Raw genomic sequence first — 57,106 nt, 5'->3', positions numbered from 1 at the left:
GAACGCGACGTACGCCACCGAGTGCAGCATCGAGTGGCGGTTGTCCGACTCGAAGCCCTCCGCCATGTGCGCCATCCGGAACTGCTCCAGCTTGTCCGGGTCGACGGCCCGTGAGGTGAGCAGGTAGTCACGCATCACGATGCCGTGCCGGCCCTCCTCCGCGGTCCAGCGGTGCACCCAGGTGCCCCAGGCACCGTCGCGGCCGAAGAGGGAGGCGATCTCGTGGTGGTAGCTCGGGAGGTTGTCCTCGGTCAGCAGGTTCACCACCAGGGCGATCTTGCCGATGTCGGTGACCTTGGACTGGTCGGCCTGCCAGGCCTCACCGTCCTCGAACACCCCGGGGAAGTTCCGCCCGTCGGAGAACGGCACGTACTCGTGGGGCATCCAGTCCTTGGCGACCTTGAGATGGCGGTTGAGCTCCTTCTCCACCACCTCTTCCAGGGCGTACAGCAGCTGGGCGTCGGTCCACGCCTTCGGGCTGCCGAGGTGGGGAGCGGTGATCGTCACGGGGGACTCCTGGGGACGGGAGAATTACCTACGGACACGTAGGTTACGAGACCGTAGGTTAAAGCGGCGGTAAGGCCACCGCCAAGCCCGCCCTCGCGATGCCCGGTTACGTAACGTTATGTACGCAGGTCCCGGGGCGGCTGGGCGTCCGTGAACGAAGTTCGGCGCGGCGCGCTGCGAACCATCCGTGCCGGCGGCGCGCCGGTGACCGGGACCGGCCGGCCCCCGGCTGCGGGGCGCTCAGAGCTGTCGGCGTACTCGGAGCGGACCTTCGCGGGGGCGCGGGCACGGTCGGGGCGTGCGGTCAGAGCAGGTGGTCCGCCGCGCCGGACTTCACCGCGGAGATCAGTGCCCGCAGCGCCTCCATGGAGTCGCTGACGTAGGCGGTGGTGTCCGTGGTCGAGCCGATGTACGCCCGGCCCTGGTCCACCGCCTACCGGTTCACCCCGGAGCGGGAGATGCTGCTGCGGGTGCACTGGCAGTTCGACGCGCTCCGCATCACGCTCTACGACCAGCACCCCTCGCACGGCTCGGCCCTGAAGTCCGAGGAATGCCGCGAGCGCCGCAGCGACAGCATGTGGCTGCTGGCCGCCGCGGTCGACGCGCACGGCGGGGACTGGGGGCCGGCGCCCGCGCTCACCCCGTCCGGCGCCTGCAAGGCCTGGGCCTTACTCCACAGCTGACGCCGATACCGTCCCGGCCCGCCGGACGCGAGCCCTCAGCAGGGGCCGCCGAGCAGATCGGTCAGGCCGCGGTCGAGATCCAGGAACCGGTGCTCGTCGCCGACGGGCACCATTTCCTGCGCCCGCGCCAGAAAACGGCGCAACTCCGCCGTGCGGACGTGCACCATCGCGATGCCCTCGGCAGCGTGGAACTCCAGGACCGTACGGTCGTAACCGAACGGCCTGACGCGTACGTCTCCGACACCGGCAGCCTCGTCCATCCCTGCCGCCAGCAGCTCCCGGGAGAACTCCCAGGCGACCTCGGTGCCCTCCAGGGTCGCGGGGGCGGGAAACGCCATACGCACGGCGAACGGATCCTTGGGGTCGTAGTGCAGGGTGGCGGGAAGGGTCTCCATCCGCGGTGCGGATGCGACCATGCGGGCCTGCACGGACTGCTCGATAACGGTGGACAAGACCTGCTCCCTTTCTCGGCCAGATGAACGGTTCCCGGCACTGATACAGACGAAGGAAGTCCCTCATCCGTGCACCGGAAGGCGGCGTGAGCTGTATCACCGCCCGCCGCCGCGCCCGGCCACTTCCCGGCTGCGCACCCTGGACTGGGCTGGGCTCGTGGGCTAGCTTCCAGCGCCATGAGGGTCAAGGGGAAGACGAGACGACTGATGTCATGGGGACTCTGTGCGGCGGCGCTGACCGCGGCACTGGCCACACCGGCAGCCGCGGCAACACCGTGGGAACACCACCTGCCCGGCGAACGACCGGCCTGGACGCTCACCGAAACCGGAACCGATGCCCGCTTCCGCGGCCTCGCCGCCGTCAGCCGCCGCACCGCCTGGGTCGCGGGCAGCAAGGGCACGGTGCTGCGCACGTCCGACGGGGGCAGGCACTGGCTCGACGTCTCGCCGCCGGGCGCGGCCGCGGAGGCGCTGGAGTTCCGCGACATCGAGGCGTTCGACGGCCGGCGCGCGGTGGCCCTCGCCATCGGTGAGGGCGAGGCGTCCCGGGTGTTGCGCACGGACGACGGGGGAGCGACCTGGACGGAGTCGTTCCGCAACACCGACGCACGCGCCTTCTACGACTGCCTCACCTTCTTCGACAGCCGGCACGGGCTGGCGATGAGCGACCCCGTGGACGGCAAGTACCGCATCCTGTCCACCGCGGACGGCGGCAGGAGCTGGCGGGTGCTGCCCGACGCGGGCATGCCGCACGCCCAGCCCGGCGAGGCGGGATTCGCCGCCGGCGGCCAGTGTCTGGTCTCCTCGGGCCCCAGGGACGTATGGCTCGCGACCGGAGGCGCCGCCACCGCGCGGGTGCTGCACTCCGCCGACCGCGGGCTGACCTGGACCGCGACCGAATCCACGATCCCGGCCGGCGACCCGGCCCGCGGCGTCTTCGCACTGGCCTTCCGCGACCGCCACCACGGCATCGCGGTCGGCGGCGACTACCGGGCCACAGAGCCGTCGCCGGACGCCGCGGCCGTGACGGGCGACGCCGGCCGCACCTGGCAGCAGGCCACCACCCCGCCGGCCGCCTACCGCTCGGGCGTCGCCTGGCTGCCGCACAGCAGGTCCGGAGCCCTGGCGGTCGGCCCGACCGGCACCGACCTCACGACGGACGGCGGACGCACCTGGCACACGGTCGACACCGGCTCGTACGACACCGTCGACTGCACCCCGGACGGCGGCTGTTGGGCGGCCGGGGAGAAGGGACGCGTGGCACGCACGGGGCACTGAGACCGTTCCGTATCCCCCGGAGTGGAGCCGCTCCGGGGGAACGGCTCCACTATCCGGGCAGCTGCCGGCGGTACGGAGCGAGCTCGTCCGCGGTTTTCGTCGCGATGAACTCGGTGATGCGGTAGGTGCACACGCCCCGCACCGAGAACGGATCCTTTGAAACGATCTCCTCGATCCGCGCACGGTCGTCGCCGACGGCCAGGATCACCCCGCCGTCGCGTGGGTTCTTGCGGCCCGACGCGATGAACACCCCCGCCGCGTACTGCGCGTCCAGCCAGACGACATGGTCCTGCATCAGCTCGTCGACACGCTCGACAGGGGCGGTGTAGGTCAGTTCGAGTACAAACATGATCGCCAGGCTACGGGCAGGGCGGGGTGGGGCCCACACGGACTCCGGACCCGTCCCTCCGGGAGCTCCCAGGACTTGTCCGGCCCTGATCCGCCGGGCAGGCCCTGGCTAGACTCGGCCGCACCATGACAAACGTTCCGATGCCCGCCGACGAGGCCGAAGCCCGAGCCGTCCAGGACACCTTGCGTTCCCGGGTGGTGCTCGACGAAGTCGGCCCGCCGCCCGGTTCCGGCCGGGTCACGGGGGTCGACGTCGCCTACGACGACGAGCGCGACGTCGTCGTCGCGGCGGCGGTGGTTCTCGACGGGGCGACGTTCGAAGTGGTCGCCGAGACCACCGCCGTCGGCCGTATCACCTTCCCCTACATCCCCGGCCTCCTGGCCTTCCGCGAGATCCCGACCGTGCTGGCCGCGCTCGAATCCCTGCCGGTCGACCCCGGACTCGTCGTCTGCGACGGATACGGCCGGGCGCACCCGCGCCGCTTCGGACTCGCCAGCCACCTCGGGGTGCTCACCGGTCTCCCGGTGATCGGCGTCGCCAAGAACCCGTTCGCTTTCACGTACGAGCAACCGGGGCCCCGCCGTGGTGACTGGTCGCCGCTGCTCGACGGCGAGGAGGAGGTGGGCCGGGCGCTGCGTACCCAGGACGGCGTCAAACCCGTGTTCGTCTCCGTCGGACACCGGACCGGTCTGGACAACGCCTGCGCCCACACCCTGCTGCTGACCCGCGACTTCCGCCAGCCGGAGACCACTCGCAGGGCCGACTCGCTCTGCCGACGGGCCCTGCGGGAGGCGACCGCCTGAGAGCGGGCAGGGCGCGTGAGTACGCGTACGGATACCTTTTGCCGATCATCACCGGCAAGCTTGTACCCATGAACCAACATCGAACGTCCACACGACCCGGCACCGTCTATCTCGCTCAGCGCCGGGTCGCGATAGGGATGACCCTCGGGATGATCGCGGGAGTGGCCTGGGCCGTCTCGATGGTCTGCACGCTGGTTTCCTGGGCACTCTGAGCCCCAAGCGCAAGGCCGCCCCTGCCCCGGCCCGCGGCTACTTGTGCTGATCCGGTCCCTGGGCGTTGAGCAGCGCGCGCCAGGTGGCCTCGTCCCCGACCCCCGTCACCGGCAGATTCCGGGACTCCTGGAACTCCTTGAGCGACCGCATGGTCGAGGGCGTGTACGTACCGGTGCTGTCGGTCGACACCCCGGCGTGGTGCAGCAGGTACTGCACCGCCGTGATGGCATCGGGCTCGGTCGTGCGCGAGTCGACCGTGATGACCAGCAACGGCCAGGTGTCCTTCCCGACCTTGCCGTCCGGGGTCAGACCATGTGCCGCCTGGAACTTCTTCACGGCCTGGGCCGTGGCCGGACCGTAGTCGGCGTCCACCTTCACGTCGAAGCCGTTCGCCAGCAGCAGCAGCTGCACCGTACGAGCTTTCCAGAGCACATTGCCCTTGCGGGCCAGTGGCCAGTTCGTGCCTTCCGACGGCCGGTCCGAGACACCCGCCGTGCCCTTGGCATCGCTCTGTCCCGTGGTGGTGGGCACCAGCCACCACACGAAGCCGCCGAGCACGAGCAGGAGCAGCGACGCGACGGTCAGGGCCGGGTACGCGACGGGGGAGCGGCCCCGCCAACGGGCCGCCGTGTCGCGGTCGGCGGACGGACCGGCGGGCGCGGCTGCCGGACCGGGCGACGCGGCCGCCGGGCGCTTCCCGGCCGCCGCCGCGCGCGCCAGGACCAGCGCCCGGTCCAGGTCGTCGGCCGGTGCCCGCAGCGCCGTGTGCAGCTGCTCGACGATCCGGCTCGGGGCGTTGGAGGCATGAGCGGGATTCAGATAGCGCGACAGGGTGGTCTGGTCGATCCCCAGCCGCTTGGCGAGCGACTGTTGAGTGGGTTTCTCGCGGCCGTCGCGCGCCGACGACTCCCACCAGTTCCTCAGTAGCCCGGCGAGCGCCCGCCCCGGCTGTTCCTCGTGACCCGCCACAGTGTTGTCCGTCATCGTTCTTCCCCGACTCTCTGTGTGCATAGCCGCAGGTCAGGGCTGTGCATCGGGAGCATGCCCGGGTGCGCCGACCTGCGGGACGCAGATCGTAGTGAAAGCGCCGATCCGTGCCGCGCGGCCGAGGAGCCCGCGAAGCGGTGCCATGGCCCGCTCACCCGGGGAACGCAGAGGCGGGAGCACGGGGCGACATCACCCGAACGAGTGCGTGCTGCCCCGGGCGTCGGCTCAGCGGGCCGCCGCGACCCGGAAGCGCAGGCCGGCCGAGCGCAGCCGCTCCAGCAGCGCGTCACCCATCGCGGCGGCGGTGGTGACCTGCCCCGATGTCGGCGGGAGTTCGTCCAGGGCCAGGCAGAGCGCGGACTCGGCGAGCATCTTCGCCGTCTCGTCGTAGCCGGGGTCGCCGCCCGAGACCTCGGTGAACACCCGGTGCCCGCCGCCCTCACCGACGAAGCGCACGGTGAACCAGCTGCGCCGACGGCGCTCCGAGTCCGGCCCCTTGCCCGGCTCGTACCGGTCCATCAGCCACGACCGGGCCGCCGGAACCTGCGCGGCGCCCAGGAGCGCGCCGACCGCGGCCGTGCCGCCGAGGGCCACGGGCAGATGACGGACCGAGGCGAAGTGGCGGTAACGGAAGTCGGGGCCGTACCGGGCCAGGGCCCGCGCCGAGCGTTCGACGATCTGCGGGTCCAGCGTCGGCAGCGGGAGCGCCCAGGTGCCGGTCTCCGGGCTGAAGCGCGGGGTGCCGAGCGGGGCGCGGGCCCGGCGGGCGACCAGCCGCGGCTCGTGCAGCCGGCGTTCCCGGGCGGCGCTCAGCATCCGCGGGCCGCGGCCCATCGCGGTGAGCGCCGAGGCGAACGTACCGCCGGAGAAGACGGCGTTGCTGCGTACGAAGCCGTCGACGGTCAGCGGTACGTCCTGCGGCAGCTGCCGGACGGTGAAGTACACCCCGAGATCGTGCGGTACGGAGTCGAAACCGCAGGCGTGCACGATCCGGGCTCCCGTCTCGCGGGCCCGTGCGTCGTGCTCCAGATACATCCGGTCCACGAACTCCGCCTCACCGGTGAGGTCCGCGTAGTCCGTCCCCGCCTCGGCGCAGGCCGCGACCAGCTTCTCGCCGTACCAGACATAGGGGCCCACCGTCGTGGCCACCACATGGGCGGACTCGGCGAGCTCGCGCAGCGAGTACTCGTCCCCGGCGTCGGCGTGCAGCAGCGGGAGCTCCGCGCACCGCGGCTCGATCGCGGCGAGACGGTCGCGCAGGCGCTCCAGCTTGGCACGGTCCCGTCCGGCCACGGCCCAGCGGCAGCCGACGGGTGCGTGCACGGCGAGATATTCGGCGGTGAGAGCACCCACGAAGCCGGTGGCGCCGAAGAGGATCACGTCATAAGGGCGTTGCGCCCCGTTCTGCCTGTTCACGGGTACCTCCGCGGAGCCGGCGCCGATGTGGCAGGCAGAGGCTAGCGGAGGGGTCGTGGCGGTGTGCGGCCGGGCGGTCCCCATGGGGGAGGATCCTGAGGACGGAACTCAGGGCCTCTCGTTTGGATCATGCCGGGCTCGCGGGGTCCGGCACGCGCGCTCGCCGCGTTGTCGTGGGTCGCCATGGCTCCGCCATGCCTCCCTCCTCCGCCTTGCGATCGCACGCACCGGACCCCGCTCCCTGATCCGGCCTGATCCAAACGAAAGGCCCTAAGCGCTTGCTCGGCCAAAGGGGTTGTGCGGAGCGCGGTGCGTTCTTAGCATCATCGCTGTTACATCAGTTGTGTCATACCGCTGGGGGCTCGATGGCAACGACAGAGCACGGCTCGCACGGCCCGCTGGCAGGGGTGCGGGTGGTCGAACTGGCAGGCATCGGACCCGGTCCGTTCGCCGCGATGCTCCTGGCCGACCTCGGCGCCGACGTCGTCAGGGTCGACCGGCCCGGCGGTGCGGGGCTGGGCATCGACCCCGGGTACGACCTCACCAACCGCAACAAGCGCTCCGTGCTCATCGACCTCAAGACCGAGGACGGAGCCGCGAAGGTGCTCGATCTGATCGAGCGCGCCGACATCCTGATCGAGGGCTACCGCCCGGGTGTCGCCGAACGCCTCGGCGTCGGCCCCGACGCCGCTCTGGCCCGCAACCCCCGCCTCGCGTACGGACGGATGACCGGCTGGGGCCAGGACGGACCGCTCGCCGAACGGGCCGGGCACGACATCGCCTACATCGCGCTCACCGGCACCCTGTCCATGATCGGCAAGCCCGGCGAGCCGCCCACCGTCCCGGCCAATCTCGTCGGCGACTACGCGGGCGGCTCGCTCTATCTCGTCGTCGGCGTGCTCGCCGCCCTCCAGCACGCCCGCACCGCCGGCGGCCGGGGCCAGGTCGTGGACGCCGCGATCGTCGACGGCGCCAGCCATCTCGCCATGATGATCCACGGAATGCTGGCGGCCGGCGGCTGGCAGGACCGGCGCGGCTCCAACCTCCTGGACGGCGGCTGCCCGTTCTACGGCACGTACGAGACCGCCGACGGCCAGTACATGGCGGTCGGGCCGCTGGAGCAGCGGTTCTACGAGGAGTTCGGCCGGCTCCTCGGGATCGGGGACGAAGCCCCGGACCGGGGCGACATCGGCCGGTGGGAGGAGCTGCGCACCGTCGTCGCCGACCGGTTCCGTACCCGTACGCGTGCCGAGTGGACCGAGGTGTTCGAAGGATCGGACGCCTGCGTCGCCCCCGTCCTCTCGCTTCGTGAGGCGCCGCACCACCCGCACCTCGCCGCCCGCGCCACCTTCGTCGAGCACGACGGGCTCGTCCAGCCCGCGCCCGCACCGCGCTTCTCCGCGACCCCCGCCTCGGTGCGCGGCGGGCCCGCGCTGCCCGGTGCGGACACCGAGGCCGTCGCCGCCGACTGGGACGTACCCGGCCTCGCCGGGCCGTGACCCCCACCGCGCCCGACCGGCCCGGCCCATCCCCCCGTCAAGAACCGGCCCCAGGAGGACCCCAGTGCAGCGGCAGATCTTCACCGAAGAGCACGAAGCGTTCCGCGAGACCGTGCGTACCTTCCTCACCAAGGAGGTACTCCCGCACTACGAGCAGTGGGAGAAGGACGGCATCGTCTCGCGCGAGGCATGGCTCGCGGCCGGCCGGCAGGGGCTGCTGGGCCTCGCTGTGCCCGAGGAGTACGGAGGCGGCGGGAACACCGACTTCCGCTACAGCGCCGTTCTCGCCGAGGAGTTCACCCGGGCCGGCACCCCCGGCCTCGCGCTCGGGCTGCACAACGACATCATCGGCCCCTACCTCACCGGACTCGGCACCGACGAGCAGAAGCGGCGCTGGCTGCCCGGATTCTGCAGCGGCGAGACCATCACCGCCATCGCCATGACCGAACCCGGCGCGGGCTCCGACCTCCAGGGCATCCGTACCACCGCCGAGGACAAGGGCGACCACTGGCTGCTCAACGGCTCCAAGACCTTCATCTCCAACGGCATCCTCGCCGACCTGGTAGTCGTCGTGGCGAAGACCACCCCCGAGGGCGGTGCGAAGGGGCTCTCGCTGATCGTCGTCGAGCGCGGCGCGGGGGGCTTCGAGCGCGGCCGCAACCTCGACAAGATCGGCCAGAAGTCCCAGGACACCGCGGAGCTGTTCTTCAACGACGTCCGCGTGCCCAAGGAGAACCTGCTGGGCGAGCGGGACGGCGCCTTCATCCATCTGATGACCAACCTGGCGCAGGAGCGGATGGGCATAGCAGTCGCCGGGATCGCCGCGGCGGAACACCTGCTGGAGATCACCACGAAGTACGTCAAGGAGCGCGAGGCCTTCGGCAGGCCGCTCTCCAAGCTCCAGCACATCCGGTTCGAGATCGCCGAGATGGCCACCGAATGCGCCGTCACCCGCACCTTCATCGACCGCTGCATCGTCGACCACTCCGACGGCACCCTCGACGCCGTGCACGCCTCGATGGCCAAGTGGTGGGCCACCGAACTGCAGAAGCGCGCCGCCGACCGCTGCCTCCAACTGTACGGCGGATACGGCTACATGGCGGAGTACCCGGTCGCCAAGGCGTTCACCGACGGCCGCATCCAGACCATCTACGGCGGCACGACCGAGATCATGAAGGAGATCATCGGCCGCTCGCTGCTCGCCTGACCCCGTCGCACAACCACCCCCGAAAGGCTGCTGTCTTGAGTACCGAAGCGTTCGTCTACGACGCGATCCGCACCCCGCGCGGCCGCGGCAAGGCCAATGGCGCCCTGCACGGCACCAAGCCGATCGACCTCGTCGTCGGCCTCATCCACGAAATCCGCAGCCGCTTCCCCGGACTCGACCCGGCGGCCATCGACGACATCGTCCTCGGCGTCGTCAGCCCGCTCGGCGACCAGGGCTCCGACATCGCCCGGATCGCCGCCATCGCGGCCGGCCTCCCGGACACCGTCGCGGGCGTCCAGGAGAACCGCTTCTGCGCATCGGGTCTGGAGGCCGTCAACCTGGCTGCCGCCAAGGTCCGTTCGGGCTGGGAGGACCTCGTCCTCGCGGGCGGTGTCGAGTCGATGTCCCGGGTCCCGATGGGCTCCGACGGCGGCGCCTGGGCGATGGACCCGATGACCAGCTTCGAGACCGGCTTCGCCCCGCAGGGCATCGGGGCCGACCTCATCGCCACCATCGAGGGCTTCTCCCGCCGCGACGTCGACGAGTTCGCCGCACTCTCCCAGGAGCGCGCCGCCGAAGCGTGGAAGGAGGGCCGCTTCGCCCGGGCCGTCGTCCCCGTCAAGGACCGCAACGGCCTCGTCGTGCTCGACCACGACGAGCACCTGCGGCCCGGCACCACCGCCGACTCGCTCGCCGCGCTCAAGCCCTCCTTCGCCGCGATCGGCGAGATGGGCGGCTTCGACGCGGTGGCGCTGCAGAAGTACCACTGGGTCGAGAAGATCGACCACGTCCACCACGCAGGCAACTCCTCCGGCATCGTCGACGGCGCCGCGCTCGTCGCGATCGGCAACAAGGAGGTCGGCGAGCGCTACGGACTCACGCCGCGCGCCCGGATCGTCTCCGCCGCGGTCTCCGGCTCCGAGCCGACCATCATGCTCACCGGCCCCGCGCCCGCCACCCGCAAGGCCCTCGCCAAGGCCGGGCTGACCATCGACGACATCGACCTCGTCGAGATCAACGAGGCGTTCGCCGGCGTCGTGCTCCGCTTCGCCAGGGACATGGGCCTCCCACTCGACAGGATCAACGTCAACGGCGGCGCCATCGCGCTGGGCCACCCGCTCGGCGCCACCGGCGCGATGATCCTCGGCACCCTCATCGACGAACTGGAGCGCCGCGACCAGCGGTACGGCCTCGCCACCCTCTGCGTCGGCGGCGGCATGGGCGTCGCCACCGTCATCGAGCGTCTCTGACCGTCCCCCGGCCATCCGGGAGGGGCCAGCGGTGGGTGGCGTGGCGTCGCGGGGCTGGGGCACGCGCCTCGCGGCGTTGTCGTCAATCACCAACGCTCCGCGTTGCCTCAATCCTCCGCCTTGCGATGCACGCACCCCAGCCCCGCTCCTTCACCCACGCCACCCACCGCCGGCCCCTCACTTACGGAGAAGAACCGCAATGACCGAGAGCACGACCATCCGCTGGGAACAGGACGAGACGGGCGTCGTCACCCTCGTACTCGACGACCCGAACCAGTCCGCCAACACGATGAACCAGGCCTTCAAGGACTCCATCGCGGCCGTCGCCGACCGCGCCGAGGCCGAGAAGGACACCATCCGCGGCATCATCTACACCTCAGCCAAGAAGACCTTCTTCGCGGGCGGCGACCTCAAGGACATGATCAGGATCGGTCCCGAGAACGCCCAGCTGGCCTTCGACACCGGCACCGCCATCAAGAACTCGCTCCGCCGCATCGAGACCCTCGGCATCCCCGTCGTCGCCGCCATCAACGGCGCCGCGCTCGGCGGCGGTTACGAGATCGCGCTAGCCTCGCACCACCGCGTCGCCCTCGATGCCCCCGGCTCCCGGATCGGCCTGCCCGAGGTCACCCTCGGCCTGCTGCCCGCCGGCGGCGGCGTCACCCGCACCGTACGCCTCATGGGCATCGCCGACGCGCTGCTGAAGGTCCTCCTCCAGGGCACCCAGTACACCCCGCGGCGCGCCCGGGAGAACGGCCTGGTCCACGAGGTCGCCGCCACCCGCGAGGAGATGCTCGACAAGGCCCGAGCCTTCATCGACGCCAACCCCGAGTCCCAGCAGCCCTGGGACGTCAAGGGGTACAGGATCCCCGGCGGCACCCCGTCCAACCCGAAGTTCGCAGCCAATCTGCCGGCCTTCCCGGCCAACCTGAAGAAGCAGCTCGCCGGCGCCCCGATGCCCGCGCCCCGCAACATCCTCGCCGCCGCCGTCGAGGGCTCGCAGGTCGACTTCGAGACCGCGCTGACCATCGAGGCCCGGTACTTCACCGAGCTGGTCACCGGCCAGGTAGCGAAGAACATGATCCAGGCGTTCTTCTTCGACCTCCAGGCCGTCAACTCCGGGGCCAGCCGCCCCAAGGGCATCGAGGAGCGCCAGGTCAGCAAGGTCGCCGTGCTCGGCGCCGGGATGATGGGCGCCGGCATCGCGTACTCCTGCGCCCGCGCCGGAATCGAGGTCGTCCTCAAGGACGTCTCCACCGAGGCCGCCGCCAAGGGCAAGGCGTACAGCGAGAAGCTGCTCGACAAGGCGCTCTCCCGGGGCCGCACCACCGAGGCCCAGCGCGACGAACTCCTGGCCCGGATCACCCCGACCGGCGACCCGGCCGATCTGGCGGGCTGCGACGCCGTCATCGAGGCCGTCTTCGAGGACACCGCGCTCAAGCACAAGGTGTTCCAGGAGATCCAGAACGTCATCGAGCCGGACGCCCTGCTCTGCTCCAACACCTCGACCCTGCCGATCACCGTCCTCGCCGAAGGCGTGGAGCGCCCGGCCGACTTCATCGGTCTGCACTTCTTCTCGCCCGTGGACAAGATGCCGCTGGTCGAGATCATCAAGGGTGAGCAGACCGGCGACGAGGCCCTGGCCCGCGCCTTCGACCTGGTCCGCCGGATCAAGAAGACCCCGATCGTCGTCAACGACTCGCGCGGCTTCTTCACCTCGCGCGTCATCGGCCAGTTCATCAACGAGGGCGTCGCCATGGTCGGCGAGGGCGTCGAGCCCGCCTCCGTCGAGCAGGCCGCCGCACAGTCCGGGTACCCGGCCAAGGTGCTCTCGCTGATGGACGAACTGACGCTCACCCTGCCCCGCAAGATCCGCAACGAGACGAAGCGGGCCGTCGAGGAGGCCGGTGGCACCTGGCCCGGACACCCGTCGGACGCGGTCATCGACCGGATGGTCGACGAGTTCGGCCGGCCGGGACGCAGCGGTGGCGCGGGCTTCTACGAGTACGACGAGAGCGGCAAGCGCACCCGCCTCTGGCCGGGCCTGCGGGAGCACTTCGCGAAGCCGGGCACGGACATCCCCTTCATCGACATGAAGGAGCGGATGCTGTTCTCCGAGGCGCTGGACAGCGTCCGCTGCCTGGAGGAGAACGTCCTGATCACGGTCGCCGACGCCAACATCGGCTCCATCATGGGCATCGGCTTCCCGCCGTGGACCGGCGGCGTGCTCCAGTACATCAACGGGTACGAGGGTGGACTGCCCGGCTTCGTCGCCCGCGCCCGGGAACTCGCCGAGCGGTACGGCGACCGCTTCCTGCCGCCCGCGCTGCTCGTGGAGAAGGCCGAGAAGGGCGAGACCTTCCACGACTGAGTCCCACGGCCGGCGCCCGCCCCGCGGGCCGCGCTCACTCCGCCGTGAACGCGGCCCGCAGCTCTTCCTTCAACGACCGCTGGAACGCGGTCACCAGCGCCTGGATCACCATCGGCTGCATATGGGCCGACAGCGACTTCATCGCCGCCACGTGCTCGGGGTCCGACTCCCGCTCCCGGTACGGCCCCCACACCTCGTCCCGGAACAGCCGGGTCAGCTCCTGGGCGGCGGACCGGGAGTGCTCCAGCAGCACCGTGCGGGCGGCCAGGATCGTCTCGTGGGCGATCGGCACGCCGAGCAGTTCGACCCCGAGCCGCAGCAGCCCCGGATCCACCCGGTAGCTGCCGTCGGCCGGCTCCGCGTGCTCCAGCACACCCATCGCGGCCAGCCGCGCGATGTCCTGCTCGGTCAGCGCCCGGCCGGCCCGCCGCTCCAGCTCCCCCCGCGTCGCGTCCTCCGCCGAGTCCGGTGCCCAGGAGGCCACCAGCGCACGGTGGATCGCCAGGTCATGGGCGCTCAGATCCGGCGGGAGCTGCTCCAGATAGCGTTCGATCGCGGCCAGTGTCATGCCCTGGTGCTGGAGCTCCTCGATGAGCGCGAGCCGGGACAGGTGCTCGTGGCCGTAGTGCCCGACCCGCCGCGGCCCGATCGCCGGGGGCGGCAGCAGACCGCGAGTGCTGTAGAAACGCACGGTGCGTACCGTGACACCGGCGCGCGCCGCCAGCTCGTCGACGGTGAGCGTCGGCTCCTCGGTCCCGGTCGCCATCTCTGCTCCTCGTGTCCGGCCCTGCGGGTGGGCGGCTGTCGCGTGGCCCACCCAGGTGCAACAGTATTGCTGTCTCACCAGTGATGTGAAAGTGCCTGGTTGTCAGAGGCGCCGCCTAGTCTGGTGCCATGTCCGAGATCATGTACGTACGGGGGGACGCGACGGCGCCCCACGGCCAGGGCGTCAAGCTGATCGTCCACGTCTGCAACGACCTGGGCGGCTGGGGCAAGGGATTCGTCCTGGCGCTCTCGCGCCGCTGGCCCGAACCCGAAGCGGCCTATCGCCGGTGGCACCGGGAGCGCGCGGGCAATGACTTCGCTCTCGGCGCGGTGCAGTTCGTGCAGGTGAGCCCGTACATCTGGGTGGCGAACATGGTGGGCCAGCGGGGGATGCGCAGGGGCAGCAACGGGGTCCCGGTGCGTTACGAGGCGATCGACACGGGGCTGGACGCGGTGGCCGGCCGGGCCCGCGAGCTGGTGGCCTCGGTCCACATGCCTCGGATCGGCTGCGGGCTCGCGGGCGGGAAGTGGTCCCGGATAGAGCCCCTGATAGAGGAGCGGCTGTCCGGCCGGGGCATACCGGTGACGGTCTACGACTTCGACTGAGGGCTGTCGTCCCCGGGGCCTCGGCCTGCGGAAATCCGCCGGATAACCTGACCCCGGCCGATGGGCGGCAGGAAGAGGGGTGGGCCCGGTGGAGGGTGCCGAGGCGGGGCGCGAAGAGCCCGGACGTCCCGATTCCGCCGCGCCGGGGGATCCGATCGACGGGTCCTTGCTGACCCTGCTGGGCCTCGGACCGGACGAGGACGCGGTCTACCGCTTGCTGGTGGACCGTCCGAACAGTGAACCGGACGCGCTCACGGGCCCGTTGGACGGCTCGGCGGTGACGCGTGTGCTGAACTCGCTCGTCGATCGCGGTCTCGCCAGTGCCGCGCTGCCGGAGGAGGACGGCACCGTCCGGTACCGGTCCGCCTCGCCCGTCCTGGCGCTCGGGCCGCTCCTGGAGGCTCGCCGGTCCGCGCTGCACCGGGTCGAGTCGCTGGTGGGGGACCTCACCGAACGGCACCGCGCCGCGCAGTCGCACGCGTCGGGTGCGCCGGTGGAGGTGCTGTCCGGTCCGGCGGCGATCCGGCGACGCCTGCTGACCATGCAGCGCCAGGCCAGGAGCGAGGTGTGCACCCTGGTGCCGGCCAGACACGTGCCCGCGGTGCTCAGTTTCGAGGACAACCACGAAGAGGTCGACTCCGAGATGATGCTGCGCGGGGTGACCGTGCGCAGTGTCGTCGAACGCGAATGGCTGGAACATCCGGCGACCGCGGCCGTGCTGGCCTCCTGCGTCGCCCAGGGCCAGCACATATCCGTCACGGACCGGCTGCCGATCAAGCTCGCCATCGTGGACCGTCGCGTCGCCCTGCTGCCCCTGTACCCCGAGCGCGAGGCGGAACCGGTGGCGCTCGTCGTGCACCGGACGGGTCTGATCACCGCTCTGGTCTCGCTCTTCGAGGAGCACTTCGGCAAGGGCTGGCGGCTGAATGCCTCGGGTACCGAGGAGGAACACGAGACCCCGGTCGCGGCGGTCGACCGGCAGATCGTGGCCCTCCTCCATGTCGGCCTGACCGACGCGGCCATAGCCCGCCAGCTGGGCATGGGCCACCGCACGGTCCAGCGGCGGCTGCACGCGCTGATGGACGAAGTGGGCGCGGCGACCCGCTTCCAGCTCGGCTGGTACGCCGCACGCGCCGGATGGTTGCCCGATGTCCCGGGCAACTCGCCTACCGCCGAGTACTCCTGAGGCGTGATTACGCCACGGCACTTTCGCGCCAGCTCCATCCCTTGTTCACACAACCGCCCATGGCGAACGATCAGCACGTCAACGCCCGGGGCCCTAATGGTCCGGGTGCAGGTGTGCGATGGGGAGGTCCCGTGAGACGAACGAGCGTGCTGCGGATGCTGGCGACCGGCGTGGTCGCCGCCGCGACCGGCGCGGCGCTGCTGGCCGCGCCGGCCTGGGCGGACGACACCGCCGCGGCGCAGACGACGGACCCGGTGGGTGTCGCCCCGGCGATGACGCAGGGCCTGGACAAGACCGCCCGCGAGGGCACCCCGGCCGAGGCTGCGCGGGCCCACATCAAGGCCCATGAGGACACGTACAAGGTCCCGGTCTCCGACCTCAGGACGGTGAAGACCACCAAGGACGGCAAGCAGTCCTCGGTGCGCTTCCAGCAGAAGCACGACGGCGTCCCGGTCTTCGGCGCCGAGTACGCGGTGCAGACCCAGGCCGCGGACGGCGGCCAGCAGGTCACCTCCGCGACCGGCACGCTCTACACGGACCTCACCGTCTCCACCACGCCGAAGGTGAGCGAAGCCACCGCGAAGCAGCGGATGTTCACCCTCGACCGAGGTCTGTCCGGCGTGCAGGGCGCGAAGACCGAGGCGCACGGCCTGTCCGTGCTGCCCGACGCCCACGGCGGCAGGCTGGCATGGCACTTCACGGTCACCGGCGGCAAGGCGAACGGCAGCCCGGTGCGCCAGGAGGTGTACGTCGACGCACGGGTGGGCGGCATCGCGCTCTCGTACAACAACATAGACGCGGCCGACGCGTCGCCCGCGCAGGGGACAGGCGTACGCGTCGACGGCACCGAGGCGAAGCTGGACGTCAACAAGGAGGTGGACGGCTCGTACACGCTCGTCGATTCGACGCGCGCCATGTATCCGCAGACCGGAGGCCAGATCCGTACGTACGACGCGAACCGCAAGCAGTACACGGACGTCGCGGGCGGCCCGGTCACCGACGACATCCGGCTGGGCACATCGGCGAGCGACCGTTTCGACGGCGCCAACACCGTCTCGGGCGCGGTCGACGCGCACCTGAACGCGGCGAAGGTCTACGAGTACTACAAGAACCGGATCGGCCGCGACGGCGTCGACGGCAAGGGCGGCACGATCTACTCCGTCGTCAACGTCGCCGCGAGCGGCAAGGACTACGCCAACGCCTTCTGGGACGGCTCCAAGATGGTCTACGGCCACATGGACGGAGTACCGCTCTCCGTCGGCCTGGACGTAGTCGGCCACGAGATGACGCACGGTGTCACCGAGCACTCCGCCGGGCTCGTCTACCTCAACCAGTCGGGCGCCCTCAACGAGGCGATATCCGACTACTTCGGCAACGCCATGGAGACCGCCGACAAGGGCGTCGCGATGAGCGACCCGACGTCCGGCCTCATCGGGGAGTACCTCTGCAACGGCACCAAGCCGCTGGAGGAATGCGCCCTGCGCGACCTGAACGACGGGCGCAACGCGCAGAAGGACTACGAGCCCATCACGCTCGACATCGACAACGGCGGGGTGCACTACAACTCCACCATCGTCGGCGGCGCGCTGTGGGACATGCGCAAGAACATCGACAGCAAGCTCGCCGACCGGATCGTCTACCGGTCCGCACAGAACTACCTCACCCCGCTGTCCGGTTTCACCGACATGCGCAACGCGGTCCTCCTCGCGGCCAAGTCCCTGAACGTCTCGAATGCCGATCTCTCTGCCATTACCAAGGCCTTCGACGACCACGGCATCGAGAACGGCTGGGAGAAGAAGGGCGGCAAGCACGACGGAACCACCATCGGCGCCGACATCCTGCCCGCCTACGAGGTCTACGGCGGCGTCGACGAGCAGGCCGCCCAGATCAACGGCGACGTCTACGCCATCAGCCACGGCGACGCCATCGCCTGGGACCAGGGCAGTGCTGCCTTCGGCATTACGGTGGGCCGCTTCAGCAAGCAGCCGAAGCACGAACTGGCCCAGAAGGACGCCTACCTGCTCGACCCCTCCCTGGACGACGCCCGCATCGCCTTCACCCGGATCACCGCCGACGGCATCGGTATCTACCGGGCCGGTGAGAAGGGCCAGGGCGCGATCAAGAAGCTGGTCGACCGCCCGGACGCCGACGAGACCGAGCCGGTGACCGAGAACGGCGCGCTCGCCTACATCAGCACCACCGCCGACGGCGAGCAGGACGTCATGCTCCGCAAGGCCGACGGCACCACGGTCGACGTGACCCCCGAGGCAGGCACCAAGGCCAGTCACCTCGCCATGAACAACGGCCGGATCGCCTGGGCCGGCGCGGACGGCACCTGGGTGTACGTGTACGACATCGCGAAGGAGACCACGCAGAAGAAGCGGATCGCCGGCTTCCTTTTCGACTATGTCTCCGACATCCAGCTGACCTCGGACCGCGTCTTCTGGCGGGAGACGGGCGGTTTCCTGATTCCGTCCTCGAAGTTCGTTTCGGCTCCGCTCGACGACGTGTCCAAGGCGGCGACGCTGCGCTACCCGTCGAGCACCTACCTCGCCCAGTTCTCGGTGAACGACGAGTACTTCGCCTACTCCACGTACGACTTCTGGGGCGCGCTCGGCGCCTGGAACGGGCCGACGAAGGTGAAGGTCGCCAAGACCGCCGACGTGGTCGCGGGACTCAACGACTTCTCCCGCGTCTCCTGCTCCTCCGGCTCCCAGCTGGCCCCGTCGCTCGGTGACGGTCAGCGCGTCGCCTGGCTGGACACGACCGCGGCGGCTACCGACGTGGTGACCCGCGAGACGTTCGCCGGGACCTGCGAGTAGTACTCCGGGCCCGAACACCGCACCCTCGGCAGGCGCCCACCGGACTCCGGTGGGCGCCCTGCCCGCTTAGGGTGGGGCGGACGCGGCGGAGGGGAGAGGACCCATGACGGCACGGAGCACCGACGAGACAGGGCTGGCCCTGGCGCTGCGTACGGCGCCGCCCTCCGACGCGCTGAGCGAGCAGATCCTGGACGCCGCGCGCGAGCAGTTCATGACCTTCGGGCTGCGCCGCTCCACCGTCGACGACGTCGCCAAGCGCGCCGGGGTCTCGCGGGTGACCGTGTACCGGCGGATCGGCAACAAGGACAGCCTCGTCTCCGCCTGTCTGCTGCGCGAGTACCGCCGCTTCCTCGTGGAGGTGGACGGCGCCGTGGCCGCGCTGCCGACTACGCAGGACAGGCTCGTCGAGGGTTTTGCCGCGGTCCTCCGACACATCCGCGAGCACCCGCTCGTCGGCGGTCTGCTGAGGCTGGAGCCCGAGACGATGCTGCCGTTCCTGACCCTGGAGAGCGGCCCGGCCTTCCTCGCCATCCGTGAGTACCTGGCCGACCGGCTGCGGGACGCCCGGCTCGCGGAGGGCCGGCCGGCCAGCGATCCGACCCCGGTCGCCGAACTGATGGTGCGGATAACCGTCTCCTTCCTCCTGAACCCCGTCAGCTGTTTCGAGCTGGACGACGAAACCCAGGTGCGGGAGTTCGCCCGCCGCTATCTGGTGCCGCTGCTCGCTGCCGGGTAGCGCCACCGGCGTGACCGTCCCTCTCGCTGTTCCTCTCGTCGGGCAGGGCTTCCACGGGACGGCTGCGGGCCCAGTGCGGACCCAGGTCGTCGAGCCGCCAGCCGAAGGGGTACGAACGGGGCTGCGGGCGCGCGGGAAACCTGCGTGGCCGGGCCGGCAGCCTTCGGACGCAACGGGCGCGCAGCCGCAGGGCCGCCGACGCCGAGGCCCGCACCCACCGCGGCTGCGGCCGGAAGCCCAGCGCCGCGAGCAGCGGCTCGTCCAGTACCCCGAGCGCGAACCTCGCCACCAAGGGCCGCAGCGGTCGCGGGTACCAGCTCGCGATCACACGGAACGTGGCGTTCGCGACCCGCCGGTTGGCCGGGTCGTACGCGAACATCCGCTCCTCGTAGGAGTCGAGGAGCCGCTCGAACCCCTCGTACGTGTCGGGCACCCCCTCGATGCCCATCATCGCCCCCGTCTTCCGGCCGGCCTCCACCAGCGCCTGGACCTCCTGGGCGCACAGGGGACGCCAGCCGAAGCGGTCGATCCAGCGTTTCGGCCCCACGACCGTGGTCGCCAGGACGTAGCGGAAGTCGTCGTTCGGGATCCTGTACTTCCCGTGGATCCGGTTGAGGTGACGTGCGGCGGCCCGCCCGCGCTCCGAGTCGAAGCCGTCGGCGGCCATCTCGTACGCGATCAGCACCGTGTCGTCGTACCGCTTCTGCCCGGCCCGTTCGAACTCCTGGGTCCGGTCGAGCAACGCGGAGATCCGGGGAACGCCGTAGTCCCGGAGGAAGGCGACGCTCACCCCCTGCCGGTAGTCCCAGGGGAACTCGTACTGGGACATCAGCCGAAGGATCTCGGCGTAGTCGCGCGCCGGATCCATCCGGCGTATCTCGTGCAGGCGGCTGTATCGGCCCATGGTGCGCCCTCCTGTCCGTGTGCCGACTCCCTCAGCGGCCTCTTAGTGGGTTGTCGCTGCACGATGGGCCAACTCTCCTCACTCGCAAGTGATATGACGCAGCGTCGGGCGCGGGAGTCAAAGTTACAAATACTATCGACTTGTTTCACGAGCCCCGTCAACACCGCCGACGGCCGGGGATGCGGCGGGGTGGGGGCGGGGGCCGGTGCGCATGGCTCCCGGGACGCTCGCATACTGGATCACGCAGTGACCGGGCGCCGAGCCGTGCGCCCGCCGATCGTCGGGAGCACCGCATGACCAGTGCAGCAGCCAGGGGCGCCGCCCCCGCACCGCCCCCGCCCGGCGGTGTGCTCTGGAGCCTCTCGGGCGACATCCGGGCCCTGCTGATGCTGCCCGCCGCGCTCACCCTCCAGGTGGCCCACCCGGCGGTCGGCGCCGGGGTCGACGAACACTCCGTCTTCCGCACCGACCCCTGGGGACGCGGCGAGAGGTCCCTGCGCTCGCTCCAGCTCTGGGTGTACGGGGGCGAGACGGCGGCCGAGGAGGGGCGCAGGCTGCGCGTACTGCACCGCACCATCCAGGGCACCGACACCCGGGGGCGCCGCTACCACGCTCTGTCGCCGGAGAACTACGCATGGGTGCACGCCACCGGCTTCCCGGTCTACCAGCACGCCGCGCGCTATCTCGTCCGGCCGCTCACCGCGGCACAGGAACGCGCCCTGTACCGCGAATGGCTCCAGGTCGGCAGGATCCTCGGCATCCACGACCGGGACATGCCGCAGACGATCGAGGAGTTCTGGCCGTACTACCGGAAGGTGCTCGCCGAGGAGATCGAGGCGACCGCGGTCGTCGAGGACCTGGTCGCCACCGATCGTCCCGTACCGCCGCCGGACCGCGGGCCGCTGCCGCTCAGGCTGCTGCTGAGGGCGTTGTGGCCGGTGCTGTTCCCGCCGCTGGCCCGGTTCCGGCGCTTCGTCACCGTCGGGCTGATGCCGCCGGACGCCCGGGAGGCCATCGGGCTGGAGTGGACGGAGGGGCAGGAGCGCGCACTGCGGCGGTTCTGCGCGGTGGTGCGGCGAGTGGTGCCCGTGCTCCCCGAGCGGCTGCGCTATCTGCCGTACGCGCGCAGGGCGCGGGCGGCCCACCGTCACAGCCTCCGCAGCGGGTGAGGGCTCAGGCGGAAGCCCGGCGCACCAGCTCGGTCGGCGTGATCACCGACTCCCGCTCGGCGCACCCGGACTCGCCGTCGAGCCGGCTCATCAGCATCCGCACCATCAACCGGCCCATTCCCTCCACGTCCTGACGGACCGTCGTCAGCGGCGGCTCGGTGGCCTCGGCTATCGAAACCATGTCGTCGAAACCGACCAGGGCCACCTCCTCGGGAACCCTGCGGCCGCGCTCGCGCAGCACCCGCAGGGCGCCCGAGGCCATCAGGTCGTTGGCGGCGAAGACCGCGTCCAGGCCGGGCCGGCGGTCGAGCAGTTCCGCCATCGCCCGCACCCCGCCCTCGACGGTGAAGTCGCCGTCCGCCAGCAGGGCCGGATCCCCAGCGGGCAGCACGTCGCGGTAGCCGTCGATCCGGTCCAGGGCCGAGGTCTGGTCGCGAGGTCCGGCGATGTGCGCGATCCGCCGACGCCCGAGGCCGACGAGATGGCGTACGGCCGCGGCCGCGCCGCCGCGGTTGTCGCAGTCGACGTACGGGACGGCCAGTTCGGACGCCGCGCCCGGCCGGCCCGGACGGCCGCCGTAGACCGTGGGCACCTTGGACCTGCGGATGATCGCGGGGAGTTCGTCGTCGGTGTGCAGCGAGAACGCCAGTACGCCGTCCACATGGCCACCGGCCAGATAGCGGGCGACCCGGTCGAAATCTCCGCTGCCCTCCACCAGGAGCAGCACCAACTGGGAGTCGTGCAAAGTAAGTTCGCGGCTGATGCCACGGATCTGCTGGGAGAAGAAGGGGTCGGAGAAGATCCGGAACTCCGGCTCGTCGATGATCACGGCGACCGCGCCGTTGCGCCGGGTGACCAGGGTCCGGGCGGCGTGGTTCGGTACGTATCCGAGCTCCTCGACCGCCTTACGCACCCGGTCCACCAGCGGTCTGCGCACCCCGGCCCCGCCGTTCACCACCCGCGAGACCGTCGCCCGGGAGACCCCGGCGCTGGCCGCCACGGCTTCCAGGGTGGGGCGGGCGTCGCGATCGGCATCGTGGGACGGACCGGGCAAGGGACGCTCCTCGTACACGCGGGATCGGGCCGGAATCGGCCGGGCCGGCCGCACAGCGCCGGCGTCGTCAGCCTAACCGGCGCCCCCGGCCCGTCGCCGGGCACCACCGCCCCCCCCAGGAGGAAGGGGCAGCGGCGCCCGGACCGGTCAGCGGTGCTCGTGCACGGAGTTCGTCGCCTCGATCTTCTTCCACGAGGCGGGCCGCGCCTTCTTTCCAGAGGCGTTCAGGGCGTGCGTCCCGGCCGCCGGGGCCTTTGGCCGCGCCGGCTGGAACAGCCAGGTGTCGAAGAAGGCGGCGAGCGGCTTGCCCGAGACCCGCTCCGCGTACGCGACGAAGTCGCTCACGCTCGCGTTCCCGTAAGCGTGCTCCGCGGGCCAGCCCTTCAGCAGCGCGAAGAACGTCTCGTCGCCCAGCTTGTCGCGCAGCGCCTGGAGGGCCAGCGCGCCCCGGTCGTAGACAGCCGCGTCGAACTGGTTGTCGGGGCCCGGGTCACCCGGCTTCACCTGCCAGAAGGGGTCGTCCGCCGGGTGCAGGGAGTAGGCGTAGTCCGCCAGTTCCTGCGCGGTTCCCTCGCCCTCCTTCTCCGACCACAGCCACTGGCTGTAGCGCGCGAAGCCCTCGTTGATCCAGATGTCCTTCCAGCCCTTGAGGGACACGCTGTCGCCGTACCACTGGTGCGCCAGCTCATGGACGACGACCGAGACATTGGCGCCGTTGGCGAACTGCTTCGGGCTGTAGAACGGCCTGGTCTGGGTCTCAAGGGCGAATCCGCTCGTCACATTGGGGGAGTAGCCGCCGAGCGCCTCGAAGGGGTACGGCCCGAAGACCTCGGTCAGCCACTCGGCGACCTCGGTGGTCCGCTCGATGCTGGCGCGGGCCGCACCGGCGTTGGCACCGAGGTCCTCGCTGTACGCGTTGACGACCGGCAGCCCGTCCGAGGTGGTGTCCGTGGTGATGTCGAACCTGCCGACCGCCAGCGTGGTCAGATACGTCGCCTGCGGCCGGGCGGAGCGCCAGTTGTAGCGGGTCCATCCGAGCCTCGAACTCTGCGACTGGAGCGTACCGTTGCTGATCGCCTGGGTGCCGTCCGGGACGGAGACGGAGATGTCGTACGTCGCCTTGTCCAGCGGGTGGTCGTTGCTGGGGAACCACCACGCGGCCGACTCGGGTTCCTGGGCGGCCACCGCGCCGTCCGGGGTGCGGACCCAGGACGTCCAGCCGTTGATCTCGACCTCGGACGGCTTCCCGGCGTACCGCACGACCACCGAGACGGCCTTGCCCTTCGAAAGCGGGGCGGTCGGGGTGATCTCCAGCTCCTGCTCGCCGTTCTTCACGTGGCCGGCCTTCTTGCCGTTGACCCGCACCTCGGAGACGTCCAGCCCGAAGTCCAGGTTGAAACGGGAGAGTTCCTGGGTGGTCGTGGCGAGGATCGTCGCCGTGCCCTCCAGCAGATCGGTCGAGGGCTGGTACTTCAGCCGCAGGTCGTAGTGGGACACGTCGTAGCCGCCGTTGCCACTGGCCGGGTAGTAGGCGTCGCCGATGCCCGGGGCGCCCACGGTGCCTTCGGCGGCCGACGCCGGGATCGCCAGCAGCAGGGAGGCCGCGATTGCGCTCGGGACGATGAATCTGCGGTGCACGGAATGCTCCAAGTCGTCGGGCGGGTGATCTTTCGAACCGTCGTGCCGAGACTATTCAGCGACTGCCGCAACAGTCGTGTCCATGGCCGCAGCTGTCACACTTCGCCATTCGGCCGCCACTCCGGACCGTCCTGTTTGCGCCGTGATCATGCTATTCACGTCGCTGACCGCCCTCTGTCGTCCGGGAGTTGACCGGGGTACCTTCCGCCCATGCCGATTCGTGTGCTGGGCCTTCGTTCGAGTTGTCGATTGCTGGTGGTGGCGGCCGTCGCCGCGCTGATGGCCGTCCTGCTCCCACCCGCAGGCGCCCAGGGCGCAAGCCCCGGGAAGGCCCGGCCGCCGCAGAGCGAACCCGTCTACTCGTACGGGGACGCCGTCCGCGAATCGGTCTGGGTCGACACCGGACTGGACGGCGACGGGGACGGGCGGAGCGACCGCGTCGCCGCCGACATCGTCCGGCCGCGCGAGCCCGCCCGGCAGGGCCGGAAGATCCCCGTGATCATGGACGCCAGCCCGTACTACTCCTGCTGCGGGCGCGGCAACGAGAGCCAGCTCAAGACGTACGACGCCGACGGCCGGCCCGTGCAGTTCCCGCTCCACTACGACAACTACTTCGTGCCGCGCGGCTACGCCTTCGTCGCCGTCGATCTGGCCGGAACCAACCGCTCCGACGGCTGCGTCGATGTCGGCGGCCGCTCGGACGTGCAGTCCGCCAAGGCCGTCATCGACTGGCTCAACGGCCGCGCCCGCGGCTACACCACCCGCACCGGCGAAGCCCGTGCCTCGGCCGGCTGGTCCAACGGCCGCACCGGCATGATCGGCAAGAGCTACGACGGCACCGTCGCCAACGGGGTCGCGGCGACCGGTGTCGAAGGGCTGCGCACCATCGTGCCGATCGGTGCCATCTCCTCCTGGTACGACTACTACTTCTCCCAGGGCGCACCGCTCTACGACAGCGGCCCCGACTGGCTCTCCGGCTACGTGGAGAGCCCCGGGGCACGCGACCGCTGCGCCGCCGTCCAGCAGCGACTCGTCGACGGGGCGCCGCGCACCGGAGACTGGACGGGGCTGTGGACCGGGCGTGACTACGTCAAGGACGCCCGCAAGGTGCGTGCCAGCGTCTTCGCCGTGCACGGCATGCAGGACCTCAACGTCCGTACCAAGCACCTCGGCCAGTGGTGGGACGCGCTCGCGGACCGGGGCGTGGAGCGCAAGCTCTGGCTCTCCCAGACCGGACACGTCGACCCGTTCGATTTCCGGCGCGCCGAATGGGTCGACACCCTGCACCGCTGGTTCGACCACTACCTCCTGGGCTACGACAACGGCATCGAACGCGAACCGATGGCCGACATCGAACGCCACCCCGACCAGTGGTCCACCGACCGCGTCTGGCCGCCCCGCGCCACCCGGGCCACCACCCTGCGCCCCGGTACCGGCGACGCGCCGGGCGTCGGCACCCTGGCCCTGAAGCCCGCCCGCCCCGGCGCCACCGAGACCTTCACCGACGATCCGGCACAGGACGAGACCCGGTGGGCCGCCGACCTGGACCGGACCACCGGCGCCAAGGCCGGGTTCCGCACAGCCCCGCTCACCGCCGATCTGAGGCTCTCCGGCTCCTCCACGGTGACCGTCACCGCCACCCCGACCACGACGAGCGCCCACCTCTCCGCGGTCCTCGTGGACCTCGGCCCCGACACCATCCGCGACTACGGCTCCTCCGGCGAGGGCATCAGCACCCTCACCACCCGCAGCTGCTGGGGCGCGAGCACCACCGGGGACAGCTCCTGCTTCAAGGAGACCGAGGCCCGGACCACCGGCGTCGACCGGACCGTGGTCAGCCGTGGCTGGGCCGACCTCGGTACGTACGCCGACGCGCGCCGGGGCCGCCCGCTCACTCCGGGCACGGCCGTCACCCTCACCATCGACCTGGCGGCCACCGACCACGTCGTCCCGGCCGGACACCGCCTCGCCCTGATCGTCGGCGGCACCGACCGGGACCTCATCGACCCGCCGGACTCCACGCCCACCCTCACCCTCGATCTGGCCCGCACCTTTGCGAAGCTGCCGTTCGTCGGCGGCACCGGCGCCTTCGTACACGCAACCGAGGGCTCCGCGGCCGCCGCGGCCGCGCCCCGGGCGGACGACGTCCGGGGCGTCACACCGCCGCGGCCCGCCGCCCGTGTCCCGGGCGGCGGGCACCGGTAACGGACCGCCCGGCCGCGAAGGGCCCTTCCCGAGAGGGGCCCTTCGCGTCGCTTGTTGGTCCACAGGAGTGGGCGCTGCGTGTGGTACTGCCTACGGAGAGCGAACAAATTGCTTCCGTGAAAGGTGCCATCCGTGTCGCAGGACGAACAGGGAACGGGCGACCGGGGGGACCTGCCGGTGACGGCGGAACTCCCCGGCGACCCGGCCCGGAACCGGCACCCCACGACGGACCGGGTGGTGTTCGGCGTCACCGCCGCGTTCACCCTCGCCTTCGTGGTCTGGGGAGCCACCGCCACCGACTCGCTGCAGAACATCTCCAGTGCCATGCTCAACCAGCTGATCCACAAAGGTGGTTGGGTCTTCATGCTGGCCACTTCCGGCTTCGTGGTCTTCGCCCTCTGGCTCGCCGTCAGCCGCTACGGCAAGATCGCCCTCGGCCAGGAAGGGGAGGAGCCCGAATTCCGGACCGTGTCCTGGGTCGCCATGATGTTCAGCGCGGGCATGGGAATCGGCCTGATGTTCTACGGGGTGAGCGAGCCGCTCGCGCACTTCATCAGCCCGCCGCCCGGCACCCGTCCCGCCGACGCCGCCGAAGCGATGCAGACGGCGATGGCCACCACCCTCTTCCACTGGACGCTCCACCCCTGGGCGATCTATGCCGTGGTCGGTCTGGCCATCGCGTACAGCACCTTCCGCCGGCGCCGACGGCAGACGATCAGCGCCGTCTTCGAGCCGCTCATCGGAGCCCGGCACGCCCACGGCGGTCTCGGCCGGCTGATCGACATCCTCGCCATCTTCGCGACCCTCTTCGGCTCCGCCGCGTCACTGGGCCTGGGCGCCCTCCAGATCGGCAGCGGCTTCCACGAACTGCACTGGAAGGAGAAGACCGGTACCGGGCTCCTGGTCCTGATCATCGCCGTGCTGACCGTGGCCTTCGTCGCCTCGGCGGTCTCCGGTGTCGAAAAGGGCATCCAGTGGCTCTCCAACACCAATATGGTGCTCGCTCTGATCCTCGCCGTCTTCGTCTTCATCGCGGGCCCCACCATCATCGTGCTCGACCTGCTGCCCACCTCGATCGCCGCCTACTTCGGCAATCTGGCCCAGCTCGCCGGACGCACCGAGGCGACCGGCAAGGGCGACGTCGCCGAGTGGCTCGGCAACTGGACCGTCTTCTACTGGGCCTGGTGGATCTCGTGGACGCCCTTCGTCGGCATGTTCATCGCCCGCATCAGCCGGGGCCGGACGATCCGCCAGTTCATCGGCGGTGTCATCCTGGTGCCCAGCACCGTCAGCCTGGTCTGGTTCGCGATCTTCGGCGGTACGGCGATCAACCTCCAGGAGGCCGGCAAGCTCGGCGGCGCCGTCACCCAGGAGGCACAGCTCTTCGGAGTGCTCCAGCAGTTCCCGCTCGCCACGGTGATGAGCCTGGTGGTGATGATCCTGGTCGGCATCTTCTTCGTCTCGGGCGCCGACGCCGCCTCCATCGTGATGGGCACGCTCTCCCAGAAGGGCATCCTCGAACCCGCCAGATGGGTCGTCGTCTTCTGGGGCGTGGTCACCGGAGCCGTGGCCGCGATCATGCTGCTCATCGGCAACGGGAAGGGCGACGCGCTCGCCGGACTCCAGAACCTGACGATCCTGGTCGCCGCGCCGTTCACCGTCGTCATGGTCGGCATGTGCGTGGCGCTGATGCGGGACCTGCGCCGGGACCCGCTGATCGTGCGGCGCGAATTCGGTGTGGAGGCCGTCGAATCCGCGGTCATCGAAGGGCACGCGAAGTACGCCGGTGATTTCGAGATCCGGATCGGTCCGGGCGGCAGCCAGGTCATCACCAGGCTCCACGAGGACCACGGACCGCAACCCGACACCCCCGGCACAGGTGAACCGGCCGGCTGACGGCCGGGGGCACCCGCCGTCCGGCCGGAGCGCGACCGGCCGGGCGGTCCGGCCCCGGCGCCGACTAGGATCGACACCCTGATGACTGCCACTCTCGTCGCCAAGGACCTCGCCGCCGGACACGGCGACCGCACACTTTTCGCCGGACTCGACCTCGTCGTCGCGCCCGGCGACGTGATCGGTCTCGTCGGAGTCAACGGCGCCGGAAAATCGTCCCTGCTCCGGCTCCTCGCCGGACTCGACCGGCCGGAGGAGGGCGAGCTGCGGCTCTCCCCGCCGACCGCCACCGTCGGCCACCTCCCGCAGGAGCCGGAACGACGGACCGGCGAGACGGTGCGGGAGTTCCTGGCCCGCCGCACCGGCGTCGCCGAGGCCCAGGCCGCCATGGACAAGGCCACCCAGGGCCTCGTCGACGGGGCGCCGGGTGCGGACGACGCGTACTCCGAAACGCTGGAACGCTGGCTGGCCCTCGGCGGCGCCGACCTGGACGAGCGCGCCGAGGAGGTCGCAGCCGAGCTCGGGCTGACCGTCGGCCTCGACCTGCCGATGACCGCGCTCTCCGGCGGCCAGGCCGCCCGTGCGGGCCTCGCCTCCCTGCTGCTCTCCCGCTACGACGTCTTCCTGCTCGACGAGCCCACCAACGACCTCGACCTGGACGGCCTGGAGCGGCTGGAGCGCTATGTCTCGGGACTCCGCGCGGGCACCGTGGTCATCAGCCACGACCGCGAATTCCTGATGCGCACCGTCACCAAGGTCCTCGAACTGGACCTGGCCCAGCAGCAGATCAATCTGTACGGCGGCGGCTACGCGGCCTACCTGGAGGAGCGTGAGCGCGCCCGCAGGCACGCCCGCGAGGAGTTCGAGGAGTACGCCGACAAGCGCGCCGCTCTCGAAGGGCGCGCCCAGATGCAGCGCTCCTGGATGGACAAGGGTGTCAAGAACGCCCGCCGCAAGGCCACCGACTCCGACAAGCTCGGCCGCAAGTTCCGCAGCGAGTCGAGCGAGAAGCAGGCCGCGAAGGCCCGGCAGACCCAGCGCATGATCGAACGGCTCGACGTCGTCGACGAACCGCGCAAGGAATGGGAACTGCGGATGGAGATCGCCGCCGCACCCCGCTCCGGCTCGGTCGTGGCCACCCTGCGCGAGGCGCAGGCCGTACGCGGTGACTTCGCCTTCGGCCCGGCGTCGCTGCAGATCGAATGGGCGGACCGGGTCGCCATCACCGGCGCCAACGGAGCGGGCAAGTCCACCCTGCTCGCCGCACTCCTCGGCCGCCTCCCGCTGGACTCCGGCCACGCCGCGCTCGGCTCGGGCGTGGTGGTCGGCGAGGTCGACCAGGCGCGCAAGCTCTTCCACGGCTCGGAATCGCTCCTGGAGGCGTTCTGCGCCGCCGTGCCCGACACCGAACCGGCCGAAGTGCGCACGTTGCTCGCCAAGTTCGGCCTGCGCGCCGACCATGTGACGCGCCCCGCCACGACGCTCTCCCCCGGGGAGCGCACCCGGTCGGCGCTCGCCCTGCTCCAGGGCAGGGGCGTCAACCTCCTGGTGCTCGACGAGCCCACGAACCACCTCGACCTGCCCGCGATCGAGCAGCTGGAATCCGCGCTCGACTCGTACACCGGAACGCTGCTGCTGGTCACGCACGACCGGCGGATGCTGGAAGCGGTACGGACCACCCGGCGGGTCGAAGTCGCCGCGGGCAGGGTGACGGAGCTCTGAGCCCCGCACCGGGCCGTCGCCGACGGCCCGGTGCCCGGGGATCGGACGGACAGCCACCCCTCCCGGTATCCCAAAAGGGTTGCATTCCCCGATTTCGACTCTCTGTCCGTCGGGCCGATTCCGGCATGGTGCCCGCATTCCTCGGTGGTGGCGGAATTTGGTATGCCAAGTGCTACTGTCGGCACAGCCAAGGACCGCCGTCCGGCCTCTACGGCCCCGACATCGCATCCGCAGGAGGCCCCGTGCGTACCCGCTGGCGCGCCACCCGCATCCTCGCCCGCCGCGACGGCGGGCACGCGCTGCTGCGCGACGGCGAGATCGTCTGGGACGGCGACACGGTCGTCCGCCACGAGGTGGCACGCCACCTGGCGCGGGCCGCGTCCGGACCGGCCTCCCCGCCGGTCAGCGTGCGCAGTTCGGGCGACTGGGTACGGCACCGGTCGGTGGCCAGCGGTCACCGGGTGTGGAAGTGGCAGCCGGGCGGCGGGTCAAGCGGGCTGGGCAGATCACTCTCCCCGCCCCGGTACTGCTGCCGCTACGGCTACCGCCTCCGGCCGCCCTGGTCCGGGTCCGTCAGCCCGGCCCGGCGCAGCGCGTCCGCCATCGCGCTGTTCACCGGCGCCGGCGCCTGCCGGGCGGATCCGCCACCGCCGCCACCGCCACCGCGCCGGTCGCGGTCCTGGCCGCCCTGACCCTGGCGCTGCCTCGGCGGCCGGCCGCCCTGGCCGCCGCGCTCAGCCCGCTCGCGCCGCTGGCCGCCACCCTGTGAGCCCGCACCGGCCCCGGCCTCGTCGTCCAGCCGCAGCGTCAGCGAGATCCGCTTCCGAGGCACATCGACGTCCATGACCTTGACCTTCACGATGTCGCCCGGCCTCACGACGTCCCTCGGGTCCTTCACGAACGTCCGCGACATCGCCGACACATGCACCAGGCCGTCCTGGTGCACACCGATGTCCACGAACGCACCGAACGCCGCGACATTGGTGACGACGCCCTCCAGCACCATGCCGGACGCCAGATCACCGATCTTCTCGACACCCTCCTTGAAGGTGGCCGTCTTGAACGCGGGCCGCGGGTCGCGCCCCGGCTTCTCCAGCTCCCTCAGGATGTCGGAGACCGTCGGCAGACCGAACTTCTCGTCCACGAAGTCGTCCGCCCGCAGCGAGCGCAGCACCCCCGTGTTGCCGATCAGCGAGGCGACGTCGCCGCCGGTCCGCTTCACCATCGCCCGCACCACCGGATACGCCTCCGGGTGCACGCTCGACGCGTCCAGCGGATCGTCGCCCCGGATGCGCAGGAAGCCCGCGCACTGCTCGTACGCCTTCGGGCCCAGCCGCGCCACGTCCTTGAGCGCCTTGCGGGACCGGAAGGGGCCGTTGGCGTCGCGGTGCGCGACGATGTTCTCCGCGAGCCCCGAGCCGATCCCCGATACCCGCGAAAGCAGCGGCGCGGACGCGGTGTTGACGTCGACGCCGACACCGTTCACACAGTCCTCGACGACCGCGTCCAGCGAGCGCGACAGCTTCACCTCGGACAGGTCGTGCTGGTACTGGCCGACTCCGATCGACTTCGGATCGATCTTCACCAGCTCGGCGAGCGGGTCCTGCAGCCGCCGCGCGATGGAGACCGCCCCGCGCAACGACACGTCCATGTCGGGGAGTTCCTGCGAGGCGAAGGCCGAAGCCGAGTAGACCGAGGCGCCGGCCTCGGAGACCATCACCTTGGTGAGCTTCAACTCCGGGTGCTTATCGATGAGTTCACCGGCAAGCTTGTCCGTCTCGCGGGAGGCCGTGCCGTTGCCGATCGCGATCAGGTCGACGTCGTGGGCCTTCGCCAGCCGCTCCAGCGTGGCCAGCGACTGGTCCCACTTGTTGGCCGGGACGTGCGGGTGGATGACGTCCGTCGCGACGACCTTGCCGGTCGCGTCGACGACGGCCACCTTCACACCGGTACGGAAACCGGGGTCGAGCCCCAGCGTGGCCCGCGTCCCGGCCGGCGCGGCGAGCAGCAGATCGCGCAGGTTCGACGCGAAGACGCGTACCGCCTCGTCCTCCGCCGCGGTGCGCAGCCGCAGCCGCAGATCGATGCCGAGGTGCACCAGGATCCGGGTCCGCCACGCCCACCGCACGGTGTCGCCGAGCCACTTGTCGCCGGGGCGGCCGCGGTCGGCCACGCCGAAGCGCCGGGCGACCATGTTCTCGTACGTCGACGGCCCCGGGGTCTCGGAGGGCTCCTCCGGCTCCATGACCAGGTCGAGCATGTCCTCCTTCTCGCCCCGGAGCATCGCGAGCACCCGGTGCGAGGGCAGTGCGGTGAACGGCTCGGCGAAGTCGAAGTAGTCGGCGAACTTCGCGCCCGCCTCCTCCTTGCCGTCCCGCACCTTGGCTGCCAGCCGCCCGCGCGTCCACATCCGCTCACGCAGCTCACCGATCAGATCGGCGTCCTCGGAGAACCGCTCGGCGAGGATGGCACGGGCCCCCTCCAGGGCCGCCGCACCGTCCGCGACGCCCTTGTCGGCGTCGACGAAGGCGGCGGCAGCGGCGAGCGGCTCCACCGACGGGTCGCCGAGCAGGCCGTCGGCGAGCGGTTCGAGCCCCGCCTCCCGGGCGATCTGCGCCTTGGTGCGCCGCTTGGGCTTGAACGGCAGATAGATGTCCTCAAGGCGCGCCTTGGTGTCGGCGGCCCGGATCTGCGCCTCCAGCGCCTCGTCCAGCTTGCCCTGCTCGCGCACCGAGTCGAGGATCGCCGTCCGGCGGTCCTCCAGCTCCCGCAGATACCGCAGCCGCTCCTCCAACGTGCGCAGCTGCGCGTCGTCGAGCATCTCGGTCGCTTCCTTGCGGTAGCGCGCGATGAACGGCACGGTCGACCCGCTGTCGAGCAGCTCGACGGCCGCCTTCACCTGCCGTTCGCGTACGCCGAGCTCCTCGGCGATCCTGCCTTCGATGGACGTCGTCACGGTTCTACCGACTCGCCTTCTCGTACTGGCTCTACTGGCTGTGCTTGCCGGGGCCGGGCCCCTTCGCCTGCATTGTGCCGGGTGGCCGGGCGCCGTGTCGCCCGGCCACCCCAGGGCTGTCGTACGGATCGGGCGGGGCGGCGGATCAGTTCCTGCCGATCAGTCCTTGCCGATCAGCCCGTCCGGGAACGCGCCCGCCGACGCAGCCGTGAACAGGAACCCGCGCGCCAGCTCGGTCAGCCGCTCCACACCCTCGGCGCCCAGGTGCTCGTACGGCGCCGCGTCCATCCGGTCCGTGGCCTCCTCCAGCTCCGAGCGGAGCGCGACGCCGGCCTCGGTCAACTCGCCCTCGGCGTCCAGGAGTCCGCGCCCGCGCAGTCGCTCGCGCGCCGCGTCCCAGTCGTCGCGGTGCCAGCCGCGGGTGGCGAGCACCCAGCCCGGGGACATTCCCTTGCCGGTCGCGGTGTGGCTGACCAGTGCCTCCAGCGGGTCGAGCCCGGCGGTCAGCAGCGCGGCGAGATGGCCGTCGCCTCGGTGCTCCCGCAGCAGTGTGCCGGCGTGCCAGTACGCCAGGTGCGGCTGCTCGGGCACCGGGAGATCGGCGTGGGCGGCGTGGAGCGGCCGGGCGTGTCGGGTGCATCCCTCGGCGGCGCGCAGTGCGAGCTCCGCCGCCTCGGCCAGTTCCGCGGAGGCGATGATCTCCTCGCCCAGCAGCCGGCGAAGGGTGGTGTCGGCGACGCGCAGCCGGGCGTCCAGGACCGCCTGCGGCGAGGCGACGGACCACACGGCGGGCAGATGCCGGGCGACGAGGTCGTGGTTGAAGTTGTAGAACGCGGCGGTGACCGCGCCCGGTCCGACGGCACCCATCGCCGCCGAACGCGCGGCGAAGTAGGCGGCGTTCGAGTCGTCGATGCCGAGCTCCCCGAGCTCCTTGCCGAGGTCGGGCGAGAAGTAGACCGTCGAGTGCAGCGGGTTGATGGCGTTGTGGCAGCGGCGTCCGGCGCGCGGCGGCAGAGTACTCATGCGGGCACATTACCGACTGGTCGGTACGCGCGGTAACCCCGGTGCGGCGCCCGGTTCCCGACCACCGCGCGATGGCAGGAAAGGTGGGTTCTTCGTCATTGCGGCTGTGATCGGGGCCGACCAGGATGGCGGTCATGACGCAGCGATCCGTACTCGTCGTCCTCTACGACGGCGTCCAGAGCCTCGATGTCACCGGGCCGGTGGAGGTCTTCGCCGGGGCTTCTCGTTTCCCCGGGGCCGGGTACGGACTGCGCACCGCCTCGCTCGACGGCGCCCCAATCCGCACCTGCAGCGGCCTCGTCCTCGTCCCGGACGGCAGCCTCGCCGACGCCGAACCGCCCCACACCCTGCTCGTCCCCGGCGGCGAGGGCACCCGCGACCCCGACCCGGCACTCGTCGACTGGCTGCGCGAACACGCCCCGCACGCCGAACGGCTCGTCTCCGTCTGCACCGGCGCGCTGCTGCTCGCCGGGGCCGGACTGCTGGACGGGCACCGGGTGACCACGCACTGGACGGTCTGCGACCACCTCGCCCGCAGCCACCCGGCCGTCGAGGTCGACCCGGACCCGATCTTCGTACGCGACGGCAGGCTCGCCACCTCCGCCGGGGTCACCGCCGGAATCGACCTGGCCCTCGCGCTGGTCGAGGAGGACCACGGCAGGGACATCGCGCTCACCGTCGCCCGGCACCTGGTGGTCTTTCTGCGCAGACCGGGCAACCAGGCCCAGTTCAGTGCCCAGCTCTCCGCCCAGACCGCCCGGCGCGAACCCCTGCGCGAGGTCCAGCACTGGATCACCGAGAACCCCGGCGAGGACCTCTGCGTCGAGGCGCTCGCCGCCCGCGCCCGCCTCTCGCCCCGTCACTTCGCGCGCGCCTTCCAGGCGGAGACGGGCCTCACGCCGGGCCGTTACGTCGACCGTGTACGCCTGGAACAGGCCCGCAGGCTGCTGGAGGACACCACCGACGGCGTAACCGGGATCTCGCGTGCCTGCGGCTACGGCACCCCGGAGGCCATGCGCCGCGCGTTCATCAAGGCCCTGGGCACCGCCCCCGCCGAATACCGCCGACGCTTCCGCACCCATCCCGCGGCCGGCTGACCGCCCACCCGCACCCGACCGACCGCGAACGTGAAAGGGAACCCATGCAGATCGCCATCGTCCTCTTCGACCGCTTCACCGCACTCGACGCGGTGGGTCCGCACGAAATGCTCGCCCGTACCCCCGGCGCCGACACCGTGTTCGTCGCCGAACGGACCGGCCCCGTGCGCAACGACACCGACAGCCTCACGCTCGTCGCCGACAAGGCCTTCGCCGATGTGCCCGCGCCCGACGTGGTGGTGGTGCCCGGCGGCCCCGGCCAGCGCGACCAGATGGAGAACGAGGCGCTGCTCGGCTGGCTGCGCGCCGCCGATGCCACCAGCACCTGGACCACCTCCGTCTGCACCGGCTCGCTGCTGCTCGCCGCGGCCGGACTGCTGACCGGCCGCCGGGCCACCTCGCACTGGCTCATGCTGGACGTACTGGAGGAGCTCGGCGCCGAGCCGACCGGGGAGCGGGTCGTCGTCGACGGCAAGTACGTCACCGCGGCGGGCGTCTCCTCCGGCATCGACATGGGGCTCACCCTGGCCGGCCGGATCGCGGGCGACGAGCACGCCCTGGCCGTACAGCTGCTGACCGAGTACGATCCGCAGCCGCCCTACGACGCGGGCTCGCCGGAGAAGGCCCCGGCGGCGATGGTCGAGAAGTTCCGTGCCCGGCGCCACTACCTCCTCCAGTAGCGCGCGGGCACGGACCGTCAGGCCCCGGTCGTCCAGGTGAAGCGGGGCTCGCGCCGCTCCAGGAAGGCGGCGACACCCTCGGCGGTGTCGCCGCTGAGGCGTGCCTGCCGCGCCCAGTGCGCGTCCCGGTCCCTGCGCCCGTCGGCGAACTCCTTCGCCGCCGCCTGCGTCAGCCGCGAGCGGGCCGTCAGGGTCCGCGTGTACGCCTCGACCCGCTTCTCCAGCTCGCCGGCCGGCAGCACCTCGTCGACCAGGCCGGTACGCAGCGCCCGTGCGGTGTCGATCAGCTCGCCGGAGAACAGCAGGTGCTTCGCGGTGGCCGGGCCGGTCAGCGCCACCAGCCGCCGGGTCGACGACGCGGCGTACACGATGCCGAGCTTGGCCGGCGTGACACCGAAGGAAGCCCCCTCCTCGGCGAACCGCAGATCGCAGGCGGCCGCCAACTGGCTGCCGCCGCCCACGCAGTATCCCCGGATCACCGCGAGCGTCGGCCCGGGGAACGCGGCCAGCGCCTCCTCGGCCGCCACCGCGAGCGCCTGCGGGTCGCCCGCCGGGTCCCGGAGCGAGGAGATGTCCGCGCCGGCGCAGAAGGTGTCCCCGGCGCCCGTCAGCACCAGCACCCGGACCTCGGGGTCGGCGGCCAGCCGCTCCAGCAGACCGGGCAGCGCGCTCCACATCGCGGCCGTCATCGCGTTGCGCTTGGCGGGATTGCTGATCACGACGGTGGCGACGCCGTCCGCGACGGTGTGCTCCAGCCCGGGTTCCGTACGGTCCATGTGCCGGATGCTATCCGCACGGTTCGAACCTATGATCAAGAAGGGGTCTGGGACCAGGCACGCACCGTGAGGAGCTTCCCGTGGCAGATCCCGCAACCGAGGGAAGGAGACTGAGCCGCAGCTTCGGCTGGCTCGCCCTGCTCGGCACCCTGCTCGTCGTGGCCGGTCTGGTCGGTCTCGTCTACACCGGCGTCGCGACGCTGACCTCGATGATCCTGTTTGGCTGGCTGCTGCTGATCGGCGGCGTCGTCGGGCTGCTGCACGCCATCGACTCCCGCGGCAGCGACTACTTCTGGCTGGGCGTTGTGGTGGCCGCGCTGAACATCGCCGCCGGGATCGTCGTCATCCGCCACCCGCACGGCACCGCCGAGGCGCTGACCATGTTCGCTGCGCTGCTCTTCCTGACCGGCGGGGTGTTCCGCCTGGTGGGCAGCGTCGTGGTGCGCGGCCCGCAGTTCGGCTGGACGCTGCTGCAAGGCGCCTTCGGCCTGCTGCTGGGGCTGCTGGTGCTCTTCGACTGGCCGCACAGCAGCCTCTACGTACTGGGTCTCTTCTTCTCGCTGGCGCTGCTCTTCGACGGCCTCGGCCTGATCGCCATGGGGGTGGGCGGCCGCCGCATCGTCTCGATGGTCTCGGAACAGAGGGTGACCGACGAGCTGCCCGACCAACCCCGAGGAGATGAGCAGAAAGGGCCCAAAGGCTGAGTCTTCAGCGTTCTGTCCGGTCAAAATCCGTCGATAGAGGTCGAATTCTGATCACTGGCACGGTCCGGACCAACTACGCCCCGCACTCTGTACTCGACGTGCAGTCACCATCGAGTGAGAGCGGGTACCGGACTATGGAGAGCCGCGGGAGTGTCCCCGCCCGGCCCGTCCCGTACGAGGGAGTCTGGCGGTTCACCGCTCCGGCCGTGGACGTATCCGTACCGCAGGCCCGGCACGCGGTGCGCGATCTGCTCAAGCGCCAGGGTGTGCCGCTGGACGACGACGTCGCCGAGGGCCTGTTGCTCATCGTCTCCGAGCTGGTCACCAACGCGGTGAAGCATGCCGTGCTGCTCTCGCCGGAGCTGGCCGTCGAGGTGGCCGTCGGCGAGGAGTGGATCAGGGTGTCCGTCGAGGACAACCACCCCTACCGGCCGACGGCCCTGGAGACGGACTACGCGCAGACCGGCGGACGCGGTCTGCTGCTGGTCCGGGAGATCACCCGGGAAGCGGGCGGGGCCTGCGATGTGGAGCACACCGCAGGCGGCGGAAAGATCATCTGGGCGGCGCTGCCGCTGACCCGGCGCCCCTGACCGCCCGTACCCGACGGCGCCCCCGGCGCCGTCCGCCCGTCACCAGCCGGCGGACGGTCCTGTCAGCTCCCTGATCGCCGGACGTGCGGCGTCCAGCACCGTCATGAACCAGGCCGAGAACGGCGACCGGGCGTGCCGCTCGGCGAGCTCGTCGGCTGTCACGAACGCCGTCTCACCGACCTCCTCCGGGTCCGGGGCGAGCCGGTCCTGAGCCATTCCCACGAAGAGATGGTTGAACTCCTGCTCCACCAGGCCCGAGGCCGGGTCCGGGTGGTTGTAGCGGACCGTGCCCGCCTCGGCCAGCAGGGAGGGCGAGACGCCGAGCTCCTCGTACGTACGCCGGGCGGCGGCGGCGAAGGGCGCCTCTCCGGGGTAGGGGTGGCCGCAACAGGTGTTCGACCAGACACCGGGGGAGTGGTACTTGCCGAGCGCACGGCGCTGGAGCAGGAGTCTGCCCTGCTCGTCGAAGAGGAACACGGAGAAGGCGCGGTGCAGCTGACCGGGCGGCTGATGGGCGGCGAGCTTCTCCGCCGTACCGATGGTGGTGCCGTCCTCGTCGACCAGTTCGAGCATGATCACTTCTGCTGTGCCGTTCGACGAGCTGTGCGCCGCGGTGGCTGGTGTGGTCGGCATACCCATCCTTCGCTATGGTCCCGGCCCGGTGCGCCGGTCCCGTCGATTCCGGTCAAGTCTGCCGTACAAAAGCCGCTTGTCCGCACCTCGGGGTCTGGCATGTCCGGTCCCGCCGCACCGGGACGCGCGGCGGGACCGGACGGTGTGTCAGACGCCGAAGGCGGCCGGATAGCGGATCGTGCCCTGCGGCACCGGAACGGATTCGTCCAGCACCAGGGCCATCATCGCCTCGTCCGGGACGTCGAAGCCCGTCCGGATCCCGTACCGCGACGCCGGTACGAAGCCGAACTTCGGGTAGTACTCGGGATGGCCGAGCACCAGGACGAGTGACTCGCCGCGCAGCCTCGCCGCGTCGAGTGCCGCGCGCACCACCGCCTGCCCCGCACCCCTGCGCTGGTGCTCCGGGACCGTGGCCACCGGGGCCAGCGCGAGCGCCGGTACGTCCCCGACCCGGCACCGGGTCAGCAGCGCGTACGCGGCGATGTCCCCGTCCGGGCCGTCCGTCGCCACCTGGGCGAGGCCGGGCAGCCAGGCCGCCGGATCGGCGCGCAGCGCGTCGACGAGAGCCGCCTCGTGCGGCGTCGGGAACGCGGCGGCGTTGACCGCGTGCACGGCCGCCGCGTCCGCCGCCGTCTCCGCCCGGGTCGTCCAGCGGGGGTCGGCGGGGCGCAGCACATAGCCGGCGTAGCCGTACTCCGTGCCGTGGTCGCGCCGCATGGCCAGCTCCTCGCGGGTCGCCGCGAGCGCCCACGCCATGCCGGGAGCGGACACCTCGGCGGTCTTGACGCGCTCGGCGAGCGGGACGTAGTACTCGTCCCAGTCGCTGTCGGGCTGTACCCGTGCCCCGAGGACGTGATAGCCGGCCGCGACGGCCGCCGCGGTGTTGCCCGCCACGGGACGCATCGACGTCTCCTGTTCCCAGAAGGCGCGCGCCTCGGCCGTCGGATCGTCCCTCGTCCAGACGCACTCGCTGACGACCAGGGAGCCGCCCGGGGCGAGCAGCCGCTTCCAGTCACGCAGCGCGGGGTCGAAACCGATGATGTATGCCGACCCCTCGGCCCAGACGAGGTCGAACGACCCGTCGGGGAAATCGGGGCCGGACAGCTCCGCCATGTCGGCCCGGACCGTACGGATGCGGTCGCCGAGCCCGCGGACCCCGGCCGCCTCGCGCAGTTCGTCGAGGAACGGCTGGTGGAGGTCGACGGCGGTCACCTCGGCACCCGCCTCGGCGGCGAGGAGCAGCGCGGCACGGCCGGGCCCGCAGCCCAGATCCAGCACGCGCGGACGGCCAGGCAACGGGCCGGTGAGCTCCAGCAGCCGCCGGGTGGTGGCATCGGAGCCGGGGCACTGCCGGGGCAGGCCGTGATGCAGGGAGAAGAACGCCTCGGTACGGACGGCGTGATCGTTTTCGCTCAACGTGGGAACCCTTGGTGTACGAGGGCTCCGGCCAACGGGTCGACCCGTTGCGAGTCGTGGTGCTAGCCGAGAACCCGGGAGATGAGGAAGGACCGGATGCTGCGCCGGGCGGGCGCCTTCGCGACGGTCATCAACCTCAGCTCCTCTCTCGCACATGGGGAGGCCGAACGCCTCTGCGAATACCCTACACGGCCCGGTACACGGGCCCGTCGGACCGGCCCCTCAGTGACAGAGCTTCGCCTCGTGCTCGGCGTGGCCGCTCGGCTCCAGCTGGAAGGTGCAGTGCTCCACGTCGAAATGGTCCCCGAGGCAGCCCTGCAGCTCATGGAGGAGCTTCTCGTGTCCGATCGAGTCGAGCATGTCCTGGCGCACCACCACATGGGCGGAGAGCACCGGCATGCCCGAGGTGATCGTCCAGGCATGCAGGTCGTGGACGTCCAGCACGCCGGGCAGGGCGGTGATGTGGGTGCGCACCTCCCCCATGTCGACCCCCTTGGGCGCCGACTCCAGCAGCACGTTGAGTGTCTCCCTGAGCAGCTTCACGGTGCGCGGGACGATCATCAGGCCGATGACCAGCGAGGCGATCGGGTCGGCGGCCTGCCAGCCGGTGGCCAGGATGATCCCCGCCGAGACCAGCACCGCGAACGAGCCGAGCGTGTCCGCGAGCACCTCCAGATAGGCGCCGCGCACATTGAGGCTGTCCTTCTGTCCGCGCATCAGCAGCGACAGAGAGACCATGTTGGCGGCCATGCCGACCAGGGCGAAGGCGATCGTCAGCCCGCCCCTGGTCTCGGGCGGGGTGATGAAGCGCTCGACGGCCTCGAAGAGCAGGAAGCCGCCCACCCCGAGCAGCAGCAGACAGTTGGCCAGCGCCGCCAGGATCTCGGCACGTGCGAAGCCGAAGGTGCGGTTAACCCCGGCCGGGCGGTTGGCGAAGTGGATCGCCAGCAGCGCCATGCCCAGGCCGAGGGCGTCGGTCGCCATGTGGGCCGCGTCGGCGATCAGCGCGAGCGAGTCGGCGAGCACCCCGCCGACGATCTCCACGACCATCACGGTGAGCGTGATGCAGAGCGCGATGCGCAGCCGCCCCCGGTACGCGGCGGCCGCCGTGCCGGTGGGCGGCGGCCCGCCGTGTGTGTGTCCGTGGTCGTGCCCTGCCCCCATGGAGAACGCCTCCCGGTCGTCTCGCGGTCCCGGACGCGGTCGGCCCGGGCACTGCCAGTGAACTACGGGTGGGGGGTATCCGGCAACACGGCACTGAACACCGTTGTCATATGCTCTGACCTGCGGAAATGCTTGCAGGTCAGGAAGGTGGCGTGGCAGGACGGGCCGGGGTCGTACCGACGCGTTTTGTCAGGCGAGGCGGCGATCGACGATGATGATCGCGGGCGGCGCCGGACGATGCCGGTCCACCCCGAACGGGGCGCAAACGGTCGGTGAACTCGCGCTTCCGTTCATCCGATAGCCTCTGCCGACGTGCCGCCGGCCCGCATCCGGGCCGCACAGTCGCGCGCCGACCCCGTCAGCACCAAGGAGTGAGTTCGTCTGTCGACCGCCATCCTCACCGGTGCACCGGTACCCGGGTCGTCGCTCGCGGACGACCTGCGTTCGCTGGGCTTCGACGTACAGGTCGCCGCCGATGTGACCGAGGCCGCACGGCTGCTCTCGGCCGTCCCCGCCGACCGCCGGGTCGCACTGGTCGACCCCCGTTTCGTCGGCCATGTCCACGCCCTCCGGCTCGGACTTACCGACCCCCGCTTCCCCGCGGCCACCGTCCCCGGCGCGCTCACCGCGCAGCCCGAGGCGCGCCCCGCGCTCGTCCGGGCCCTGGACACCACGGCCGAGGCCGTCGGCGCGGGCCTGCCCACGGGCCCGTCCACCGCAGCGGTCGCCGATCGCACCGTGCCGGGCCGCCTCGCCGTCACCATGGACGCCGAGGGCACCGCGGTGCAGCGCCCCGAGCTGGGCTCGCTGGTCGCCGCCGTGCCGACGGACGCACCCGCGCGCGCCGAGGCTGAGAGCGCCCTCGCCTCGGTCGACGACGAGGCGGTGCGGCTGCGCAGCGCGGTGAAGGCCCACGACGGCTTCTTCACCACGTTCTTCATCAGCCCGTACTCCCGCTACATCGCCCGCTGGTGCGCCCGCCGCGGCCTCACGCCGAACCAGGTGACCACCGCGTCCCTCCTGACCGCGCTGATCGCGGCAGGCAGCGCGGCGACCGGCACCCGCGGCGGCTACGTCGCGGCCGGGCTGCTGCTGCTGTTCTCCTTCGTCCTGGACTGCACCGACGGGCAGCTCGCCCGCTACTCGCTCCAGTACTCGACGATGGGCGCCTGGCTGGACGCGACCTTCGACCGGGCCAAGGAGTACGCCTACTACGCGGGCCTCGCGCTCGGCGCCGCCCGCGGCGGTGACGACGTATGGGCGCTGGCCCTGGGCGCGATGGTGCTCCAGGCCTGCCGGCACGTCATCGACTTCTCGTTCAACGAGGCCAATCACGACGCGGTGGCCAACTCCAGCCCCACGGCGGCGCTCTCCGACCGGCTCGACAGCGTCGGCTGGACCGTCTGGGCGCGCCGGATGATAGTGCTGCCGATCGGTGAGCGCTGGGCGATGATCGCGGTGCTGACCGCGGTGACCACGCCCCGGATCGTCTTCTACGCCCTGCTCGTCGGCTGCGCCTTCGCCGCCTGCTACACCACCGCCGGCCGGCTGCTGCGCTCGCTGACCCGCAAGGCAGAGCGCACCGACCGCGCCGCCCAGGCCCTCGCGGACCTGGCCGACTCCGGCCCGGTGGCCGAGGCCGTCGCCGCCTTCGGGCCCCGGCTCGGCGGCAGCTGGAGCGCCCCGATCACGGCCCTGCTCGCCGGGGCGCTCATGATCGCCTCCGCGCTCTCGCAGCCCTTCGGCAGCTGGCACACCATCCTGGCGGCAGTGGTCTACGCGATGCTCTCGGGCATGGCCGTCTCCCGGCCCCTCAAGGGTGCGCTGGACTGGCTCGTGCCCCCGATATTCAGGGCGGCCGAGTACTGCACCGTCCTGATCCTCGCGGCCCGCAGCGATGTCCCGGGAGCCCTTCCGGCGGCATTCGGGCTGGTCTCGGCCGTCGCCTACCATCACTACGACACGGTGTACCGCATTCGCGGCGGCACCGGCGCGCCGCCCCGGTGGCTGGTACGCACGATCGGTGGGCACGAGGGCCGCACCCTGGTGGTGGCCGTACTCGCCGCCGTATTCACTCAGCATCCGGCTTTCACCGTGGCACTCACCGCACTCGCGGTGGCGGTGGCACTGGTGGTGCTCGTGGAGTCCATCCGCTTCTGGGTGTCCTCCGGAGCACCCGCCGTTCACGACGAAGGAGAACCCGCATGATCGGCCTCGTACTGGCAGCCGGTGCAGGACGGCGTCTGCGCCCCTACACCGACACGCTTCCGAAGGCCCTCGTGCCTGTGGACGGCGAGAAGACCGTGCTGGACCTCACGCTGGCCAACTTCGCGGAGATAGGCCTCACCGAGGTCGCCGTCGTCGTCGGCTACCGCAAGGAAGCCGTGTACGACCGCAAGGCCGAGCTCGAGGCCAAGTACGGCGTGACCCTCACCCTGATCGACAACGACAAGGCCGAGGAGTGGAACAACGCCTACTCCCTGTGGTGCGCCCGTGAGGTGCTGGGGCGTGGCGTGATCCTGGCCAACGGCGACACCGTCCACCCGGTCTCCGTCGAGAAGACCCTGCTCGCCGCCCGGGGCGACGGCCAGAAGATCATCCTCGCCCTCGACACGGTGAAGCACCTCGCCGACGAGGAGATGAAGGTCATCACCGAGGACGGCAAGGGTGTGCGGCGCATCACCAAGCTGATGGACCCGGCCACCGCGACCGGCGAGTACATCGGCGTCACCCTCATCGAGCCCGAGGCCGCCGAGGAGCTCGCGGACGCCCTGAAGGCGACCTTCGAGCGCGACCCCGACCTCTACTACGAGGACGGCTACCAGGAGCTCGTGAACCGCGGCTTCACGGTCGACGTGGCCCCCATCGGCGAAGTCACGTGGGTGGAGATCGACAACCACGACGACCTCGCGAAGGGCCGTGAGATCGCGTGCCAGTACTGACGCGGCTCATCCCGTCCCCGGTCGTCGTCGACATCCGTGGCGGCGCCCTGGACGACCTGGCCGGCCTCCTCGCGGACCAGCGGATCTCCGCCTCCGGCAAGCTCGCCGTCGCGATAAGCGACGGCTCGGGACGGGCCCTGCGCGAGCGGCTGACCCCCGCGCTGCCCGGCGCCCACTGGTACTCCGTGAGCGACGGAACCCTCGATTCGGCGGTCAAGCTGGCCGACGACATCAAGGGCAACCGGTACGACGCCGTGGTCGGCCTCGGCGGCGGCAAGATCGTCGACGTGGCGAAGTATGCCGCGGCGCGGGTCGGTCTGCCCATGGTCGCGGTGGCGACGAACCTCGCCCACGACGGCCTCTGCTCACCCGTCGCGACGCTCGACAACGACAACGGCCGGGGCTCCTACGGGGTACCCACCCCGATCGCCGTGGTCATCGACCTCGACATCGTCCGCCAGGCACCGGCCCGCTTCGTGCGCTCCGGCATCGGCGACGCGGTCTCCAACATCTCCTGCGTGGCCGACTGGGAGCTCGCCCACGACGTCAAGGGCGAGGAGATCGACGGACTCGCGGCGGCCATGGCCCGCCAGGCGGGCGAGGCGGTGCTGCGCCACCCCGGTGGGATCGCCGACGACGCCTTCCTCAAGGTGCTGGCCGAGGGGCTCGTGCTCACCGGCATCTCGATGTCCGTGGCCGGGGACTCCAGGCCGGCCTCCGGTGCCTGCCACGAGATCAACCACGCCTTCGACCTGCTGTACCCCAAGAGGGCGGCCAGCCACGGCGAGCAGGTCGGCCTCGGCGCCTGCTTCGCCATGTATCTGCGCGGCGCCCGCGAGGAGTCGATGCACATGGCGGCCACCCTGCGCCGCCACGGGCTGCCGGTCGTGCCCGAAGAGATCGGCTTCACCGCCGACGAATTCGTCCAGGCCGTCGACTACGCCCCGCAGACCCGTCCGGGGCGCTTCACGATCCTGGAACACCTCAACCTGTCCACCGACCAGATCAGGGACGCGTACGCCGACTATGCAAAAGCCATCCATAGCTGAACTCCGTCCGGTCGTGCATCCCCCGGGTGTGAAGGACCGGCGCAGTGGTGAGCACTGGGCGGGTCGGCTCTACATGCGCGAGATCTCGCTGCGCATCGACCGGCACCTGGTGAACACCAGGATCACGCCCAACCAGCTGACCTACGTGATGACGGTCGCGGGCGTGCTTGCCGCACCGGCCCTGCTCGTCCCCGGCATTCCCGGCGCGCTGCTCGGGGTGCTCGCGGTCCAGCTGTACCTGCTGCTCGACTGCGTCGACGGCGAGGTGGCCCGCTGGAAGCAGCAGTTCTCGCTGGGCGGGGTCTACCTGGACCGGGTCGGCGCGTACCTCTGCGACGCGGCCGTGCTCGTCGGATTCGGCCTGCGCGCCGCCGACCTGTGGGGAACCGGGCGGATCGACTGGCTCTGGGCCTTCCTCGGCACGCTCGCGGCGCTCGGCGCCATCCTGATCAAGGCCGAGACCGACCTCGTCGGCGTCGCACGCCACCAGGGCGGGCTGCCGCCGGTCAAGGAGGCCGCCTCGGAGCCGCGCTCGTCCGGCATGGCGTTCGCCCGCCGGGCCGCCGGCGCGCTCAAGTTCCACCGGCTCATCCTCGGGGTCGAGGCGTCCCTGGTCGTCCTGGTCGCGGCCGTCCTCGACGCGGTCCGCGACGACCTGTTCTTCAGCCGTCTCATGGTCGCGGTGCTGGCCGGCATCGCGCTGCTCCAGACGCTCCTGCACCTCGTGTCGATCCTGGCGTCGAGCAGGCTGAAGTGAGCACGCCCATGAAGCTCGGCGCAGTCGTCATCACGATGGGCAACCGCCCCGACGAGCTCCGCGCCCTCCTCGATTCGGTCGCCCGGCAGGACGGCGACCGGATCGAGGTGGTGGTCGTCGGAAACGGCGCCCCCGTGCCGGACGTCCCCGCCGGAGTGCGGACCGTCGAGCTGCCCGAGAACCTGGGCATCCCCGGTGGCCGAAACGTCGGGATCGAGGCGTTCGGCCCGTCCGGCGCCGACGTGGACGCCCTGCTCTTCCTCGACGACGACGGGCTGCTGCCGCTCACCGACACCGCCGAGCTCTGCCGGCAGGCCTTCGAGGCCGATTCCGGTCTCGGCATCATCAGCTTCCGCATCGCCGACCCGGACACCGGGGTCACGCAGCGCCGCCACGTGCCACGGCTGCGCGCCTCCGATCCGATGCGCTCCTCACGCGTGACGACCTTCCTGGGCGGCGCCAACGCCGTACGGACCAAGGTCATCGCCGAGGTCGGGCCGCTGCCCGGCCAGTTCTTCTACGCGCACGAGGAGACCGACCTCGCCTGGCGGGCACTGGACGCCGGCTGGATGATCGACTACCGCGCGGACATGGTTCTCGACCACCCGACGACCGCCCCCTCGCGGCACGCGGTGTACCACCGCATGGTGGCCCGCAACCGGGTCTGGCTGGCCCGTCGCAATCTGCCCGCACCGCTGGTCCCCGTCTACCTCGGCGTGTGGCTGCTGCTCACCCTGGTCCGCAGGCCCTCGGGCCCGGCGCTCAAGGCGTGGCTCGGCGGTTTCCGGGAGGGCTGGGCGACGCCGTGCGGAACCCGCCGCCCGATGAGATGGCGCACGGTGTGGCGGCTGACCAGACTCGGCCGACCTCCGGTGATCTGAGAGGCTCTCCTCTGAGAGCATGGGACGTACGTTTTCTTCTCCACGGGACCTGTCCGCTCCGAGCCGCGCCCGCGACCGGCTGCGCATCTTGAATACGAGAGTTTCATCTGGTGAGTGACACAACCCATGATGGTGCGGTGGCATTGAGCACCCCGCCATCCGCCGACGACGGCCTGACCTCGGCCGCCCTGGCCGCCAAGTACGGCCTGACGGTGAGCGGCGCCCGGCCAGGGCTCTTCGAGTACATCCGGCAGCTCTGGGGCCGGCGCCACTTCATCATGGCGTTCTCCAGGGCGAAGCTGACCGCCCAGTACAGCCAGGCCAAGCTGGGCCAGCTGTGGCAGGTGGCCACACCGCTGCTCAACGCCCTGGTCTACTACTTGATCTTCGGGCTCATCCTGGGAACCCGGAAGGGGATGACCCAGGAGGTCTTCATCCCGTTCCTGGTGACCGGCGTCTTCGTCTTCACCTTCACCCAGAGTTCGGTGATGGCGGGCGTGCGGGCGATCTCCGGCAATCTGGGACTGGTGCGGGCGCTGCACTTCCCGCGCGCCTCGCTGCCCGTCTCGTTCTCGCTCCAGCAGCTCCAGCAGCTGCTGTTCTCGATGATCGTGCTCGGGGCCGTGGCCGTCGCCTTCGGCAGCTACCCGAGCCTGTCGTGGCTGCTGATCATTCCGGCACTGGTCATGCAGTTCGTCTTCAACACCGGCCTGGCGCTGATCATGGCCAGGCTCGGCAGCAAGACCCCCGACCTCGCGCAGCTGATGCCGTTCGTCATGCGGACCTGGATGTACGCCTCGGGCGTGATGTTCTCCATCCCGGTGATGCTCAAGGACAAGCCGGCCTGGATCGCCGACGTGCTGCAGTACAACCCGGCGGCCGTCTACATGGACCTGATCCGCTTCGCGCTGATCGACGGCTACGGCTCGGAGAACCTGCCGGCGCACGTCTGGGTCGTGGCGCTCGGCTGGGCGGTCCTGATCGGCCTGGCGGGCTTCGTGTACTTCTGGAAGGCAGAGGAACGGTACGGCCGTGGCTGACGACAAGACTCCGGGGCGCGTCCCCACCGTCATCGCCGACGATGTGCACATCGTGTACCGCGTCAACGGCGCCGGCGGCGGCAAGGGCAGCGCCACCGCGGCGCTGAGCCGGATCATGCGCCGCGGCAAGGGCGAATCGCGCGGGGTGCGCAAGGTGCACGCCGTACGCGGTGTCTCCTTCACCGCCTACCGAGGCGAGGCGATCGGCCTCATCGGCACCAACGGCTCCGGCAAGTCGACGCTGCTGCGGGCCATCGCCGGTCTGCTCCCGACCGAGCACGGCAAGGTCTACACCGACGGGCAGCCCTCGCTGCTCGGGGTGAACGCCGCGCTGATGAGCGATCTGACCGGCGAGCGCAACGTGGTCCTCGGCGGCCTCGCGATGGGCATGACGCGCGAGGAGATCCGCGAGCGCTACCAGGGGATCGTCGACTTCTCCGGGATCAACGAGAAGGGCGACTTCATCACCCTGCCGATGCGTACGTACTCCTCCGGCATGGCCGCGCGGCTGCGCTTCTCCATCGCCGCCGCCAAGAATCACGACGTCCTCATGATCGACGAGGCGCTGGCGACCGGTGACCGCAAGTTCCAGATCCGCTCCGAGAAGCGCATCAGGGAGCTCCGCAAGGAGGCCGGCACCGTCTTCCTGGTCAGCCACAGCAACAAGTCCATCCGCGACACCTGCGACCGGGTGCTGTGGCTGGAGAAGGGCGAGCTGCTGATGGACGGCCCGACGGACGAGGTGCTCAAGGCGTACGAGCGCGAGACCGGAAAGTAGCGGTCCGTCCGGTTCCGCGACACCGAGGCGGCCTCCGCCGAAGCTCTCCGGCGGAGGCCGCCTCGGCGTCCGGATCGTGGACCTCCGACCGGAGCTCTCCACGCCCGGCGGTATGTCCCGGGCAGGATCTCGTCCCGTCGGATGACGTCAACCGGCGTGTGTGCGGGGAAGGTTGGCGGGGCGGAAAGCGTTGCCGCACGGCGCCCAACACCCCGCCGTATGGATGAGCGCTGTACAACGTAAGCTGTACCGGTGCTGATTCGAGGCAAGTGGGGCGATTGTGCCTGGCTGTACGGCCCGTAGGCAGTGCTCCGCACTCGGCGGAGCGGGCGGCGTGTCCGGAATGGGTTGTTTTGGGTCAGCAGTGTAGAACGGGAGATGTGACGGCAATGACGGAAAATCTCCAGCTCCGAGGTGCTCACGCCGTCCCAGCGCCGGGCGGTCCGTGGTGACCCGTACCCGGCAGACGCATCCCCACGACGTCGTGCCCAGCACTCTCGACAAGGCCGCGGACGAGAATTTCCCCGTAGCCCCCTTCTTCCTGCCCCGCGCCTGGCGCGACGACCTGATGGCCGTCTACGGCTACGCGCGCCTGGTCGACGACATCGGCGACGGCGATCTCGCCCCCGGCGGCGCGGACGCCCGCCACCTCGGCGTCGATCCCGCGCAGGCCGACGACCGGCTCGCCGTGCTCGACGCCTTCGAGGCCGATCTGCACCGGGTCTTCGACACCTCGGGCGACGGCCCCGGCCACCCCCTGCTGCGCGCCCTGGTCCCCACCGTGCGGCGCTGCGCGCTCACCCCGGAACCCTTCCTCGGCCTCATCGAGGCGAACCGGCAGGACCAGAAGGTCCGCCGCTACGGGACGTACGAGGAGTTGCTGGCCTACTGCGAGCTCTCCGCCAACCCGGTGGGCCGGCTGGTCCTGCAGATCACCGGCACCGCCAGCCCCGAGCGCATCCGCCGCTCCGACGCCGTCTGCACCGCCCTGCAGATCGTCGAGCACCTCCAGGACGTCACCGAGGACCTCGGCCGCGACAGGATCTATCTCCCCGCCGACGACATGGCGCGGTTCCATGTCGTCGAAACGGATCTCGCCGCCCCCTCGGGGGGCGCATCGGTGCGTTCACTGGTCGCGTACGAAGCGGAACGCGCTCGGGAACTGCTGAATGAAGGCACCCCCCTGGTGGGTAGCGTGCACGGCAGGCTCAAGCTCCTTCTCGCCGGATTCGTGGGAGGCGGGCGCGCCGCCCTCACCGCGATCGCGGCCGCCGGGTTCGACGTACTGCCCGGACCGCCCAAGCCCACCAAGCCCAGCCTGCTGCGCGAGGTGGGAGTTGTCTTGCGAAGAGCGCGTAGAGAGGGGTGAGCCGGACCGTGGAGGGACAGACGACGTACATGTCGGCACCGGTACAGGCCGCATACAGTTACTGCGAGGCGGTCACCGGACAGCAGGCGCGTAACTTCGCGTACGGCATCAGGCTGCTGCCGACCGAGAAGCGGCAGGCCATGTCGGCGCTGTACGCCTTCTCCCGCCGGGTCGACGACATCGGCGACGGCGAACTGGACGCGGACACCAAGCGGGCCCGTCTGGAGAGCACCCGCGACGTCCTGGACCGGATCCGGGACGGAGCGGTCGACGAGGACGACACCGACCCGGTGGCCGTCGCGCTCGCCGACGCCGCGCGCAGGTTCCCGCTCCCGCTCGGCGGGCTCGACGAGCTCATCGACGGCGTGCTGATGGACGTGCGCGGTGCGACGTACGAGACCTGGGACGACCTCAAGGTCTACTGCCGCTGTGTCGCGGGCGCCATCGGCCGCCTCAGCCTGGGCGTCTTCGGCACCGAGCCCGGCGCCCCGGGCGCCGACCGGGCCGCGGAGTACGCCGACACTCTCGGTCTCGCGCTCCAGCTGACCAACATCCTGCGAGACGTCCGCGAGGACGCGGGCAACGGACGTACGTATCTGCCGGCCGACGACCTCGCCAAGTTCGGCTGCTCGGCCGGCTTCCACCGGGCCACCCCGCCGCCCGGCGCCGACTTCGCGGGCCTCGTCCACTTCGAGGTGCGGCGCGCCCGCACCCTGTTCGCCGAGGGCTACCGGCTGCTGCCCATGCTGGACCGGCGCAGCGGCGCGTGTGTCGCGGCCATGGCGGGCATCTACCGGAGGCTGCTCGACCGGATCGAGCGCGACCCCGAGGCGGTGCTGCGCGGCCGGGTCTCGCTGCCGGGCCACGAGAAGGCCTACGTGGCGGTGCGCGGGCTGTCGGGCCTCGACGCCCGGTACATCTCCCGGCGCACGACCAGGAGGCGTGTCTGATGCGCCGCGCGGACATCTCGCGCACCATGTGCAGCACGGAGACCCGAACCGCCCGGCGGTCAACCCTCCGCTGTGCTGATGCGTCCCTGACTGAAGTGACCTGGCGAAAGGAGGACGCATGACGGACGACGCCCCGCGCTCCTCCCGCGCGGTCGTGATCGGCGGCGGGCTCGCCGGAATCACCTCGGCACTGCGTCTCGCCGATGCCGGGCTTGACGTGACCCTGCTCGAAGGCCGGCCCCGGCTCGGCGGCCTCGCCTTCTCCTTCCGGCGCGGCGAACTGACCGTCGACAACGGACAGCATGTCTATCTGCGCTGCTGCACCGCCTACCGCTGGTTCCTCGACCGGATCGACGGGACGAGCCTCGCACCGCTGCAGAACCGATTGGACGTGCCGGTCCTCGACGTCGGACGGCCCTCGGGCCCCCGGCTGGGACGGCTGCGCCGCAACGCACTGCCGGTGCCCTTCCACCTCGCCGCCGGGCTGGCCGGCTATCCGCACCTCTCGCTCGCCGAGCGGGCCGGCGTCGGCCGCGCCGCACTGGCGCTCGGCCGCCTGGATCCCGACGACCCCGCGCTCGACACCGTCGACTTCGGCAGCTGGCTCGCCCGGCACGGCCAGTCGCCGCGCACCATCGAGGCCCTCTGGGACCTGGTCGGCGTCGCCACGCTCAACGCCACCGCGCCGAACTCCTCGCTGGCCCTGGCCGCGAAGGTCTTCAAGACCGGACTCCTCTCCGAACCCGGCGCCGCCGACATCGGCTGGGCGAGCGTTCCCCTCGGCGAGGTGCACGACACGCTGGCCCGCAAGGCCCTCGACTCCGCCTCCGTCCGCACCGAACTCCGCACGAAGGCCTCAGCCATCACCCGTACGGGCGATGGCGGCTGGATCGTGGACACCGGCGGTGAACGGATCGAGGCGGACACCGTCGTCCTCGCCGTCCCGCAGCGCGAGACCCACGACCTGCTGCCCGAAGGCGCACTCGACGCACCGGAGCGGCTGCTCGACATCGGCACCTCGCCGATCCTCAACGTGCACGTCGTCTACGACCGCAAGGTGCTGCGCCGCCCGTTCTTCGCCGCGCTCGGCTCCCCGGTCCAGTGGGTCTTCGACCGCACCGACGCCTCCGGACTCACCGGTCCCGGGCAGTACCTCGCCGTGTCCCAGTCCGCCGCGGACGAGGAGATCGACCTCCCCGTCGCCGAACTGCGCACCCGCTACCTGCCCGAGCTGGAGCGGCTCCTGCCGACCGCCCGCGGGGCCGGCATCAGGGACTTCTTCGTCACCCGGGAGCGCGCGGCGACCTTCGCCCCCGCCCCCGGAGTCGGCCGGCTGCGGCCCGGTGCCCGCACCCGTGCGCCCGGCCTCAGCCTGGCCGGGGCATGGACGGCCACCGGCTGGCCCGCGACGATGGAGGGCGCCGTCCGCAGCGGGTTCAGCGCGGCCGAAGCCGCCCTCCGGGCGCTCGGCCGCCCCCATGAACATCCGCTGCAGGAGGCGGCATGAGCAGTACCACCGGAACAAGAGGAGAGTCAGTGACCCCGGCGAATCCGGCTTTCGACACCGTGGCCGACACCACGGACGTCACCGCGCTTCTGGAGCGCGGACGGGCCCTTTCCACGCCGGTGCTCCGGGCCGCCGTTGACCGGCTCGCACCGCCCATGGACACCGTCGCCGCCTACCACTTCGGCTGGATCGACGCCCAGGGACAGCCCGCCGACGGCGACGGGGGCAAGGCCGTCCGCCCGGCCCTCGCCCTGCTGTCCGCGGAGGCCGCCGGTGCCCCGGCGGAGGCCGGCGTACCCGGCGCCGTGGCCGTCGAACTCGTGCACAACTTCTCGCTGCTGCACGACGACCTGATGGACGGCGACGAACAGCGCCGCCACCGCGACACCGTCTGGAAGGTGCACGGCCCCGCGCAGGCGATCCTGGTCGGCGACGCGCTCTTCGCCCTCGCCAACGAGGTCCTGCTGGAGCTCGGCACCGTCGAGGCGGGCCGCGCGACCCGCCGGCTGACCGCGGCCAGCCGCAAGCTCATCGACGGGCAGGCCCAGGACATCTCCTACGAGCACCGCGAGCGGGTCACCGTCGAGGAATGCCTGGAGATGGAGGGCAACAAGACCGGCGCCCTGCTCGCCTGCGCCTGCTCCATCGGCGCGGTGCTCGGCGGCGCCGACGACCGCACCGCCGACACGCTGGAGGCGTACGGATACCACCTCGGTCTCGCCTTCCAGGCCGTCGACGATCTGCTCGGCATCTGGGGCGATCCCGAGTCCACCGGCAAGCAGACCTGGAGCGACCTGCGCCAGCGCAAGAAGTCCCTGCCGGTCGTCGCCGCGCTCGCCGCGGGCGGTCCGGCGTCGGAGCGCCTGGGTGAACTGCTCGCCGCCGACGCCAAGAGCATCGATTTCGACAGCTTCTCCGAGGAGGAGTTCGCCGCCCGTGCGGCACTCATCGAGGAGGCGGGCGGCCGCGAGTGGACCGCCCAGGAGGCCCGTCGACAGCACGCGGTCGCCATCGAGGCGCTGCACCGCATCGACATGCCGCAGACCGTGCGGGCGCAGCTCACAGCGCTCGCGGACTTCGTCGTCGTACGAAAGAGATGATCACTATCTGCTCCATATGACTCGCAGTCGCCGGCCGGCGCCCTTGCCAGGGCGCCGGCCGACGGAGACCCCAGCACAGCAGAGGAACTGACTGCACGAAGGGGAAGCCATGACAGCGACGACCGACGGAAGCACCGGGGCCGTGAACCCCCGCGCAGCCTCGGCCAGCAAACCGACCGACACAACCATCGCCGCGGACGACGTGTTCACCGCCGCGCGGCGGGCCGCGGAACGCTCGGTGGAGCACCTCCTCGGCAGGCAGGACGAGCAGGGCTGGTGGAAGGGCGACCTCGCCACTAACGTCACGATGGACGCCGAGGATCTGCTGCTCCGTCAATTCCTCGGCATCCAGGACCCGGGCACCGTCCGGGCGGCCGGCCGCTTCATCCGCGGCGAACAGCTGGGCGACGGCACGTGGGCGACGTTCCACGGCGGTCCCGGCGAACTCTCCACCACCATCGAGGCGTACGTGGCCCTGCGGCTGGCCGGGGACCGGCCGGACGAACCGCACATGGCCCGCGCGTCCCGATGGATCCGGGAACAGGGCGGCATCGCCTCTGCCCGGGTCTTCACCCGGATCTGGCTGGCGCTGTTCGGCTGGTGGAAATGGGACGACCTGCCGGAACTCCCGCCCGAGCTGATGTTCTTTCCCAAATGGGCCCCGCTCAACATCTACGACTTCGGCTGCTGGGCCCGCCAGACCATCGTGCCGCTCACCATCGTCTCGGCGAAGCGGCCGGTACGCCCGGCCCCCTTCCCGCTCGACGAACTCCACGCCGATCGGAGCAACCCGAACCCGCCCAGGCGGCTCGCACCGGCCGCCAGCTGGGACGGTGTCTTCCAGCGCCTGGACAAGGCGCTGCACGTCTATCACCGGATCGCACCGCGCGGCCTGCGCCGGACCGCGATGAACGCCGCGGCCCGCTGGATCATCGAACGCCAGGAGAACGACGGCTGCTGGGGCGGCATCCAGCCGCCCGCCGTGTACTCCGTCATCGCCCTGCATCTGCTCGGCTACGACCTGGACCACCCGGTGATGCGCGCCGGACTCGAATCGCTCGACCGGTTCGCCGTGTGGCGCGAGGACGGCGCCCGCATGATCGAGGCATGCCAGTCCCCGGTCTGGGACACCTGCCTCGCCACCATCGCGCTCGCCGACGCCGGGGTCCGCCCCGACCACCCGGCGCTGGTGAAGGCCGCCGACTGGATGCTCGGCGAGGAGATCGTACGGACCGGCGACTGGTCCGTACGCCGTCCCCGGCTCAACCCGGGCGGCTGGGCCTTCGAGTTCCACAACGACAACTACCCGGACATCGACGACACCGCCGAGGTGGTCCTCGCACTGCGCCGGGTCCGCCACCCCGACCGGGCCCGCATCGAGGCCGCCATCAAACGCGGAGTCCGCTGGAACATCGGCATGCAGTCCCGCAACGGTGCCTGGGGCGCCTTCGACGCCGACAACACCAGCGCCTTCCCCAACAGGCTGCCCTTCTGCGACTTCGGCGAGGTCATCGACCCGCCGTCCGCCGACGTCACCGGGCACGTGGTGGAAATGCTCGCCGTCGAAGGACGGGCCGGCCACCGGGTCACCCGGCGAGGCATCGAGTGGCTGCTCGCGGAGCAGGAGGCGAGCGGCGCCTGGTTCGGCCGCTGGGGCGTCAACTACGTATACGGAACAGGGTCGGTGGTTCCCGCACTGGTGGCCGCAGGGCTGCCCGTGACGCACCCGGCGATCCGCCGCGCGGTCGGCTGGCTGGAGTCCGTGCAGAACGACGACGGCGGCTGGGGCGAGGACCTGCGCTCCTACCGGGAGGAGAAGTGGATCGGGCACGGCGCCTCGACCCCCTCCCAGACCGCCTGGGCCCTGCTCGCGCTGCTAGCCGCGGGAGCCCGGGACAGCGTCGCCGTGCGGCGCGGGGTCGCCTGGCTCACCGCCACCCAGCGGGCCGACGGCTCCTGGGACGAGCCGTACTTCACCGGCACCGGATTCCCGTGGGACTTCTCCATCAACTACCACCTCTACCGCCAGGTGTTCCCGCTCACCGCACTCGGGCGGTACGTGTACGGCGAGCCGTTCGCCGACCGCACGGCCACTCGCAAGGGGGCGTGATGGCCGACGGCCCGGGGACGGCCGGCCCCGCCGCGCCGCTGCTGATCGCCTGCGCGCTCGGCATCGAGCAGTTCGCCCTGCGCAGCGGCCGGGGCAGGGCCGGCACCACTCCCGGCCCGGTGAGCGTACTCCGTACGGGCATGGGCCCCAGGGCCGCCGAGGCGGCCGTCGCACGGGCGCTCGGTCAGGACCGGGCGCCCGGCACGGCGGTCCTCGCCTCCGGCTTCTGCGCCGGACTGCTGCCCGGCATGCACCCCGGGGACCTGGTGGTCGCCGACGAGACCCGGGAAGGCGGCGACCGTACGGTCTGTACCGGTCCGGGCCTGCTCGCCGAGGCCCTGGCCAGCGCGGTACCCGGCCGCGCCGTCCACACCGGTCCGCTGACCGGCTCCGACCATGTCGTACGCGGACATGAGCGAGCCGGACTGAGGGCCACCGGAGCCATCGCGGTGGACATGGAGTCCGCCGCCACGCTGCGCACCGCTCTGCGGTCCGGGTCGCGCCCGGTTGCCGCCGTACGGGTGGTCGTGGATGCTCCGGAGCATGAGCTCGTTCGCATCGGAACGATACGCGGTGGAATATCGGCTTTCCGAGTTCTCCGTGCCGTCCTGCCTGCTTTCTACGAATGGCACCGATCTTTGCTGCTCCCCAGGAGGTGAGCCAGATGGCCATGCCGCTCCGTCAGTCCATCAAGGTTGCGACGTACCTCATCGAACAGAAGCTCCGCAGGCGGGAGAAATTCCCGCTCATCGTGGAACTGGAGCCCTTGTACGCGTGCAATCTCGCGTGCGAGGGCTGCGGGAAGATCCAGCACCCGGCCGGCGTGCTCAAACAGCGCATGCCGGTGGCCCAGGCCGTGGGCGCCGTCCTCGAATCGGGTGCCCCGATGGTTTCCATCGCGGGCGGCGAACCACTGATGCACCCGCAGATCGATGAAATCGTCCGGCAGCTGGTGGCGCGCAAGAAATACGTCTTCCTGTGCACCAACGCGGTGCTGTTGCGGAAGAAGATCGAGAAATTCACGCCCTCGCCGTTCTTCGCCTTCGCCGTGCACATCGACGGGCTGCGGGAACGGCACGACGAATCGGTCGCCAAGGAAGGGGTCTTCGACGAGGCCGTCGCGGCGATCAAGGAGGCCAAGCGGCGCGGCTTCCGGGTCACCACGAACTCCACCTTCTTCAACACCGACACCCCGCAGACCATCATCGAGGTCCTCAATTACCTCAATGACGACCTGAAGGTCGACGAGATGATGATCTCGCCCGCCTACGCCTACGAGAAGGCACCCGACCAGGAGCACTTCCTGGGCGTCGAGCAGACCCGCGAACTGTTCAAGAAGACCTTCGCGGGCGGCAACCGGGCCCGCTGGCGGCTGAACCACTCGCCGCTCTTCCTCGACTTCCTGGAGGGCAAGGCGGACTTCCCGTGCACGGCGTGGGCCATTCCCAACTACTCGCTCTTCGGCTGGCAGCGGCCCTGCTACCTGATGAGCGACGGCTACGTACCGACGTACCGTCAGCTCATCGAGGAGACCGACTGGGACAAGTACGGCCGGGGCAAGGACCCGCGCTGCGCCAACTGCATGGCGCACTGCGGCTACGAACCCACTGCCGTGCTCGCCACCATGGGATCGCTGAAGGAATCCCTGCGCGCCGCGCGCGAGACCATCTCCGGGAACCGGTGACGTCATGACCGCTGGAGAACCGGTCGCACTGGGTCTCCCCGGGCTGCCGGCCCGGCCGCTCGCGATGCGCCGCCCCTCGCGGCGCATCCGGGTCGGGTCGGTTGCGGTGGGCGGGGATGCGCCGGTGTCGGTGCAGTCGATGACGACGACGCGTACGTCGGACATCGGTGCGACGTTGCAGCAGA

General features: G+C 71.1%; 51 protein-coding genes (1 of these 51 cut by a window edge). 35 read left to right on the top strand and 16 right to left on the bottom strand.

Features of this window, described 5'->3' with window-relative positions:
• Positions 1-507: the 5' portion of an acyl-ACP desaturase gene (locus tag ACIRJP_RS26905; protein WP_356087370.1), read on the bottom strand. It extends 468 nt beyond the left edge of the window; 507 of the gene's 975 nt are visible here — the first part of the coding sequence; the start codon lies at positions 505-507; its stop codon lies off the left edge, out of view.
• A gap of 304 nt (positions 508-811) precedes the next feature.
• Positions 812-937 (bottom strand): hypothetical protein, encoded by a 126-nt coding sequence (locus ACIRJP_RS26900; protein WP_404179131.1) that lies wholly within the window; start codon positions 935-937, stop codon positions 812-814.
• Here ACIRJP_RS26900 and ACIRJP_RS26895 point away from each other — a divergent pair.
• A complete protein-coding gene (locus tag ACIRJP_RS26895; RefSeq protein ID WP_404179128.1) occupies positions 915-1,190 on the top strand; it encodes a hypothetical protein in 276 nt (91 codons plus the stop codon). The genes ACIRJP_RS26900 and ACIRJP_RS26895 overlap by 23 nt on opposite strands.
• Positions 1,191-1,225: 35 nt before the next feature.
• Here the strand turns inward: ACIRJP_RS26895 and ACIRJP_RS26890 are convergent, their stop codons facing one another.
• A complete protein-coding gene (locus ACIRJP_RS26890; RefSeq protein WP_404179125.1) occupies positions 1,226-1,642 on the bottom strand; it encodes an SsgA family sporulation/cell division regulator in 417 nt (138 codons plus the stop codon).
• A 207-nt stretch (positions 1,643-1,849) separates the two neighbouring features.
• Here ACIRJP_RS26890 and ACIRJP_RS26885 point away from each other — a divergent pair, with 207 nt between their 5' ends.
• The gene (locus ACIRJP_RS26885; protein ID WP_404179122.1) at positions 1,850-2,920 is read left to right on the top strand and encodes a WD40/YVTN/BNR-like repeat-containing protein; all 1,071 of its coding nucleotides are present in this window, start codon (positions 1,850-1,852) and stop codon (positions 2,918-2,920) included.
• A 49-nt stretch (positions 2,921-2,969) separates the two neighbouring features.
• On the opposite strand, the gene ACIRJP_RS26880 is transcribed toward ACIRJP_RS26885, so the two are convergent.
• A complete protein-coding gene (locus ACIRJP_RS26880) occupies positions 2,970-3,269 on the bottom strand; it encodes a YciI family protein (RefSeq protein WP_404179120.1) in 300 nt (99 codons plus the stop codon).
• Positions 3,270-3,409: 140 nt separating this feature from the next.
• On the opposite strand from ACIRJP_RS26880, the gene ACIRJP_RS26875 reads away from it, so the two are divergent.
• Together ACIRJP_RS26875 and mmpA are read left to right on the top strand one after the other, a co-directional pair.
• The gene (locus ACIRJP_RS26875) at positions 3,410-4,072 is read left to right on the top strand and encodes an endonuclease V (RefSeq protein ID WP_404179292.1); all 663 of its coding nucleotides are present in this window, start codon (positions 3,410-3,412) and stop codon (positions 4,070-4,072) included.
• Between the two features lie 68 nt (positions 4,073-4,140).
• Complete coding sequence (mmpA, locus tag ACIRJP_RS26870) at positions 4,141-4,284, top strand: morphogenic membrane protein MmpA (RefSeq protein ID WP_404179118.1); 144 nt, start codon at positions 4,141-4,143, stop codon at positions 4,282-4,284.
• Between the two features lie 37 nt (positions 4,285-4,321).
• Here the strand turns inward: mmpA and ACIRJP_RS26865 are convergent, their stop codons facing one another.
• On the bottom strand, positions 4,322-5,269 hold the full coding sequence (locus ACIRJP_RS26865) for a peptidoglycan-binding protein (protein WP_404179116.1): 948 nt from the start codon (positions 5,267-5,269) through the stop codon (positions 4,322-4,324).
• Between the two features lie 228 nt (positions 5,270-5,497).
• Entirely contained in the window at positions 5,498-6,688 is a 1,191-nt protein-coding gene (locus tag ACIRJP_RS26860; protein WP_404179113.1) for a saccharopine dehydrogenase family protein, read from the bottom strand.
• A 365-nt stretch (positions 6,689-7,053) separates the two neighbouring features.
• On the opposite strand from ACIRJP_RS26860, the gene ACIRJP_RS26855 reads away from it, so the two are divergent.
• The 4 genes from ACIRJP_RS26855 (at position 7,054) to ACIRJP_RS26840 (ending at position 13,015) form a co-directional block, all read left to right on the top strand.
• Positions 7,054-8,187 (top strand): CaiB/BaiF CoA transferase family protein, encoded by a 1,134-nt coding sequence (locus ACIRJP_RS26855; protein WP_404179110.1) that lies wholly within the window; start codon positions 7,054-7,056, stop codon positions 8,185-8,187.
• Positions 8,188-8,251: 64 nt separating this feature from the next.
• The gene (locus ACIRJP_RS26850; protein ID WP_404179107.1) at positions 8,252-9,394 is read left to right on the top strand and encodes an acyl-CoA dehydrogenase family protein; all 1,143 of its coding nucleotides are present in this window, start codon (positions 8,252-8,254) and stop codon (positions 9,392-9,394) included.
• A gap of 35 nt (positions 9,395-9,429) precedes the next feature.
• Positions 9,430-10,644 (top strand): acetyl-CoA C-acetyltransferase, encoded by a 1,215-nt coding sequence (locus ACIRJP_RS26845; protein WP_404179104.1) that lies wholly within the window; start codon positions 9,430-9,432, stop codon positions 10,642-10,644.
• Between the two features lie 199 nt (positions 10,645-10,843).
• Entirely contained in the window at positions 10,844-13,015 is a 2,172-nt protein-coding gene (locus ACIRJP_RS26840; protein ID WP_404179101.1) for a 3-hydroxyacyl-CoA dehydrogenase NAD-binding domain-containing protein, read from the top strand.
• 34 nt (positions 13,016-13,049) lie between these two features.
• Here ACIRJP_RS26840 and ACIRJP_RS26835 read toward each other — a convergent pair whose 3' ends face one another.
• On the bottom strand, positions 13,050-13,781 hold the full coding sequence (locus tag ACIRJP_RS26835) for a MerR family transcriptional regulator (RefSeq protein WP_404179098.1): 732 nt from the start codon (positions 13,779-13,781) through the stop codon (positions 13,050-13,052).
• A gap of 128 nt (positions 13,782-13,909) precedes the next feature.
• Between ACIRJP_RS26835 and ACIRJP_RS26830 the strand changes: the two genes are divergently transcribed.
• The 4 genes from ACIRJP_RS26830 to ACIRJP_RS26815 all read left to right on the top strand — a co-directional run bounded on the left by ACIRJP_RS26830 (position 13,910) and on the right by ACIRJP_RS26815 (position 19,130).
• Positions 13,910-14,386, top strand: coding sequence for a macro domain-containing protein (locus tag ACIRJP_RS26830; RefSeq protein WP_404179096.1), 477 nt, complete (start codon positions 13,910-13,912; stop codon positions 14,384-14,386).
• A gap of 79 nt (positions 14,387-14,465) precedes the next feature.
• Entirely contained in the window at positions 14,466-15,572 is a 1,107-nt protein-coding gene (locus ACIRJP_RS26825) for a helix-turn-helix transcriptional regulator (protein WP_404179093.1), read from the top strand.
• Between the two features lie 131 nt (positions 15,573-15,703).
• The gene (locus ACIRJP_RS26820; protein ID WP_404179090.1) at positions 15,704-18,394 is read left to right on the top strand and encodes a M4 family metallopeptidase; all 2,691 of its coding nucleotides are present in this window, start codon (positions 15,704-15,706) and stop codon (positions 18,392-18,394) included.
• Positions 18,395-18,497: 103 nt separating this feature from the next.
• Entirely contained in the window at positions 18,498-19,130 is a 633-nt protein-coding gene (locus ACIRJP_RS26815) for a TetR/AcrR family transcriptional regulator (RefSeq protein WP_404179087.1), read from the top strand.
• On the opposite strand, the gene ACIRJP_RS26810 is transcribed toward ACIRJP_RS26815, so the two are convergent.
• Positions 19,048-20,034 (bottom strand): oxygenase MpaB family protein, encoded by a 987-nt coding sequence (locus ACIRJP_RS26810; protein WP_404179084.1) that lies wholly within the window; start codon positions 20,032-20,034, stop codon positions 19,048-19,050. The two genes, ACIRJP_RS26815 and ACIRJP_RS26810, sit on opposite strands and share 83 nt — an antisense overlap.
• 293 nt (positions 20,035-20,327) lie before the next feature.
• On the opposite strand from ACIRJP_RS26810, the gene ACIRJP_RS26805 reads away from it, so the two are divergent.
• On the top strand, positions 20,328-21,203 hold the full coding sequence (locus ACIRJP_RS26805) for an oxygenase MpaB family protein (RefSeq protein WP_404179081.1): 876 nt from the start codon (positions 20,328-20,330) through the stop codon (positions 21,201-21,203).
• Positions 21,204-21,207: 4 nt separating this feature from the next.
• On the opposite strand, the gene ACIRJP_RS26800 is transcribed toward ACIRJP_RS26805, so the two are convergent.
• A complete protein-coding gene (locus ACIRJP_RS26800) occupies positions 21,208-22,257 on the bottom strand; it encodes a LacI family DNA-binding transcriptional regulator (protein ID WP_404179078.1) in 1,050 nt (349 codons plus the stop codon).
• Positions 22,258-22,404: 147 nt separating this feature from the next.
• The gene (locus tag ACIRJP_RS26795) at positions 22,405-23,895 is read right to left on the bottom strand and encodes a M1 family metallopeptidase (RefSeq protein WP_404179075.1); all 1,491 of its coding nucleotides are present in this window, start codon (positions 23,893-23,895) and stop codon (positions 22,405-22,407) included.
• 210 nt (positions 23,896-24,105) lie between these two features.
• On the opposite strand from ACIRJP_RS26795, the gene ACIRJP_RS26790 reads away from it, so the two are divergent.
• The 3 genes from ACIRJP_RS26790 to ACIRJP_RS26780 all read left to right on the top strand — a co-directional run bounded on the left by ACIRJP_RS26790 (position 24,106) and on the right by ACIRJP_RS26780 (position 29,715).
• Entirely contained in the window at positions 24,106-26,100 is a 1,995-nt protein-coding gene (locus ACIRJP_RS26790) for a Xaa-Pro dipeptidyl-peptidase (protein ID WP_404179072.1), read from the top strand.
• Between the two features lie 132 nt (positions 26,101-26,232).
• Positions 26,233-27,996 (top strand): BCCT family transporter, encoded by a 1,764-nt coding sequence (locus tag ACIRJP_RS26785; protein WP_404179069.1) that lies wholly within the window; start codon positions 26,233-26,235, stop codon positions 27,994-27,996.
• A gap of 81 nt (positions 27,997-28,077) precedes the next feature.
• Complete coding sequence (locus tag ACIRJP_RS26780) at positions 28,078-29,715, top strand: ABC-F family ATP-binding cassette domain-containing protein (RefSeq protein ID WP_404179066.1); 1,638 nt, start codon at positions 28,078-28,080, stop codon at positions 29,713-29,715.
• Between the two features lie 541 nt (positions 29,716-30,256).
• Here ACIRJP_RS26780 and ACIRJP_RS26775 read toward each other — a convergent pair.
• Entirely contained in the window at positions 30,257-32,671 is a 2,415-nt protein-coding gene (locus ACIRJP_RS26775; protein WP_404179063.1) for a Tex family protein, read from the bottom strand.
• Positions 32,672-32,830: 159 nt separating this feature from the next.
• Positions 32,831-33,694 carry a hypothetical protein gene (locus tag ACIRJP_RS26770; protein ID WP_404179060.1) on the bottom strand — a complete coding sequence of 288 codons (864 nt, stop codon included), beginning with the start codon at positions 33,692-33,694 and terminating at the stop codon, positions 32,831-32,833.
• 134 nt (positions 33,695-33,828) lie between these two features.
• Between ACIRJP_RS26770 and ACIRJP_RS26765 the strand changes: the two genes are divergently transcribed.
• On the top strand, positions 33,829-34,791 hold the full coding sequence (locus ACIRJP_RS26765) for a GlxA family transcriptional regulator (protein WP_404179057.1): 963 nt from the start codon (positions 33,829-33,831) through the stop codon (positions 34,789-34,791).
• 44 nt (positions 34,792-34,835) lie between these two features.
• A complete protein-coding gene (locus ACIRJP_RS26760) occupies positions 34,836-35,471 on the top strand; it encodes a DJ-1/PfpI family protein (protein ID WP_404179054.1) in 636 nt (211 codons plus the stop codon).
• Positions 35,472-35,488: 17 nt separating this feature from the next.
• On the opposite strand, the gene ACIRJP_RS26755 is transcribed toward ACIRJP_RS26760, so the two are convergent.
• A complete protein-coding gene (locus ACIRJP_RS26755; protein ID WP_404179051.1) occupies positions 35,489-36,247 on the bottom strand; it encodes an enoyl-CoA hydratase/isomerase family protein in 759 nt (252 codons plus the stop codon).
• An 80-nt stretch (positions 36,248-36,327) separates the two neighbouring features.
• Between ACIRJP_RS26755 and ACIRJP_RS26750 the strand changes: the two genes are divergently transcribed.
• Complete coding sequence (locus tag ACIRJP_RS26750; protein WP_404179048.1) at positions 36,328-36,951, top strand: HdeD family acid-resistance protein; 624 nt, start codon at positions 36,328-36,330, stop codon at positions 36,949-36,951.
• Positions 36,952-37,085: 134 nt separating this feature from the next.
• Positions 37,086-37,541, top strand: a complete 456-nt coding sequence (locus ACIRJP_RS26745; RefSeq protein ID WP_404179045.1) for an ATP-binding protein — start codon at positions 37,086-37,088, stop codon at positions 37,539-37,541.
• Positions 37,542-37,580: 39 nt separating this feature from the next.
• Here the strand turns inward: ACIRJP_RS26745 and idi are convergent, their stop codons facing one another.
• From idi to ACIRJP_RS26730, 3 genes are all read right to left on the bottom strand, one after another.
• Positions 37,581-38,174, bottom strand: a complete 594-nt coding sequence (idi, locus tag ACIRJP_RS26740; RefSeq protein ID WP_404179042.1) for an isopentenyl-diphosphate Delta-isomerase — start codon at positions 38,172-38,174, stop codon at positions 37,581-37,583.
• Between the two features lie 147 nt (positions 38,175-38,321).
• Positions 38,322-39,590 carry a GNAT family N-acetyltransferase gene (locus ACIRJP_RS26735; protein ID WP_404179039.1) on the bottom strand — a complete coding sequence of 423 codons (1,269 nt, stop codon included), beginning with the start codon at positions 39,588-39,590 and terminating at the stop codon, positions 38,322-38,324.
• A gap of 222 nt (positions 39,591-39,812) precedes the next feature.
• Positions 39,813-40,754, bottom strand: a complete 942-nt coding sequence (locus ACIRJP_RS26730; RefSeq protein WP_404179036.1) for a cation diffusion facilitator family transporter — start codon at positions 40,752-40,754, stop codon at positions 39,813-39,815.
• 438 nt (positions 40,755-41,192) lie between these two features.
• Here ACIRJP_RS26730 and ACIRJP_RS26725 point away from each other — a divergent pair, with 438 nt between their 5' ends.
• The 15 genes from ACIRJP_RS26725 to ACIRJP_RS26655 all read left to right on the top strand — a co-directional run.
• The gene (locus ACIRJP_RS26725; RefSeq protein ID WP_404179290.1) at positions 41,193-42,962 is read left to right on the top strand and encodes a DUF5941 domain-containing protein; all 1,770 of its coding nucleotides are present in this window, start codon (positions 41,193-41,195) and stop codon (positions 42,960-42,962) included.
• Complete coding sequence (locus ACIRJP_RS26720) at positions 42,959-43,696, top strand: sugar phosphate nucleotidyltransferase (RefSeq protein ID WP_382935840.1); 738 nt, start codon at positions 42,959-42,961, stop codon at positions 43,694-43,696. The genes ACIRJP_RS26725 and ACIRJP_RS26720 overlap by 4 nt, the downstream gene beginning before the upstream one ends.
• Positions 43,684-44,745, top strand: a complete 1,062-nt coding sequence (locus tag ACIRJP_RS26715; RefSeq protein ID WP_404179032.1) for an iron-containing alcohol dehydrogenase family protein — start codon at positions 43,684-43,686, stop codon at positions 44,743-44,745. Before ACIRJP_RS26720 ends, ACIRJP_RS26715 begins: the two co-directional genes overlap by 13 nt.
• The gene (locus tag ACIRJP_RS26710; RefSeq protein WP_404179029.1) at positions 44,723-45,502 is read left to right on the top strand and encodes a CDP-alcohol phosphatidyltransferase family protein; all 780 of its coding nucleotides are present in this window, start codon (positions 44,723-44,725) and stop codon (positions 45,500-45,502) included. The genes ACIRJP_RS26715 and ACIRJP_RS26710 overlap by 23 nt, the downstream gene beginning before the upstream one ends.
• Before the next feature lie 8 nt (positions 45,503-45,510).
• Positions 45,511-46,383 (top strand): glycosyltransferase family 2 protein, encoded by an 873-nt coding sequence (locus ACIRJP_RS26705; RefSeq protein ID WP_404179287.1) that lies wholly within the window; start codon positions 45,511-45,513, stop codon positions 46,381-46,383.
• A 110-nt stretch (positions 46,384-46,493) separates the two neighbouring features.
• Positions 46,494-47,423, top strand: a complete 930-nt coding sequence (locus tag ACIRJP_RS26700; RefSeq protein ID WP_404179026.1) for an ABC transporter permease — start codon at positions 46,494-46,496, stop codon at positions 47,421-47,423.
• Entirely contained in the window at positions 47,416-48,201 is a 786-nt protein-coding gene (locus ACIRJP_RS26695) for an ABC transporter ATP-binding protein (protein ID WP_404179023.1), read from the top strand. The genes ACIRJP_RS26700 and ACIRJP_RS26695 overlap by 8 nt, the downstream gene beginning before the upstream one ends.
• A 448-nt stretch (positions 48,202-48,649) precedes the next feature.
• Complete coding sequence (gene hpnC / locus ACIRJP_RS26690; RefSeq protein WP_404179284.1) at positions 48,650-49,570, top strand: squalene synthase HpnC; 921 nt, start codon at positions 48,650-48,652, stop codon at positions 49,568-49,570.
• 29 nt (positions 49,571-49,599) lie between these two features.
• Positions 49,600-50,520: a presqualene diphosphate synthase HpnD gene (gene hpnD, locus ACIRJP_RS26685; protein WP_404179020.1), complete on the top strand. Its 921-nt coding sequence runs from the start codon at positions 49,600-49,602 to the stop codon at positions 50,518-50,520.
• A gap of 118 nt (positions 50,521-50,638) precedes the next feature.
• Positions 50,639-52,027, top strand: coding sequence for a hydroxysqualene dehydroxylase HpnE (hpnE, locus tag ACIRJP_RS26680; protein ID WP_404179017.1), 1,389 nt, complete (start codon positions 50,639-50,641; stop codon positions 52,025-52,027).
• Complete coding sequence (locus ACIRJP_RS26675) at positions 52,024-53,127, top strand: polyprenyl synthetase family protein (protein ID WP_404179014.1); 1,104 nt, start codon at positions 52,024-52,026, stop codon at positions 53,125-53,127. The genes hpnE and ACIRJP_RS26675 overlap by 4 nt, the downstream gene beginning before the upstream one ends.
• Positions 53,128-53,236: 109 nt before the next feature.
• The gene (gene shc / locus ACIRJP_RS26670) at positions 53,237-55,237 is read left to right on the top strand and encodes a squalene--hopene cyclase (RefSeq protein ID WP_404179011.1); all 2,001 of its coding nucleotides are present in this window, start codon (positions 53,237-53,239) and stop codon (positions 55,235-55,237) included.
• Entirely contained in the window at positions 55,237-55,896 is a 660-nt protein-coding gene (locus ACIRJP_RS26665) for a 1-hydroxy-2-methyl-2-butenyl 4-diphosphate reductase (protein WP_404179008.1), read from the top strand. Before shc ends, ACIRJP_RS26665 begins: the two co-directional genes overlap by 1 nt.
• Before the next feature lie 5 nt (positions 55,897-55,901).
• Positions 55,902-56,921 carry an adenosyl-hopene transferase HpnH gene (hpnH, locus tag ACIRJP_RS26660; RefSeq protein WP_266727918.1) on the top strand — a complete coding sequence of 340 codons (1,020 nt, stop codon included), beginning with the start codon at positions 55,902-55,904 and terminating at the stop codon, positions 56,919-56,921.
• Between the two features lie 4 nt (positions 56,922-56,925).
• On the top strand, positions 56,926-57,106 hold a 181-nt coding region (locus ACIRJP_RS26655), incomplete at its 3' end, for a flavodoxin-dependent (E)-4-hydroxy-3-methylbut-2-enyl-diphosphate synthase (RefSeq protein WP_351265999.1).

Origin of the sequence: Streptomyces sp. NPDC102437 (assembly GCF_044765565.1) — a bacterium.
Lineage (GTDB): Bacteria > Actinomycetota > Actinomycetes > Streptomycetales > Streptomycetaceae > Streptomyces.
This window is presented reverse-complemented; position numbering and strand designations above follow the sequence as displayed.

What these genes read in the sequence shown, in the direction of transcription:
- shc (WP_404179011.1), top strand. Translation starts at nt 53,237, where the DNA reads ATGACAGCGACGACCGACGGAAGCACCGGGGCCGTGAACCCCCGCGCA.
- ACIRJP_RS26855 (WP_404179110.1), top strand. Translation starts at nt 7,054, where the DNA reads ATGGCAACGACAGAGCACGGCTCGCACGGCCCGCTGGCAGGGGTGCGG.
- ACIRJP_RS26810 (WP_404179084.1), bottom strand. Translation starts at nt 20,034, where the DNA reads ATGGGCCGATACAGCCGCCTGCACGAGATACGCCGGATGGATCCGGCG.
- ACIRJP_RS26765 (WP_404179057.1), top strand. Translation starts at nt 33,829, where the DNA reads ATGACGCAGCGATCCGTACTCGTCGTCCTCTACGACGGCGTCCAGAGC.
- ACIRJP_RS26880 (WP_404179120.1), bottom strand. Translation starts at nt 3,269, where the DNA reads ATGTTTGTACTCGAACTGACCTACACCGCCCCTGTCGAGCGTGTCGAC.
- ACIRJP_RS26790 (WP_404179072.1), top strand. Translation starts at nt 24,106, where the DNA reads ATGCCGATTCGTGTGCTGGGCCTTCGTTCGAGTTGTCGATTGCTGGTG.
- ACIRJP_RS26760 (WP_404179054.1), top strand. Translation starts at nt 34,836, where the DNA reads ATGCAGATCGCCATCGTCCTCTTCGACCGCTTCACCGCACTCGACGCG.
- ACIRJP_RS26705 (WP_404179287.1), top strand. Translation starts at nt 45,511, where the DNA reads ATGAAGCTCGGCGCAGTCGTCATCACGATGGGCAACCGCCCCGACGAG.
- ACIRJP_RS26805 (WP_404179081.1), top strand. Translation starts at nt 20,328, where the DNA reads ATGACCAGTGCAGCAGCCAGGGGCGCCGCCCCCGCACCGCCCCCGCCC.
- ACIRJP_RS26770 (WP_404179060.1), bottom strand. Translation starts at nt 33,694, where the DNA reads ATGAGTACTCTGCCGCCGCGCGCCGGACGCCGCTGCCACAACGCCATC.
- ACIRJP_RS26895 (WP_404179128.1), top strand. Translation starts at nt 915, where the DNA reads ATGTACGCCCGGCCCTGGTCCACCGCCTACCGGTTCACCCCGGAGCGG.
- ACIRJP_RS26730 (WP_404179036.1), bottom strand. Translation starts at nt 40,754, where the DNA reads ATGGGGGCAGGGCACGACCACGGACACACACACGGCGGGCCGCCGCCC.
- ACIRJP_RS26720 (WP_382935840.1), top strand. Translation starts at nt 42,959, where the DNA reads ATGATCGGCCTCGTACTGGCAGCCGGTGCAGGACGGCGTCTGCGCCCC.
- ACIRJP_RS26830 (WP_404179096.1), top strand. Translation starts at nt 13,910, where the DNA reads ATGTCCGAGATCATGTACGTACGGGGGGACGCGACGGCGCCCCACGGC.
- ACIRJP_RS26815 (WP_404179087.1), top strand. Translation starts at nt 18,498, where the DNA reads ATGACGGCACGGAGCACCGACGAGACAGGGCTGGCCCTGGCGCTGCGT.
- ACIRJP_RS26780 (WP_404179066.1), top strand. Translation starts at nt 28,078, where the DNA reads ATGACTGCCACTCTCGTCGCCAAGGACCTCGCCGCCGGACACGGCGAC.
- hpnD (WP_404179020.1), top strand. Translation starts at nt 49,600, where the DNA reads ATGTCGGCACCGGTACAGGCCGCATACAGTTACTGCGAGGCGGTCACC.
- mmpA (WP_404179118.1), top strand. Translation starts at nt 4,141, where the DNA reads ATGAACCAACATCGAACGTCCACACGACCCGGCACCGTCTATCTCGCT.
- ACIRJP_RS26745 (WP_404179045.1), top strand. Translation starts at nt 37,086, where the DNA reads ATGGAGAGCCGCGGGAGTGTCCCCGCCCGGCCCGTCCCGTACGAGGGA.
- ACIRJP_RS26710 (WP_404179029.1), top strand. Translation starts at nt 44,723, where the DNA reads ATGCAAAAGCCATCCATAGCTGAACTCCGTCCGGTCGTGCATCCCCCG.
- ACIRJP_RS26885 (WP_404179122.1), top strand. Translation starts at nt 1,850, where the DNA reads ATGTCATGGGGACTCTGTGCGGCGGCGCTGACCGCGGCACTGGCCACA.
- ACIRJP_RS26865 (WP_404179116.1), bottom strand. Translation starts at nt 5,269, where the DNA reads ATGACGGACAACACTGTGGCGGGTCACGAGGAACAGCCGGGGCGGGCG.
- ACIRJP_RS26875 (WP_404179292.1), top strand. Translation starts at nt 3,410, where the DNA reads ATGCCCGCCGACGAGGCCGAAGCCCGAGCCGTCCAGGACACCTTGCGT.
- ACIRJP_RS26835 (WP_404179098.1), bottom strand. Translation starts at nt 13,781, where the DNA reads ATGGCGACCGGGACCGAGGAGCCGACGCTCACCGTCGACGAGCTGGCG.
- hpnE (WP_404179017.1), top strand. Translation starts at nt 50,639, where the DNA reads ATGACGGACGACGCCCCGCGCTCCTCCCGCGCGGTCGTGATCGGCGGC.
- hpnH (WP_266727918.1), top strand. Translation starts at nt 55,902, where the DNA reads ATGGCCATGCCGCTCCGTCAGTCCATCAAGGTTGCGACGTACCTCATC.
- idi (WP_404179042.1), bottom strand. Translation starts at nt 38,174, where the DNA reads ATGCCGACCACACCAGCCACCGCGGCGCACAGCTCGTCGAACGGCACA.
- ACIRJP_RS26840 (WP_404179101.1), top strand. Translation starts at nt 10,844, where the DNA reads ATGACCGAGAGCACGACCATCCGCTGGGAACAGGACGAGACGGGCGTC.
- ACIRJP_RS26675 (WP_404179014.1), top strand. Translation starts at nt 52,024, where the DNA reads ATGAGCAGTACCACCGGAACAAGAGGAGAGTCAGTGACCCCGGCGAAT.
- ACIRJP_RS26755 (WP_404179051.1), bottom strand. Translation starts at nt 36,247, where the DNA reads ATGGACCGTACGGAACCCGGGCTGGAGCACACCGTCGCGGACGGCGTC.
- ACIRJP_RS26665 (WP_404179008.1), top strand. Translation starts at nt 55,237, where the DNA reads ATGGCCGACGGCCCGGGGACGGCCGGCCCCGCCGCGCCGCTGCTGATC.